Origin of the sequence: Anaerostipes butyraticus, assembly GCF_016586355.1 — a bacterium.
Lineage (GTDB): Bacteria > Bacillota > Clostridia > Lachnospirales > Lachnospiraceae > Anaerostipes > Anaerostipes butyraticus.
This window is the reverse complement of record NZ_BLYI01000073.1, coordinates 1-57,671: the sequence shown is the minus strand read 5'-3', so window position 1 is coordinate 57,671 and position 57,671 is coordinate 1. Positions and strand designations below refer to the sequence as shown.

The 57,671-nt window shown below is 43.4% G+C and carries 45 protein-coding genes and 1 other annotated feature (1 of these 46 running past the window's edge); of the genes, 3 read left to right on the top strand and 42 right to left on the bottom strand.

The genetic code is table 11. From position 1 onward, the window contains the following. Positions 1-503 carry the 3' end of an ArsB/NhaD family transporter gene (locus JMF81_RS15840; RefSeq protein WP_201312395.1) on the top strand. The gene continues 766 nt to the left of window position 1, outside the view, so the window shows 503 of its 1,269 coding nt (coding positions 767-1,269); the start codon falls outside the window, past its left edge; the stop codon is at positions 501-503. 33 nt (positions 504-536) lie between these two features. Then, positions 537-1,013: a hypothetical protein gene (locus JMF81_RS15835; protein ID WP_201312394.1), complete on the top strand. Its 477-nt coding sequence runs from the start codon at positions 537-539 to the stop codon at positions 1,011-1,013. A 49-nt stretch (positions 1,014-1,062) separates the two neighbouring features. On the opposite strand, the gene JMF81_RS15830 is transcribed toward JMF81_RS15835, so the two are convergent. The 4 genes from JMF81_RS15830 to ylxM are packed head-to-tail and all read right to left on the bottom strand — an operon-like array spanning position 1,063 to position 3,301. Next, a complete protein-coding gene (locus JMF81_RS15830; RefSeq protein ID WP_201312393.1) occupies positions 1,063-1,290 on the bottom strand; it encodes a KH domain-containing protein in 228 nt (75 codons plus the stop codon). Positions 1,291-1,303: 13 nt separating this feature from the next. Next, positions 1,304-1,549 (bottom strand): 30S ribosomal protein S16, encoded by a 246-nt coding sequence (gene rpsP, locus JMF81_RS15825; protein WP_201312392.1) that lies wholly within the window; start codon positions 1,547-1,549, stop codon positions 1,304-1,306. Positions 1,550-1,593: 44 nt separating this feature from the next. Continuing rightward, positions 1,594-2,934: a signal recognition particle protein gene (ffh, locus tag JMF81_RS15820; RefSeq protein ID WP_201312391.1), complete on the bottom strand. Its 1,341-nt coding sequence runs from the start codon at positions 2,932-2,934 to the stop codon at positions 1,594-1,596. Between the two features lie 13 nt (positions 2,935-2,947). Further along, the gene (gene ylxM / locus JMF81_RS15815) at positions 2,948-3,301 is read right to left on the bottom strand and encodes a YlxM family DNA-binding protein (protein WP_201312390.1); all 354 of its coding nucleotides are present in this window, start codon (positions 3,299-3,301) and stop codon (positions 2,948-2,950) included. 201 nt (positions 3,302-3,502) lie between these two features. Here ylxM and JMF81_RS15810 point away from each other — a divergent pair, with 201 nt between their 5' ends. Further along, entirely contained in the window at positions 3,503-5,128 is a 1,626-nt protein-coding gene (locus tag JMF81_RS15810) for an ABC-F family ATP-binding cassette domain-containing protein (RefSeq protein ID WP_201312389.1), read from the top strand. 163 nt (positions 5,129-5,291) lie between these two features. On the opposite strand, the gene JMF81_RS15805 is transcribed toward JMF81_RS15810, so the two are convergent. The 38 genes from JMF81_RS15805 to JMF81_RS16835 all read right to left on the bottom strand — a co-directional run bounded on the left by JMF81_RS15805 (position 5,292) and on the right by JMF81_RS16835 (position 57,667). Further along, positions 5,292-5,885 (bottom strand): zinc dependent phospholipase C family protein, encoded by a 594-nt coding sequence (locus JMF81_RS15805; protein ID WP_201312388.1) that lies wholly within the window; start codon positions 5,883-5,885, stop codon positions 5,292-5,294. A gap of 101 nt (positions 5,886-5,986) precedes the next feature. Continuing rightward, positions 5,987-6,586, bottom strand: coding sequence for a regulatory protein RecX (locus tag JMF81_RS15800; RefSeq protein ID WP_201312387.1), 600 nt, complete (start codon positions 6,584-6,586; stop codon positions 5,987-5,989). Then, the gene (recA, locus tag JMF81_RS15795) at positions 6,586-7,644 is read right to left on the bottom strand and encodes a recombinase RecA (protein ID WP_201312386.1); all 1,059 of its coding nucleotides are present in this window, start codon (positions 7,642-7,644) and stop codon (positions 6,586-6,588) included. Before recA ends, JMF81_RS15800 begins: the two co-directional genes overlap by 1 nt. 149 nt (positions 7,645-7,793) lie before the next feature. Next, positions 7,794-9,035, bottom strand: a complete 1,242-nt coding sequence (locus tag JMF81_RS15790; RefSeq protein WP_201312385.1) for a competence/damage-inducible protein A — start codon at positions 9,033-9,035, stop codon at positions 7,794-7,796. A gap of 5 nt (positions 9,036-9,040) precedes the next feature. Then, positions 9,041-9,583 (bottom strand): CDP-diacylglycerol--glycerol-3-phosphate 3-phosphatidyltransferase, encoded by a 543-nt coding sequence (gene pgsA / locus JMF81_RS15785; RefSeq protein ID WP_201312384.1) that lies wholly within the window; start codon positions 9,581-9,583, stop codon positions 9,041-9,043. Then, on the bottom strand, positions 9,567-10,904 hold the full coding sequence (gene rimO, locus JMF81_RS15780) for a 30S ribosomal protein S12 methylthiotransferase RimO (protein WP_201312383.1): 1,338 nt from the start codon (positions 10,902-10,904) through the stop codon (positions 9,567-9,569). The genes pgsA and rimO overlap by 17 nt, the downstream gene beginning before the upstream one ends. Before the next feature lie 3 nt (positions 10,905-10,907). Continuing rightward, complete coding sequence (gene folD / locus JMF81_RS15775) at positions 10,908-11,756, bottom strand: bifunctional methylenetetrahydrofolate dehydrogenase/methenyltetrahydrofolate cyclohydrolase FolD (protein WP_201312382.1); 849 nt, start codon at positions 11,754-11,756, stop codon at positions 10,908-10,910. 25 nt (positions 11,757-11,781) lie between these two features. Then, complete coding sequence (locus JMF81_RS15770) at positions 11,782-13,452, bottom strand: formate--tetrahydrofolate ligase (protein ID WP_201312381.1); 1,671 nt, start codon at positions 13,450-13,452, stop codon at positions 11,782-11,784. Between the two features lie 41 nt (positions 13,453-13,493). After that, positions 13,494-15,878 (bottom strand): FtsK/SpoIIIE family DNA translocase, encoded by a 2,385-nt coding sequence (locus tag JMF81_RS15765; protein WP_201312380.1) that lies wholly within the window; start codon positions 15,876-15,878, stop codon positions 13,494-13,496. 188 nt (positions 15,879-16,066) lie between these two features. After that, positions 16,067-17,554, bottom strand: coding sequence for a 4Fe-4S dicluster domain-containing protein (locus JMF81_RS15760; RefSeq protein ID WP_201312379.1), 1,488 nt, complete (start codon positions 17,552-17,554; stop codon positions 16,067-16,069). A 112-nt stretch (positions 17,555-17,666) separates the two neighbouring features. Then, complete coding sequence (locus tag JMF81_RS15755; RefSeq protein WP_201312378.1) at positions 17,667-18,323, bottom strand: ClpP family protease; 657 nt, start codon at positions 18,321-18,323, stop codon at positions 17,667-17,669. Between the two features lie 93 nt (positions 18,324-18,416). Then, entirely contained in the window at positions 18,417-21,875 is a 3,459-nt protein-coding gene (locus JMF81_RS15750) for a pyruvate carboxylase (protein ID WP_201312377.1), read from the bottom strand. A 164-nt stretch (positions 21,876-22,039) separates the two neighbouring features. Beyond that, positions 22,040-23,938: a bifunctional 4-hydroxy-3-methylbut-2-enyl diphosphate reductase/30S ribosomal protein S1 gene (locus tag JMF81_RS15745; RefSeq protein WP_201312376.1), complete on the bottom strand. Its 1,899-nt coding sequence runs from the start codon at positions 23,936-23,938 to the stop codon at positions 22,040-22,042. Between the two features lie 10 nt (positions 23,939-23,948). Beyond that, the gene (cmk, locus tag JMF81_RS15740; protein ID WP_201312375.1) at positions 23,949-24,611 is read right to left on the bottom strand and encodes a (d)CMP kinase; all 663 of its coding nucleotides are present in this window, start codon (positions 24,609-24,611) and stop codon (positions 23,949-23,951) included. 11 nt (positions 24,612-24,622) lie between these two features. Continuing rightward, positions 24,623-25,843, bottom strand: coding sequence for a BaiN/RdsA family NAD(P)/FAD-dependent oxidoreductase (locus JMF81_RS15735; protein ID WP_201312374.1), 1,221 nt, complete (start codon positions 25,841-25,843; stop codon positions 24,623-24,625). 22 nt (positions 25,844-25,865) lie between these two features. Continuing rightward, positions 25,866-26,894, bottom strand: coding sequence for a Gfo/Idh/MocA family protein (locus JMF81_RS15730; protein WP_201312373.1), 1,029 nt, complete (start codon positions 26,892-26,894; stop codon positions 25,866-25,868). Positions 26,895-27,206: 312 nt separating this feature from the next. Further along, positions 27,207-28,232 carry a tRNA preQ1(34) S-adenosylmethionine ribosyltransferase-isomerase QueA gene (gene queA / locus JMF81_RS15725; protein ID WP_201312372.1) on the bottom strand — a complete coding sequence of 342 codons (1,026 nt, stop codon included), beginning with the start codon at positions 28,230-28,232 and terminating at the stop codon, positions 27,207-27,209. 79 nt (positions 28,233-28,311) lie between these two features. Next, complete coding sequence (gene pheT, locus JMF81_RS15720) at positions 28,312-30,756, bottom strand: phenylalanine--tRNA ligase subunit beta (RefSeq protein ID WP_201312371.1); 2,445 nt, start codon at positions 30,754-30,756, stop codon at positions 28,312-28,314. 18 nt (positions 30,757-30,774) lie between these two features. Next, positions 30,775-31,812 (bottom strand): phenylalanine--tRNA ligase subunit alpha, encoded by a 1,038-nt coding sequence (gene pheS / locus JMF81_RS15715; RefSeq protein ID WP_201312370.1) that lies wholly within the window; start codon positions 31,810-31,812, stop codon positions 30,775-30,777. Positions 31,813-31,910: 98 nt separating this feature from the next. Continuing rightward, positions 31,911-32,148 (bottom strand) — a binding site (T-box leader). An 82-nt stretch (positions 32,149-32,230) separates the two neighbouring features. After that, a complete protein-coding gene (locus JMF81_RS15710) occupies positions 32,231-33,700 on the bottom strand; it encodes a PH domain-containing protein (RefSeq protein ID WP_201312369.1) in 1,470 nt (489 codons plus the stop codon). Next, entirely contained in the window at positions 33,687-34,220 is a 534-nt protein-coding gene (locus JMF81_RS15705; RefSeq protein WP_243282716.1) for a PH domain-containing protein, read from the bottom strand. Before JMF81_RS15705 ends, JMF81_RS15710 begins: the two co-directional genes overlap by 14 nt. An 86-nt stretch (positions 34,221-34,306) precedes the next feature. Beyond that, positions 34,307-35,800 carry a ribosomal protection-like ABC-F family protein gene (abc-f, locus tag JMF81_RS15700; protein WP_201312368.1) on the bottom strand — a complete coding sequence of 498 codons (1,494 nt, stop codon included), beginning with the start codon at positions 35,798-35,800 and terminating at the stop codon, positions 34,307-34,309. Between the two features lie 396 nt (positions 35,801-36,196). Beyond that, positions 36,197-36,814: a hypothetical protein gene (locus tag JMF81_RS15695; protein WP_201312367.1), complete on the bottom strand. Its 618-nt coding sequence runs from the start codon at positions 36,812-36,814 to the stop codon at positions 36,197-36,199. A gap of 191 nt (positions 36,815-37,005) precedes the next feature. After that, positions 37,006-37,500 (bottom strand): hypothetical protein, encoded by a 495-nt coding sequence (locus JMF81_RS15690; RefSeq protein WP_201312366.1) that lies wholly within the window; start codon positions 37,498-37,500, stop codon positions 37,006-37,008. A gap of 42 nt (positions 37,501-37,542) precedes the next feature. Further along, positions 37,543-37,902 (bottom strand): hypothetical protein, encoded by a 360-nt coding sequence (locus JMF81_RS15685; protein WP_201312365.1) that lies wholly within the window; start codon positions 37,900-37,902, stop codon positions 37,543-37,545. Positions 37,903-38,572: 670 nt separating this feature from the next. Further along, positions 38,573-38,770, bottom strand: coding sequence for a hypothetical protein (locus tag JMF81_RS15680; RefSeq protein ID WP_201312364.1), 198 nt, complete (start codon positions 38,768-38,770; stop codon positions 38,573-38,575). A gap of 65 nt (positions 38,771-38,835) precedes the next feature. Then, positions 38,836-39,528, bottom strand: a complete 693-nt coding sequence (locus tag JMF81_RS15675; RefSeq protein WP_201312363.1) for a DUF5412 family protein — start codon at positions 39,526-39,528, stop codon at positions 38,836-38,838. Next, positions 39,525-39,938: a hypothetical protein gene (locus JMF81_RS15670; RefSeq protein WP_201312362.1), complete on the bottom strand. Its 414-nt coding sequence runs from the start codon at positions 39,936-39,938 to the stop codon at positions 39,525-39,527. Before JMF81_RS15670 ends, JMF81_RS15675 begins: the two co-directional genes overlap by 4 nt. 148 nt (positions 39,939-40,086) lie before the next feature. Further along, positions 40,087-40,458, bottom strand: coding sequence for a hypothetical protein (locus JMF81_RS15665; protein ID WP_201312361.1), 372 nt, complete (start codon positions 40,456-40,458; stop codon positions 40,087-40,089). 31 nt (positions 40,459-40,489) lie between these two features. Next, the gene (locus JMF81_RS15660) at positions 40,490-41,320 is read right to left on the bottom strand and encodes a hypothetical protein (protein WP_201312360.1); all 831 of its coding nucleotides are present in this window, start codon (positions 41,318-41,320) and stop codon (positions 40,490-40,492) included. A gap of 124 nt (positions 41,321-41,444) precedes the next feature. After that, the gene (locus JMF81_RS15655) at positions 41,445-48,758 is read right to left on the bottom strand and encodes a DNRLRE domain-containing protein (protein ID WP_201312359.1); all 7,314 of its coding nucleotides are present in this window, start codon (positions 48,756-48,758) and stop codon (positions 41,445-41,447) included. Between the two features lie 306 nt (positions 48,759-49,064). Further along, on the bottom strand, positions 49,065-51,332 hold the full coding sequence (locus tag JMF81_RS15650; protein WP_201312358.1) for a transglutaminase-like domain-containing protein: 2,268 nt from the start codon (positions 51,330-51,332) through the stop codon (positions 49,065-49,067). After that, positions 51,286-52,386: a DUF58 domain-containing protein gene (locus JMF81_RS15645; protein WP_201312357.1), complete on the bottom strand. Its 1,101-nt coding sequence runs from the start codon at positions 52,384-52,386 to the stop codon at positions 51,286-51,288. The genes JMF81_RS15650 and JMF81_RS15645 overlap by 47 nt, the downstream gene beginning before the upstream one ends. After that, a complete protein-coding gene (locus tag JMF81_RS15640; protein WP_201312356.1) occupies positions 52,379-53,335 on the bottom strand; it encodes an AAA family ATPase in 957 nt (318 codons plus the stop codon). The genes JMF81_RS15645 and JMF81_RS15640 overlap by 8 nt, the downstream gene beginning before the upstream one ends. A 567-nt stretch (positions 53,336-53,902) precedes the next feature. Further along, positions 53,903-56,044 (bottom strand): PTS transporter subunit IIABC, encoded by a 2,142-nt coding sequence (locus JMF81_RS15635; protein ID WP_201312355.1) that lies wholly within the window; start codon positions 56,042-56,044, stop codon positions 53,903-53,905. Positions 56,045-56,054: 10 nt separating this feature from the next. Then, on the bottom strand, positions 56,055-56,990 hold the full coding sequence (locus JMF81_RS15630; RefSeq protein ID WP_201312354.1) for a type I phosphomannose isomerase catalytic subunit: 936 nt from the start codon (positions 56,988-56,990) through the stop codon (positions 56,055-56,057). Positions 56,991-57,008: 18 nt separating this feature from the next. Continuing rightward, the gene (locus JMF81_RS15625) at positions 57,009-57,383 is read right to left on the bottom strand and encodes a DUF956 family protein (RefSeq protein WP_201312353.1); all 375 of its coding nucleotides are present in this window, start codon (positions 57,381-57,383) and stop codon (positions 57,009-57,011) included. A gap of 170 nt (positions 57,384-57,553) precedes the next feature. After that, a complete protein-coding gene (locus JMF81_RS16835; RefSeq protein WP_334297476.1) occupies positions 57,554-57,667 on the bottom strand; it encodes a PTS system mannose/fructose/sorbose family transporter subunit IID in 114 nt (37 codons plus the stop codon). Positions 57,668-57,671: the final 4 nt, after the last annotated feature.

Below are 57,671 nucleotides of genomic sequence, written 5' to 3'. Positions count from 1 at the left end.
CATGTGTCATGCTCTTAATCGGAAAACAGGATCCCGAAGAAATCATACTGAGTGTAGAATGGCCGACCATTCTCTTCTTCATCGGACTTTTTATCGTTGTCGGCGGAATAAAAAAAGTCGGCATCATTACAATGCTGGCAAATGGACTGATTGCCGTCACTGGCGGAAACGTAATGCTTACCATGCTTATTATTTTATGGGTATCTGCAATCGTTTCTTCCTTCCTGGACAACATTCCATTTGTAGCAACTTTGATTCCTTTGATTCTGTCTATGCAGTCTCATGGAATGGATGTTACCCCAATCTGGTGGGCCTTATCCCTTGGAGCATGTCTCGGAGGCAACGGTACTTTAATTGGCGCTTCTGCAAATGTCGTTTTATCCGGAATCAGCAAAAATAATGGACATCCGATTACTTTTGGCCAATATTTTAAAATTGGTTTTCCAATGATGATTTTATCCATTGCAGTATGTACTGTATTTTTGTTAATCCGTTTTGCATAACAACCTAAAATAAAAAGAAAGGAGATTGATTATATGAATCAAAACACGGTAACTGGAGACTATATCAATATTAATCTGCGTCAGCTGGGCGCTACTTCCATCAAGGAATTTAACAGTGTCATGCATATTGCCGAATTTGATCTGGGAGACGGACTGATTGTTTCTTATGTGTTCAACATTACCCGGCACAACAAATATTTTCTCCAAAGAGTCCAGCCTTATGCAATGATCCATGGAAAGTTTGCCAGTGATCAGGAAATCATTGATTTTATCACAGAGGATCTGACTCGTTTTAAAAACGCAAAGAACAGTCATAACTTTGATACCTTTCTTTTGATTTCTCATCTGGGACATCATGTAACAGAGAATATTGAAAAGCTGTTCCTTAACTATAATGTAGATTCCAGGCAGCTGGAAACTGTCCAGGATGAGCTGGAAGACTCTCTCCGGCACATTCTTTCTCTCTTTGAGAATTCCCCAAAAATTGAATTGGAAAATACGAAAAAATAAAAAAAATCCCATACGCAACGCAAAACACGTCGTGTATGGGATATTTTTTCTACTGAATGTCTACGACAATCTTCTTGTCACCTTTGTCAACCGAAGCCTTTACGACAGTACGGATCGCTTTCGCGATACGTCCCTGCTTGCCAATGACTTTTCCCATGTCGCCTTCTGCGACATGAAGTTCCAGCACGATTGTATCTGCTGTCTCTTTTTCTGTCACGGTTACTTTATCCGGCTGATCAACGAGGGCTTTTGCAATCACTTCCAATAGATGTTTCATGCGCGCCTCCTAACTATTTTTCGATTCCTGCAGCTTTCAGCAGTTTTGCAACTGTATCTGTTGGCTGAGCGCCTGTAGATAACCATTTTTTTGCTGCTTCTTCATCGAATTTGATTACGCTAGGATCCTGGTTTGGATCATAAGTACCGATTTCTTCGATGAATTTTCCATCTCTAGGAGATCTTGAATCTGCAACAACAACTCTATAAAAAGGAGCTTTCTTCTGTCCCATTCTCTTTAATCTCATCTTTACTGCCATTTGTTTCACCTCCATTAAAAAATATTAGCATTATATATTAAGGCTTAAAAAGGTAATCGGAAACCACCTTTTTTTCCACCTCTGCCACCTAACATGCCAGACATCTGTTTCATCATCTGTTTCTGGTTCTGAACCTGTTTACACAGCCGGTTTACTTCAGCAATCGGAACCCCTGCTCCTGCCGCGATTCTTCGCTTTCTGGAACCGTTGATGATCTTCGGATTTGCTCTCTCTTCCTTTGTCATGGAATAGATGATTGCCGCAGTCTTATCCATCATACTGTCATCGATATCAATTCCCTGAAGCTTGCTGCCCATTCCCGGAATCATGGACAAAAGACTGGATAATCCTCCCATCTTTTTCATCTGATCCATTTGTTCCAGAAAATCATTAAAGTCAAAAGATGCTTTCTTCATCTTTTCCGTCATCTTCAGAGCCTGTTCCTCATCAATGGCTGATTCTGCTTTTTCAATCAGAGACAGCACATCACCCATGCCGAGGATCCTGCTCGTCATTCGGTCAGGATAGAACTGCTGCAGATCTTCCAGCTTTTCTCCCATACCAACATACAGAATCGGTTTTCCTGTTACTGCTCGAATAGAAAGAGCGGCCCCGCCTCTCGTATCACCATCCAGCTTTGTAACGATAATTCCATCAATTGCTACCTTGTCATTAAATTCTTTTGCAACGTTAACTGCATCCTGCCCTGTCATGGCATCCACCACAAGGACGGTCTGGTAAACATCTACATTCTGTTTGATCGCTACCAGTTCTCCCATCATATCCTCATCAATATGAAGACGGCCTGCAGTATCCAGAATTACAATATTATTGCCATTCTTCTGTGCATGTTCCACGCCTGCTTTCGCAATATCCACCGGGTTCTGCTTATCCCCCATGGTAAAAACAGGAACTCCTACTTTCTCTCCGTTCACCTGAAGCTGCTTGATCGCCGCCGGACGATACACGTCACAGGCAACCAGGAGAGGACGTTTTCCTTTTTTCTTATACTGACCGGCAAGCTTTGCACAGGTTGTCGTTTTACCGGCGCCCTGAAGTCCCGCCATCATGATAATGGTAATCTCATTTCCCGGACGCAGAGCAATCTCTGTCATCGTAGATCCCATAAGAGCTTCCATCTCTTCTTTTACGATCTTGATTACCATCTGACCCGGATTCAGGCCGTTTAACACATCCTGTCCGACTGCTCTTTCCTGCACAGTTTTTATAAAGGATTTTACGACTTTAAAGTTAACGTCCGCCTCAAGCAAAGCTCTCTTAACTTCTTTCATCGCCGCTTTTACATCTGCTTCTGTCAGTCTTCCTTTACTTCTTAAATTTTTAAATACATTCTGAAGTTTTTCGGATAAACTCTCAAATGCCATCGTATCACCTCATTTATAAATCTTCCAAAATTCCATTGGAAACACATTCAATCTGTCTGATATCATTCTTCATCTGCTCTTTATCTTCATGAAGAATTCTCTGTGATAAAGTATGAATCTCCTTCACCTTCTCCTTGGTCTTTAAAAACTTATGAACCAGCTGAAGTCGATCCTCATAGCCTTCAAGAATTTTATTGCACCGGCGAATCATGTCATATGCTGCCTGTCTCGTAATCCCATGATCGGCTGCAATCTCACTGGGCGTCATATCATTCAGGATATGTTCACCGTAAATCTCTTTCTGATGTTCCGTCAGCAATTCTCCATAAAAATCATACAATAAATTCTGCTTGACGATTCGCTCCATTGAATCCTCCTGTAAAGCGTTTTTCCTTTACCATGTGTTAGTTTACCTAATCCGATCCCCTTTGTCAAGTATTTTTACTTGCACAATTTCATTTTTCTTTTGCTTCTTAAAGATTTTCTCTTGCAAAAGTCCTATTTTTCTGTAAAATGAAGAGGTATGACACTATAAAATACTCATTGATATAGAAAGGTTTAATCACGTATGATACAAGCAAATAATGTAACTCTGCGCCTGGGTAAACGTGCTCTGTTCGAAGATGTTAATATTAAATTCACAGAGGGAAACTGTTATGGACTGATCGGCGCCAATGGAGCCGGAAAATCTACCTTCCTTAAAATTCTTTCCGGAGAACTTGAGCCTTCCAAAGGAGATGTCTCCATAACTCCCGGACAGCGTCTCTCCGTATTAAAGCAGGATCATTATCAGTATGATGATTTTATCGTACTGGACACTGTTATGATGGGCAATCAGCGTCTCTACGAAATCATGCAGGAAAAAAACGCGATTTATGCCAAAGAAGATTTTACAGATGAAGATGGTATCCGTGCCAGCGAACTGGAAGCTGAATTTGCCGATATGAATGGATGGGAAGCCGAATCTGACGCCGCTACTTTATTAAATGGTCTTGGAATCTCCAATGATTTTCATTATATGATGATGAAAGATCTGAATGGTTCTCAGAAAGTCAAGGTGTTATTAGCTCAGGCTTTATTTGGAAATCCAGACATTCTTCTTCTGGATGAGCCAACCAACCATTTAGATTTGGACGCAATCTACTGGCTGGAAGAATTTCTGATCAATTTTGACAATACGGTCATCGTCGTATCCCATGACCGGTATTTTCTGAATAAAGTCTGTACTCATATTGCTGATATTGATTATGCCAAGATTCAGCTGTTTTCCGGAAACTATGATTTCTGGTATGAGTCCAGCCAGCTCCTGACCCGTCAGATGAAAGAGTCTAATAAGAAAAAAGAAGAAAAGATCAAGGAACTCCAGGACTTTATTGCCAGATTCAGTGCCAATGCTTCAAAATCCAAGCAGGCAACATCAAGGAAAAAGGCTCTGGATAAAATCCAGCTGGATGAATTGAAACCTTCCAGCAGAAAATATCCTTACATTAATTTTAAGCCAAACCGTGAAATCGGAAACGATGCCCTCATGGTAGAGCATCTTTCTAAAACTATTGATGGAGTTAAAGTTTTGGATGATATTTCTTTCCTGATGAAACCTACTGACAAGATCGCTTTTGTTGGTCCTAACACACAGGCAGTTACCACATTATTCAAAATTCTTGCCGGTGAAATGGAGCCGGATGAGGGAACTTATAAATGGGGTGTTACCACAACCCAGTCTTATTTTCCAAAAGACAATACCAAAGACTTCAGCCAGGATGAAACTATTGTGGAATGGCTGACACAATATTCTGATGACAAAGATGCAACTTATGTGCGTGGTTTTCTTGGCCGTATGCTCTTTTCCGGTGATGACGCACTGAAAAAAGTCGGAGTTCTGTCAGGAGGAGAAAAAGTCCGCTGTATGTTATCAAAACTGATGATCAGCGGCGCTAATATCCTGATTCTGGATGAACCGACCAACCATCTGGATATGGAATCCATCACGGCATTGAATGAAGCTTTAAAAGACTTCAGCGGCGCCTTGCTGTTTACCTCTCAGGACCATCAGTTTGTCCAGACGACCGCAAATCGTATTATGGAAATTACAGAAAATGGACTGATTGACAAAGAATGTACTTACGATGAATATCTTGAAAACAATGCAGACGCAAGAAAACGTCAGATTGTAGAAATTTCAGAAGAAGATTAATCTTTGCATTTTATAAAAACCGGAGATCACCGCCCCTCAGCAGAAGGAAGTGATTTCCGGTTTTTTTCACAAGAAAGAATCCTGTTTACACAAAAGCAATTTCCTATAAAACAAAAACCGGAAACAAGAATATCTCCTGTTCCCGGCTTATATCGTTCAGTCTCTATACATACTGAATATTTACCGCAACTGGTCTGAATACCCTGCTTACCATATTCAGCACACTTTTTACAACTGTCGTACATACATGCACGATATAGCGGATGTCTTCCTGGACCGTATGTTTCAGCTTCATATAGCTGTTATGAATGCTTCGGATATAGCTGGAAAGCTCCTCCATGGAATCGTATGCCGCTACCTGTTCCTTGATCTCGAAAGCTTCTTCTGTGGCAAGAAATGCTTTCATCTCATGTTTTAAATCTCTCTCATAATAACAATGATCCTTTACATTGCCATCGTAATGATTATTATGAGGGAATGTAAAATAGTCTGCAATATAATGAATGATGACTCCCAGTCTTGCGCAGTGGCGCATATCCATCCCTCTCTCCGGGTCATAATTGGATACAAACTGTTTCATCTTTTTTTCGATATCCTGATAAGTAACATCAAACTTATGGGGTGTCGTAACAAAAGAAGGTCTGCAGTCCGGCCAAATGCTTCCTACGTAAAATGGAAGTTTATAGTCAAAGACATCTCCTAACTCCAATGAATCCATAATCTGTCCGGCTAATGAAATATGTGATTTTTTTCTCATATCAACAAATACTCCTTCACATGTTATATGCTGATTAACAGTTAGGGAACACCCTTGATTTGCATTATATATCGCTTTCAGATAATAATCAACTAAATTCTTTATTGTTTATATTTTTTTAATAAATATAAAATTGAATTAGAAGAAAAGCCTTTTCTCGCAAAAAATCCGTAATATTTTTGAAAATTTTCTTTTGTCACAGGACCTTTCTGACGAATTCGTTTTTCCATCTGCTGTTCTAGTATGGCCGTCTCATCATATTCGTATTCATCCCATATACGTTCTATAATATGGCTGTCAATTCCTTTCTGCATCAGTTCCTGCCGGATCTGGAGAGCACTTCTGGAAACTGCTCTGTACTCCATATAGCGTCTTACATATTCTTCATCATTAATATATCCATAAGACTCAGCATAAGTGACAGCTTCTTCCGCAATCCGCTCTGGATATTCCAGCCGAAGCAGCCGTTCTTTCAGCTCTTTTCTTGTACGGTCACGGCTTTTCAGCAGAGCGAGCGCTTTGCGCTTTGCTCTGTACAGGAGGAGCCCGCAGAGTTCTGTCCACTCCTGCGAACTCAGTTCCTGATCCTCCTGGAATCCCAGTGCCCTGAATTCATTTAAATAAAGAAGGCAGAACCTTTCTTCATCCAGAAAGATTCTGACCTGCTTTTGACCTTTCGGTTCTATCCTGGTAATCTGCATTATTCCTCTGCCTTTTTCTCTGGTTCCGCAGTTCCTTTATTTTCTTCCGGGCTTTGTTCCTCTTCAATCAGACCATAATGAACCCGGACTGCATGCTCCACTGTCTCAGCGATCTCCGGATGTTCTTCCAGATATTTCTTGCTGTTTTCTCTACCCTGGCCGATCTTCTCGCCATTGTATGCATACCAGGCACCGCTCTTATGGATGATATCTGCCTGGGCCGCCAGATCAAGAAGATCTCCATATTTGGAGATTCCTTTTCCGAACATAATATCAAATTCCGCCTGTTTAAACGGAGGCGCTACCTTATTCTTTACGACCTTGATTCTTGTACGGTTTCCGATCATCTCTCCACCCTGCTTCAAGGTCTCGATTCTGCGGACATCCAGACGAATGGAGGAATAAAACTTCAGCGCTCTTCCTCCTGTCGTTGTCTCAGGATTTCCAAACATAACTCCAACCTTCTCACGAAGCTGGTTGATAAAAATAACTGTGCAGTTGAATTTGCTGACAACACCGGTCAGTTTTCTTAATGCCTGTGACATCAGCCGAGCCTGAAGTCCCACATGGGAATCTCCCATATCACCGTCAATCTCTGCCTTTGGAACCAGTGCCGCTACTGAATCCACGATAATAATATCGATCGCTCCGGAGCGCACCATCGTCTCCGCGATCTCCAGTCCCTGTTCTCCTGTATCCGGCTGAGAGATATAGAGATTATCAATATCAACCCCGATATTCTTGGCGTAAACCGGATCCAGAGCATGTTCTGCATCAATAAAACCGGCGATGCCGCCTCTCTTCTGCACTTCCGCCACCATATGAAGTGCCACGGTCGTCTTACCACTGGATTCCGGCCCGTAAATCTCAATGATCCTTCCTTTTGGTATACCTCCGACTCCCAGCGCGATATCCAGACTGATGGATCCGGTCGGCGTCACCTCAATGGTCCGGTCAGCCTGATAATCTCCCAGTTTCATGACAGAGCCCTTGCCGTAATCTTTTTCAATCTTAACCAGTGCGGCATCCAGGGCTTTTAACTTCTCGTCCTGCTTCATAATATTCTTTCTCCTTCGCTCAAAATTTATACTCTCCGGGCAGCAGTAATCCCCGTCTTCTCTCTATCATCTATCTTTTTGTGAATGGCTTCAGTATATCACAGACCTTAGAGAAAAACAAGTGTTCGCACGAATATTTGTTCGATTTTTTATTCTTCGCATAATGCCAGACGAACCATTGTCATTGCACGGCTGACGGTCACCTGACGTACTTTCTGTCGATCGCCCTTCAGCTGATATTTCTTGACCTTTGTCTTTCCATGCACACAGACTCCAATATAGACCAAGCCAGGTTTTTTATCTTCTGTTGCCCCGCCTGGTCCTGCAAGACCGGTAATCCCCACGCCTACATCCGCATCTGCTGCTTTTGCCGCTCCTTCAGCCATCTGTACCGCTGTTTCTTCAGAGACTGCTCCAACTGTATTCAGGGTCTCTTCTTTTACTCCCAGATATTTCATCTTTGCTTCATTAGAATAGGTAATAAAGCTTTCATTCAGTACATCAGAGGCGCCGGGAACATTTACCAGTCTGCCTGTAAACATTCCTCCTGTACAGGATTCTGCGGCAGCAATCGTGTATTTTTTCTCCGCCAGGCTTTCTACCAGCACTTCTTCCAGTGTGATATCTTCCTCTTCCGTATAGATTTTGTTTCCAAAACGTCTCCGTAATTCCATGACCATTGGTTTTACCAGTTCTTTTGCTTCTTCCATCGTATCCGCATTTGCGGTAACTCTCAGATGCACTTCGCCGAGCTTTGCATACGGAGCTACTGTTGGATTGCTCTGCTTTTCGATCAAATCCAGGATTTCTGTTTCAACAGAACTTTCTCCCATGCAGTCAATTTTAATGACTTTCGAAAAAAGAACTCCCGGTCTCAGTTTCTGAAGAATCGGTTCCACCTGATGATGGAACATCGGAATCAGTTCACTTGGCGGTCCAGGAAGCAGAATGACTTCTTTTCCTCTCTCTTCATGGATTACCATACCGGGAGCCGTCCCATTTTCATTATAAAGCACAGTACAATTTTCCGGCACCATTGCCTGTTTCAGATTATTTTCTGTCATCGGAAGCCTGGTAGAACTGAAATACTCTTTCAGGCGCCTCATGGCCTCCTTATCTTCTTTCAATTTCTGACCACAGGCCCTTGCCGCGATTTCTTTTGTCAGGTCATCTTTTGTTGGTCCCAGTCCTCCCGATAAGATCAGAATATCGGATCGTTCCAGTCCCTGATGAACAACCTGTTCCAGTCTCTCTGGATTGTCGCCTACTGTCGTTTCAAAAAAAACGCTTATGCCTAAAGCGGCTAAGCGTTCTGATAAGTAGGCGGCATTGGTATTCACAATATTTCCTAATAAAATTTCTGTTCCTACACAAATAATTTCTGCCGTCATATAATTTAATTCCCTTCTGATAATACTTGTCTGTTTTTATATAAATAGTCAATCAAAGAGATGATCGTCAGTGCCACTGCGATCACGATCAGGATGTTTTCAATCAGCACCGCTGTTTTATTTCCAAGATCGATGATCAGCATAATGATCATAAACATCTGGAAGTTAGTCTTAAATTTTCCCCAGTAGCTGGCCGCGATCACCACACCGTTATCGGAAGCTACCAGACGGAATCCACTGATGATAAATTCTCTTGCGATAATAATAATCGCTACCAGAGAAGACAGACGATCCATGCCGACCAGTGCGATCATGGCTGAGCAGACAAGAAGTTTGTCCGCCAGAGGATCCATAAACTTTCCAAAGTTTGTTACCAGGTTATATTTCCGGGCAATATGTCCATCCAGAAAATCGGTCAGACTCGCCAGGATAAAAACAGCAGCCGCGATCCATTTGCCTGCCGGTCCTGCCACATCCACTAACAGGAAGAACAAAAAAACCGGAATCATCAACACTCTTAATACCGTTAGTTTATTTGGTAAATTCATACGTTACATCTCCTATGACATCATATTCTTTTCCCTGTGTAATTTTAACATAAACAAAGTCACCTGTCATTAACTCTTCCGGGGAATTTACGAAAACACATCCATCTACTTTTGGGGCATCCATATAAGATCGTCCCACATAGATGTCATCTTCATAGAGATATCCCTCGATCATGACTTTTATGACTTTCCCTACCATTTCCTCTGTATGTTCAAACGAAATCTGCTGCTGCAGCGTCATAATCTCATCTCTGCGCCGTTCTTTCATCTCTTCCGGCACCTGATCTTCAAATTCTGCCGCAACTGTATCTTCTTCCTGAGAATATGTGAATACTCCCAGCCGTTCAAACCGGCATTCTTTTACAAATTCCATCAGTCCCTGGTGATCTTCTTCTGTCTCTCCCGGGAATCCGCTGATCAAAGTTGTACGGATTGCAATATCGGGCATAGCCTGCCGCAGTTTCCCGATAACTTCCAGCAGATCTTCCCTGCTGGTACGGCGCCCCATTCTCTGAAGAATCCGATTTTCACTGTGCTGAATCGGTATGTCAATGTAATGACAGATTTTTTCTTCTGTTTTCATTACATCGATCAGTTCATCCGTAACTTCCTCAGGGTAACAGTACAGAAGCCTGATCCATTCAATTCCTGCAATCCTGCACAATTTCCGAAGCAGTGCAGGCAGTTCTTTTTTCCCTGTCCGGTCTTTTCCGTATAATGTGACTTCCTGAGCAACCAGCACCAGTTCTTTGACGCCATCCGATGCCAGTCTCTGTGCTTCCTGCAGCAGTTCATCCATTGGAACACTGCGAAAACGTCCGCGGATTTTTGGAATGATGCAGTAAGTGCACTTTTTGTCACACCCTTCAGCGATTTTTAAATACGCCATATGGCTTCCTGTTGTTACAACCCTTTTTACTTCCGGATGATCCGGGAGATAATCGATACTCTCATAATGTTCATATGTTTTTCCCGCAAGAGCCGCCTCTACAGCCTCCACAATGGAATCATAGCTTGTCGTTCCAAGGACAGCGTCAATTTCCGGGATTTCTTTCAGAATCTCGTCTTTATAGCGTTCAGACAGACATCCCGCCACGATCAGGGCTTTCAGATTCTGTTCTTTGTACTGTGCCATCTCCAGGATTGTTTCAATACTCTCTTCTTTTGCATCGTGAATAAAACAGCAGGTATTGATTACAATCACATCTGCCTGCGTTTCGTCATCTGTCAAAGTATATCCTTTCTCTGCCAGCATTCCGAGCATTACTTCGCTGTCTACCAGATTTTTATCACATCCAAGAGAAATAAATAATATCTTCATTCTTTATTCTCCAAACAATTTTTTTGATTCTACACAATTTTTCATCAGCATTGCAATCGTCATAGGACCGACTCCTCCCGGAACAGGAGTAATTGCAGAAGCAACCGGCTCAACTTTATCAAAGTCCACATCTCCGCATAATTTATTATTTTCATTTCGATGAATTCCAACATCGATAACAACCGCGCCTTCTTTGACATAGGAGTCATCAATAAACTTCGGTTTTCCAATGGCCGCCACCAGAATATCCGCTCTTTTACAGATTTCCTTTAAGTTTTTTGTATGGGAGTGACAGGTAGTCACTGTTCCATTTTCCCGCAGCAAAAGAATGGACATTGGTTTCCCCACGATATTGCTTCGTCCGATCACGACACATTCTTTTCCATCGATTTCCACGCCGGAACGTTTCAGAAGCTGAATGATCCCTGCCGGTGTGCACGGCAGAAATCCATCTTCACCGATTACCATATTTCCTACGCTGACCGGATGAAATCCATCTACATCCTTTTTCGGATCGATTGCAAGCAGAACTTCATCCTCGTTGATATGCTTTGGAAGAGGAAGCTGCACCAGGATGCCGTTAACCGCGGCATCCTCATTGCATTCCTTTACAATCTTCATTAATTCTTCCTGTGTCGTCTCCTCCGGAAGTTCATAACTTACGGAACGAATTCCTGTATATTCACATGCTCTTTTCTTATTTCGTACGTAAACGCTGGAAGCCGGATCTGCTCCTACCTGAATTACAGCCAGGGCAATTTCTTTTCCTTCTTTTTTAAGCGCTGCGACTTCCTCTTTTACTTCGTCTTTGATTTCCGCTGAAATCTTTTTACCATCAATTATCTTTGCCATTTTTTTATTTCCTTTTCCTGCTGTTTTAGAATAATCCGCTGATCACGCCGTTTTCATCTACATCAATTCCTTCTGCTGCCGGTTTTTTCGGCAGTCCAGGCATTGTCATGATATCTCCGGTCAAAGCTACTAAAAAGCCAGCGCCGGCATTGACGTAAATTTCACGGATCGTAATGTCAAATCCTTCCGGACGTCCGAGTTTCTTTGGATCATCAGATAAAGAGTACTGATTCTTTGCCATACAGATTGGAAGATTGGAAAATCCAAGTTCTTCCAGACGTTTTTTCTGACGGGCAGCTGCCGGAGAATAGCTGACTCCATCCGCACCGTAAATCTTTTTGGCAATGGTCTCAATTTTTTCATCAATAGACGCATCGTAAGAATACAGCTGATGATAGTGGCTTTCTTTCGTTTCCAAAGTGCGGATCACTGCTTCTCCAAGCTCAATTCCTCCGTCTCCTCCTTTTTCCCATACCTGGGAAAGAGCAAATTCACAGTCTCTTTCTTCACAGAATTTCCTGATAAATTCCAGCTCAGCGTCGGTATCTGTCACAAACTGATTCAGTGTTACAACTACCGGAACTCCGAAGAGTTTCAGATTTTCAATGTGTTTTTCCAGGTTTACGATGCCTTTGCTCAGAGCATCCAGATTTTCTTCTGCCAGTTTGTCTTTCGGCACTCCTCCGTTATATTTTAACGCACGTACAGTAGCTACAAGGACAACTGCATCCGGGCTGAGTCCTGCCATCGGACATTTGATATCCATGAATTTCTCTGCTCCAAGGTCTGCTCCAAATCCTGCCTCTGTGATAGTGATATCAGATAATTTCAGCGCCAGTTTCGTTGCCTGCACACTGTTGCATCCATGAGCGATGTTAGCGAACGGTCCTCCATGCACAAATGCAGGAGTATGTTCCAGAGTCTGGATCATGTTTGGTTTCAGGGCATCTTTCAATAAGGCTGCCATGGCTCCTACCGCATTCAGGTCTTTTGCTGTTACCGGCTCGCGGTCCATGTTGTAAGCAACAATGATCTTTCCAAGACGTTCTTTCAGATCTTTCATATCATTGGCAAGGCAGAGGATTGCCATAATTTCAGATGCCACTGTGATAACGAAGTGATCCTCTCTTACAACTCCGTCCACTTTGCGTCCCAGCCCTACTACAATATTTCTGAGGGCACGGTCATTCATATCAAGACATCTCTTCCAGACGATATCTCTTGTATCAATCCTTAACTGATTTCCCTGCTGGATATGATTATCAAGCATTGCTGCCAGAAGATTGTTCGCAGATGTAATCGCATGGAAATCACCTGTAAAATGAAGATTCAGATCTTCCATCGGAACAACCTGTGCGTATCCTCCTCCTGCGGCTCCGCCTTTGATTCCAAAACACGGTCCAAGGGACGGCTCTCTCAGAGCGCAGATCGTCTTCTTTCCAAGTTTGTTCAATGCCTGGGCAAGTCCCACACTGGTCGTTGTTTTTCCTTCTCCTGCCGGTGTCGGGTTGATGGCTGTTACCAGAACTAATTTCCCATCTTTATTGTTCTTTACTTCATCCATAAAGCCGGATTCAAATTTCGCCTTATATTTTCCGTACAGTTCCAGATCATCCTCTTTGATTCCGATGCTGGCTGCCACTTCTTTGATTGGCTTTAATTCTGCTTCCTGTGCGATTTCAATATCTGTTTTCATAATGTCATCCTTTCTTTACAGTATATTCATGGTTCTTTTGTTTACAAATATTCTTCTTTATATTGTTCAAATTCTTCCTGGCTCATGAGGACCCTGCGTGACTTGGTGCCTTCTCCTTCGCTGACAATTCCTGCCTCACAAAGCTGATCCATAAGCCTGGAAGCCCGATTGAACCCTATTTTAAAAGCTCTCTGGAGACTCCCGATCGACGCCTTATCCTTATCAATGATAAACATGGCGGCTTTCTCAAAATATTCATCCCGCTCTTCCGAAGTCGCAGCCTTAACTGCGGCCGTCTGGATCTTTTCCTGAATTTCAGAACCGTAAGCATCCTCCTGCTCTGCATTCTGACTCTTCAGAAATTCAACGACTTTGGCAACCTCTTCATCGCTTATGAACGCCCCCTGCACTCGAATCGGTTTCTGATATCCTGACGGATAAAAAAGCATATCTCCTTTTCCTAACAGTTTCTCGGCTCCATTCATATCAATGATCGTTCTGGAATCGACTCCCGATGAAACAGAAAAAGCAATCCTTGACGGTACATTTGCCTTGATCAGACCGGTAATGACATTCACAGACGGTCTCTGTGTAGCGATGATCAGATGAATTCCCGCTGCTCTGGCAAGCTGAGAAAGTCTCACGATCGCGTCTTCTACTTCTCCCGGCGCAACCATCATAAGATCCGCCAGCTCATCTATGATGATGACAATCTGCGGCAGAGGCTGGAAATCATCTCCCGCCGTTTTGTCTTTTTGAGCTTTTGCTGCTTTTTCATTATATCCTTTCAGGTTTCTTACATTGACTTCCGCAAATTTTTTATAGCGCTCTCCCATCTCCATAACGGCCCAGTTCAAAGCGCTGGACGCCTGTTTCGGATCCGTAACCACCGGAATAAGAAGATGCGGAATTCCCTGATATGCGCTTAATTCCACAACTTTCGGGTCAATCATGATCAGCTTCACCTCATCCGGCCTGGCTTTGTATAAAATACTCATGATCAGCGTATTGATACATACGGATTTTCCGGATCCGGTCGCTCCCGCGATCAGCAGATGCGGCATTTTGGCAATATCCGAGACTACAATGTCTCCAGACAGATCCTTTCCTACCGCAAACGTGATCTTTGAATCAAATTCTTTAAATTTTCTGCTTTCTGCCAGCTCCCGGAACATAACCATCTGATTGGTTTTATTCGGAACCTCAATTCCGATAGCCGCCTTCCCCGGAATCGGCGCCTCAATCCTGATGTCTGCCGCTGCCAGATTCAGCTTAATATCATCCGCCAGTCCTACGATCTTGCTGACTTTCACTCCCTGTTCCGGATGGAGTTCGAATCTTGTGACCGATGGCCCACAGCTGTATTTGTCAATTTTTACATGTACTCCAAAGTTCTCCAGTGTCTGCTGCAGTTTGTTTGCCGTTTTCTGCATCTCAGTCCTGCTGATGGTTTGTCCGGAATTTCCCCGCTGAAGCAGTGTGATCGGAGGAAAGACATAACTTCCATCCTCTCTGGCTGCCGGAAGGATCTCCACTTCTGCAGTCTCTTCAGATTTCTTTGATTTTTTCTCCCTGACTTCTCTGACTGGTTCCGGTTCCAGAATCACTTCCGGTTCGGTTTCTTCCAGAACTGCTGCCGATTCTGTATTTTCCTTTAATTCCTCCTCTGTCAGAGGAAAATCAAATACTGCTGTATTCCCGCTTTTTTCCGTCTGAGGCACTTCTGCGCTGGCTTCTTCCGGCTTTGGACGGCCGATTTTCAGATCAGGTATTTTATGCAGCCATTTTTTTGGCTGTACCTTTCCGAAATCCCTGGCTTTTGTTCTCGTCCCCTGTGCTCTTTTTCTTTTTTTCTTTTTTCCTTTTTTCATAAACGGTGCTGTCACTTTTCTTAAAAATGAAAGAAATGACCGCTCTGTGATCAGAATCACCGAAATCAATGAGAGAAAGAATACAATCACGATCGTTCCCCCAAGTCCGATTTCCTGATATAAAAGAGAACAAATCCAGCCTCCGACTGCGCCGCCGCCCAAATGCTGATTACTGCTGAAATAAAAAGCTTCATTCAGATCCTCTGCCCTGATGTCTATAAACATCTGCAGGATAGCAGAAATCATACATAAAAGCAGCAGCGAGAAAAAAGTCTTTTTTACCGCCAGACTGCTGTAATCATTAGAAATCAGCAGCAGGGACAGCAGGAGTCCCGCAATCGGCATGATATAATAGGTTCCGCCAAAAACACCAAACAAAAAAGAACTGATGCTGTCACCAAGATAACCACACCATCCGAAATTACTGAAAAATAAAAAAAGAAAAAGTGCAAAGACAATCAGAACCGCAATCTCTTTGTAAAAGGGTTCAAAATCTTTCTTTTTCTTCCGTCTTCTCCCGGACGTCTTCCTTCTTCCTGTTTTCTTTGCTGCCATAGAAATTATTACCTTTCTTATTATTTATTCATTGTACAATTAAATACGCAAATACGCAAGTCATAGTTCCATATCCGTTTTCTGTCCTGATTTTATATCTTTCCTCCAAAAATTCCAGACGAAAATAGGAACAGTCCCGCAAGACTGTTCCCTTCTTCTCTTTTGTATATTCTCTGCTCCGTCTGATCCTAATATTTTGCTGTCTCCGGCGGAACAAAGGCCTCTGCTTCTTTTACAAACTTCTTAACCTGAACATTGGCTTTATTTACAGGAATATTCGTTCCGGCACCGGCAACACAGCCTCCCGGACATCCCATGCCTTCGATCAGGTAGCCGTTCTTCTTGCCTGCCTTTGCCTGAAGCAGCATCTTGCGGCATTCAGCCAGACCTTCCACATGATCGATCTTAATATCCGTGCCTGGATAATATTCTTTTACACAGGCCTCGATCGCGCCGGCAACACCGCTTGCGACCGCATATCCTCTTCCTGCTCCAAAGGCATCATTCAATTCCACTTCCTTATCGTAAGTATTGAAATCGATTTCTTTTGCCTCAAACATCGCCGCCAGTTCTTCAAAAGTGATAACAAAATCCACTTCACTTCGAACGGACTTACGAGACGCTTCCAGCTTCTTGGCAACGCATGGACCTACAAAAACAATCTTTGCGTTCTGATTGGTCTGTCTTGCGGCTCTTGCTGTCGCAACCATAGGCGTCAGGGCATTGGAAATCTGATCAATCACTTCAGGGAAATACTTCTTTCCAAGCATTGCCCAGGACGGACAGCAGGAAGTCAGAAGAAACGGTACTTCTCCCGTTGCAACTCCATGAGCATAATGTTCTGCCTCTTCCAGCGCACCAGCATCAGCACCTACCGCAACTTCCCAAACATCAGAAAATCCAATGTCCAGCAGAGCGGCTTTGATCTTATTCGGCGTTGCTTTCGGACCGAACTGTCCCACAAAAGCAGGCGCCAGAATAGCAATTACTTCATTTCCTTCATTCATTGCCTTAATCAGCTGATAAATCTGTGACTTGTCCGCAATTGCTCCAAACGGACAGCTGACCATGCACATACCACAGGAAACACATTTCTCCGGATCGATCTGCGCACGTCCTGCATAGTCCGTTCCGATCGCTCCTACGCCACAGGCGATCTCACATGGTCTTCTTCTCTCATAAATCGCTCCATATGGGCAGACTTTGCTGCATTGACCGCATTTGATACATTTATCCTGATCAATGTGAGAATATCCGTCTACAAAGCTGATGGCATCTTTCGGACAGACTTCCATACAAGGGTGAGCCATACATCCCTGACACTGTTCTCCTACAATATAAGCTTTGTCCTTGCACGCATTGCAGGCAGACGGAATAACCTGAAGAAGCGGCGGCTCATAATATTTTTCCGCAATATTGCTCTCATCGATTCCTTTTGTAATTCTTGCCGGCTTGTCTGCCGGTCTCAGTGACATTCCCATGGCAAGGCGGAGCCTTTCTCCTACAACCGCCCTCTCCCTGTAAATGCTGTCGCGATACCGCGCAATCTCTCCAGGAACAATCTCATATGGCAAATCCTCAATCTTACTAAGATCTTTTTGTTCATATGCGAACTTTGCAATTTCCTTAAATACGCGTCTCCGTATCTCACGGACAGGGGTTTCAATTCCTCTCATCTGCATCCTCCTTACCTGTTTGTTAAATAAAAAACAATCCTTTTTTCTATTTTACACTATGCATTATAAAAATGAAAGGATTTTTTATATTTTCTGCATAATTTATTGTACATTATTTTGTACATTCAGATGCAGTATCACAAAGTTCACCCAGCTTGGCAAAGGCTTCTTTCATGCCTCCCAGATGATCGATCAGTCCTTTCTCAACGGCTTCCTCTCCCGACAAAACCGTCCCCACATCTTTTACCTGTTCGCCCACCGCGAGCATCAGCCGCTCAATCTCCTTCTGTTTCATATGGGAATGATCGCTGATAAATCTGGTAATCCGGTCCTGTATTTTTTCAATGTTCCGATAGCTTTGTATGACTCCGATAAAAGTACCTCCGGTCCTGACCGGATGAATCATCATAGTCGCGCTTTTTACAATAAAGGAATAGTCCGCAGACACAGCAAGCGGCACTCCAATGGAATGACTGCCTCCCAGAACAAGAGAAACTGTCGGCTTGCTTAAAGAAGCAATCAGCTCCGCCAGAGCCAGGCCGCATTCCACATCTCCTCCGATCGTATTAATTAGAATCAGCACCCCTCTGATCCGGTCATCTTGTTCCACTCTGGCAAGATCCGGTATCATATGCTCATACTTCGTTGTCTTTGTCCCCTGAGCCGCATTTTGATGACCCTCAATTTCTCCAATGATCGTCATTATATGGATTCCATCCAGATCCAGACCACCGGTTTCTTTCATTTCATCTCTTTGCTCTTCTCTCATATCTATCCTGCCTTTCCGTCAACTGTATTTGTCCACATATAAAAAGAAGGAAGCATGCACTTCCTTCTTTTAGAATTCCATATTTTTCTGTTTTTATTCTGCAATCTCAAAGGAAATCAAAAGATCTTCCTGGTTAACCTGTTCGCCTTCTTTTACATAGATCTTATCGACTTTTCCTTCTACCTTGGAAACCACAGTCGTCTCCATCTTCATTGCCTCTACTGTCATCAGCGGCATGTTGACAGTTACTTCATCGCCCTCTTTTACAAGGACTTTTCCTACAGTTCCAGGAATCGTAGAACCAAGATGCGCAGGGTTTGACTTGTCTGCCTTAACCCTTCCATCTGCTTTTACCTCCAGATTCTTATCCAGAACCCGAACCTCACGAATGGATCCATTTACTTCAAAGTCAAGCAGGCGGTATCCGTCTTCGTCCGGCTCTGACATATCCATGAATTTGATGATCAGATATTTTCCTTCATCCAGGCGAAGCACTGTCTCCTCACCTTTTCTTAAACCATAGAAATATACATGACTTTCCAGTCCGGTTACATCATTATACGCCTCAAAATGTCTGCAGTAATCTTCGTATACTTTTGGATACAGAGCATAGCTCAATGCTTTCTGCTGAAGAACTTCCGGGTCTTCCATATTTTCAGTATAGAAGTTTTCCTTTAATCCATTTTTGATATAATCAAAGTCCTCATCCGGAAGCAGACTTCCAGGACGCACTGTGATCGGCTTCTTGCCCTTAAGAACGATTTTCTGCAGCTCTTCCGGGAATCCTCCCTCTGGCTGCCCGATCATTCCCTGGAAATATTCTACAACAGAATCCGGATAGGATAAATCTTTTCCTGCTGTCAGAATATTGTCTTTTGTCAGACCATTCTTGAACATGAAAATCGCAAAGTCTCCGACTACCTTGGAGGACGGCGTTACTTTTACAATATTTCCAAGCAGCTGGTTTGCATCTTTATAGAGACCTTTGATTTCTTCGAAATCCTCTGCCGCTCCCATCTCTTTCACCTGGGCCAGAAGGTTGGAATACTGACCGCCTGGAATCTCGTATTTATAAATTTCTGTATTCGGAGCATCCATTCCACTCTCAAACTGTTTATAAACCGGACGGATTCTTTCGTAATAATGACTTAATTCTGTCAGTTCATCCGGATTTAATTTTGTATCTCTTTCTGTTCCACGCAGGGCTTCTACAAGAGAATTCATACACGGATTACTTGTCATGGAACTCATAGATCCAATGGCACAGTCTACGATATCGACTCCGGCTTCTGCTGCCATCAGCAGCGTGCTGACTCCGTTACCCGTAGAATCATGGGTATGTAAATTTACCGGAATCTTCAATTCTTCTTTCAGCGCGGAAATCAGTTTCTTGGCGGCATACGGTTTTACAAGACCTGCCATATCTTTGATCGTAAAAATATGAACGCCAAGGCTTTCCAGTTCTTTTGCCTTCTTTACATAATAATCCAATGTATATTTTGTCTCATTTGGATCCGTAATGTCCCCGGTATAACAGATGGTTCCTTCAACAATCTTTCCGGTCTTCAATGCAGTTTCGATCGGCATCTTCATATTTTCCACCCAGTTCAGACTGTCAAAAATACGGAAAACATCCACACCTCTCTTGGCTGCCTCTTCAATGAACGTACGGACTACATTATCCGGATAGTTGCTGTAGCCAACTGCATTAGACGCGCGCAGCAGCATCTGGATCAAAGTATTTGGCATATGCTTTCTTAACAATTCCAGTCTCTTCCACGGAGATTCTTTCAGAAAACGGTAAGCCGTATCATAGGTGGCTCCGCCCCATGCTTCCACAGAAAATGCTTCCTGCATAAATGCGTTGGTCGCATCGGATGCTCCAACCAGATCTTTTGTACGCATACGGGTTGCCATCAGAGACTGCTGAGCATCTCTCATCGTTGTATCTGTGATATATAATTTCTTTTCACCTAAAATCTTTTGAGTGAATCCCTCCGCTCCAAGTTTCCGGAATTCATCTCTCGCTCCATATACCGGACGTTCCCGGTCAAACTTTGGAGGAACCATATTTTCAAAATATGGCTTTTCTTCTGCGTGCTGTTCGTTTACCATCTTCTGTCCCAGGAATTCCAGAATCTTTGTAGCACGATCCTGGCTTTCCGGGAGAAGGAACAGTTCCGGAGTATCCTCAATAAATGTTGTATAACAGTTTCCGGAACGGAATGTCTCATGATTCAGCACATTGATCAGGAACGGGATATTAGTCTTTACTCCTCGGATTCTTGTTTCCTTTAACACACGGATGGATTTATCCACGGCTCTCTTGAATGTCCTGTCATGGGATATTGCCTTTACAAGCAGACTGTCATAATATGGTGTGATCTCTGCTCCTGCGTAAGCATTTCCTCCGTCCAGACGAATTCCATTTCCCGCTCCGGAACGATATACCGTAATTTTTCCGGTATCCGGAAGGAAATTATTTAAAGGATCTTCTGTTGTAATACGTGTCTGGATAGAATATCCGTTGCACTCAACAGATTCCTGAGACGGAATTCCGATTTCCTCAGAATCCAGCGGATATCCTTCGGCAATCAGGATCTGAGCCTGTACAATGTCAATTCCTGTTACCATCTCAGTAATCGTATGCTCTACCTGAATTCTTGGATTCATCTCAATAAAGTAAGCATTATTATCTGCATCTACCAGAAATTCCAGAGTTCCGGCATTCTTATATCCAACATGCTTTGCCAGACGAATGGAACAGTCAAAAATCTGCTGACGCACTTCATCCGGCACACTGAATGCAGGTGCATACTCTACTACTTTCTGATGCCGTCTCTGTACAGAACAGTCACGGTCAAAAAGATGGACCACATGTCCATATTCGTCTCCGAGGATCTGTACTTCAATGTGTTTCGGGCTCTTTAAATATTTTTCAACGAAAATCTGGTCATCTCCAAAAGCTTTCTTGGACTCATCTCTTGCCTCTGCGTATTCTTTCGGCATCTCCTCAGCAGAATTTACAATACGCATTCCGCGTCCGCCGCCTCCATTGGAAGCTTTCAGCATAACCGGATATCCTACATGATCTGCAATTTTAAGTACTTCATCCAGTTCATGCACCGCATGATCGACGCCTGGGATAATTGGCACATCTGCCTCGATTGCCATCTGCTTAGAAGAAATCTTATCTCCCATCTTTCTCATCAGATCAGAAGAAGGACCGATAAAAGTAATTCCATTCTTTTCACAGGCATCTACAAACTCTGGATTCTCTGAAAGGAATCCGTAGCCAGGATGAATCGCGTCTACGTTTTTCTCTTTTGCAATTCGGATAATGGTATTGATATCTAAATACGCGTCAATCGGTCCTTTATCCGGATTCAGCTGATAGGATTCGTCTGCTTTGGAACGAAACAGAGCATAACGATCCTCTTTTGAGAAAACGCCTACCGTAGTAATCCCAAGCTCACTTAATGCACGGAAAACTCTGATCGCAATCTCGCCTCGATTGGCAACCAAAACTTTTTTAAATTTCTTTATTTCCATGGTTTTCTCCTTTTCATAATTTCATACAAAATTGTATTTTTAAAGAACATTATATCGCAAAACGCTGTTTTTTACAATAGATCAGGCAAGGAAAAATCTTTCCCGGCTAATCGTGCAAAAAAAGAAAGGGTCTCCTCTCGGAAATCCCCTTTCTGATTTTTTTCTTATTCTTCTGATTTTTCTTCTTCATTCAGAAGCGCTTTCATGCTCAGGCTGATCTTCTTTTCATCTTTCTTGAAGTCAACTACCTTTGCTGTGATCTCCTGTCCGATATTCAGTACATCTGACGGCTTCTCGATGTGCTCTCTGGCAATCTGAGAAACATGTAAAAGGGCATCAATTCCGGATTCCAGTTCAATAAACGCACCGAAATCTGTCATACGTGCAACACGGCCTGTTACATTATTACCAACTTTGTACTTCTCTTCTGCTGTCAGCCATGGATTCTCTTCTGGGAATTTCAGGCTCAGAGCAATCTTCTCACCCTGGATATCCTTGATCAGTACAGTTACTTTATCTCCAATATTGAATACTTTCTTAGGATTCTCAACACGTCCCCAGGACATCTCGGAAATATGAAGCAGTCCGTCTGCTCCTCCTAAATCAATAAATGCACCGAAATCTGTCACATTCTTAACGACTCCGTCAATCTTCATGCCGACTTCGATTCTTTCGAATAATTCTTTCTGTTTTTCTTTCTTAGCGGCTACCAGAAGCTGTTTGCGGTCACCGATCACTCTTCTCTTGCGAGGATTAAACTCACTGATCACAAACTCAATCTCCTGTCCCTCATATTTCTTAAGATCTCTTTCATAAGAATCAGAAACCAGGCTTGCAGGAATGAATACACGCGCCTCATCGATCAGAACGCTCAGTCCGCCGTCTAATACCTGTGCTACCGGCGCTTTCAGTACTTCTTTATTCTCATAAGCTTCCTCAAGACGCTTATTGCCTTTTTCAGCTGCTAGTCTCTTATAAGTGAGGAGTACCTGTCCTTCTCCATCATTTACTTTCAGGACTTTTGTCTCCATTGTATCACCAACTTTTGCAACTGTTGTCAAATCCAAGTTGGCGGAATCATTAGAGTATTCATTTCTTGTTAGGATACCGTCTGCTTTGTATCCGATATTCAGGATGATCTCATCCGGTTTTACATCGATAACAGTCCCTTCAACTACTTCTCCATTATGAATCGTGACTAAACTTTCCTCTAATAATTGTTCAAAACTCTTTTCTGTCATGCTAGCATGAACCTCCTTGATAATTTTCTGTGGGGTTGAGGCCCCCGCTGTAATACCTACCTTACCAGTCGATTCAAAAAGCCTCAAATCCAGCTCCTCCAGTGTCTGTATGAAAAAAGTGCTCGGGCACTCTTTGCTGCTGATTTCAAATAACTTCTGGCTGTTCGAGCTATGTCTGTCTCCAATGACAATCATAGCGTCCACATTCTTCGCTATAGATCTTGCTTCCAGCTGACGCTCTTCTGTGGCATTACATATTGTATTACATACTTCTATATCATAACCCTTTTTCTCGATAATTTCAACTATATCTTGAAATTTCTTGTAATTAAATGTCGTCTGGGAGACCAGACAGGCCGGCTGTTTCCAGTCAATTTCATCCATCTGAGACGCCTCTGAAATGATCGTAACTTTTCCGCTGCACCATCCTCTGATTCCCTCAACTTCCGGATGTTCCGCACTGCCGGTTATAATGATCTGTTTTCCTTCTTTTCCTGCTTTCTGCACGATCCGGTGAATCTTTCGCACAAACGGGCAGGTCGCATCTACAAGTTCCAGACCTTTTGATGTGATGATATCATAAATTTCTTTTGGAACGCCATGGGAACGTATGATTACCGTCCCTTCTTTCAGCTCTTCCAGTTCTCCTTTCGAATGAAGAACCCGGACTCCCCTCTTTTTTAAGTCTGACACCACCTGTTCATTGTGTATGATCGGCCCATACGTGTACACATGCTGTTTCCCTGCCTGTTCATAGACAGTGTCTACCGCGCGTTTCACCCCGAAACAAAACCCGGCAGTTTTTGCTAATATAACTTCCATTCTTCCTCCGTTATTTCACTTTTTCAAACTCTTCCAGAATACATTCCACAACTTCCTCGATCGTCATATCAGAAGAATCTACCAGCACCGCGTCCTCTGCTTTCTTGAGCGGGGCAATCTTTCTTTCCATATCCTGTTTGTCCCGGATAATAATATCCTTCTCAATCTGAGCCAGATCTGCCTTTTCTCCTTTTTCGATCAATTCATTATAGCGGCGTCTGGCGCGGATTTCAGAAGATGCTGTCAGGTAAATTTTAAGATCTGCGTCTGGAAGCACATTGGTTCCGATATCTCTTCCATCCATCAGGATATCCGCTTTTTTCGCAAGATCTCTCTGAAGATCCAGAAGAGTAGCCCTGACCGTAGGATAAGCTGACGTCTTTGAAGCCATATTCCCTACTTCTTCCGTGCGGATCAGCCCGGTCACATTCTCTCCGTTTAACAGAACCTGCTGAGCACCGTTCTCGTAAGCAATCCCCACATGAACATCTGCACATGCCGCGTTTATGGCATTTTCGTCCAATGGATCAATACCGTTGCGGATAAAATAGAGGGCCATTGCCCGATACATGGCTCCGGTATCCACATAAATAAATTCCAGTTTCTTCGCAATCGTTTTGGCAATCGTACTCTTTCCCGCTCCTGCAGGCCCGTCAATTGCAATACTGTACATAATTCTTCCTCCTAGTAATTGGATCCTGCAAGATATCCTGTAGACCAGGCAATCTGAAGATTAAATCCTCCTGTGACTGCATCCAGATCCAGGACTTCTCCTGCAAAATATAATCCTTTTATTTTTTTAGACTCCATGGTTCCGGGATCAATTTCCTTGACGTCAATCCCGCCCTGAGTAATAATCGCTTCCTTAAATCCTCTTGCTCCTGTGACCGTCAATGTAAAATCCTTCATGAGACTGAGGAGTCTTCTCCTTTCCTCCTTTGTGATCTCATTGACCTTTTTATGACCGGGTATCCCGGACAGTTCAATCATAACAGGAATCGCCTTTTTTGGCAAAAGATGATCCAGAGAATTTTTAAATTCTTTATTCATGACTTTCTGAAAATCCCTTAAAATTCTATGATCCAGCTGCTCATCAGAAAGCGCCGGTTTCCAGTCAATGTGAAGCTCCAGTTTTTTTCCCCTGTACTGTTTTAAATGACTGCTGGCGCTTAATATAACCGGGCCGCTGACTCCAAAATGAGTAAACAGCATTTCTCCAAATTCATCATAGACTTTCTTTCCGTCTGCTGTAAGCACTGCTTTTATATTTCGAAGGGAAAGCCCCTGCAGTCTGGAGCAGATATCTCCGGCTGTCTGAAGGGGAACCAGGGCCGGCACAAGCTCCGTTATATGATGTCCGTTTTCTCTGGCAAACCGGTATCCGTCTCCCGTAGATCCGGTGGATGGATAGGACATGCCTCCTGTAGCTACGATCACTTTATCTGCTTTTACAGTATCCCCGCCTGCCAGTCTGACTCCTGCCGCGCAGCCGTTGTCCTTTAATATATTTTTTACTTTCGTATTCAGGCGGATTTCCACTCCGTTCTGCCTTAATCCCTGTTCCAGGGCACGGATCACATCAGAAGAACGGTCGGATAACGGAAATACCCGGTTTCCTCTTTCTATTTTCATCGGACATCCCAGCTTCTCCAGCAGTTCGATGACCATTTCGTTGGAAAAACTGTAAAACCCGCTGTACAAAAATTCCTTATTTGTAACTACATGGTCCAGCAGCTCCTCAATCCCGCAGGCATTGGTTACATTGCATCTTCCTTTTCCTGTGATAAAAAGCTTCTTCCCAAGTTTTTCATTCTGCTCCAGAAGGATAACATCATCTCCTTCTTTCGCCGCCCAAAAGGCTGCCATCATTCCAGCGGCGCCGCCGCCTACAACAATTACTTTCATATGTTATGTTCCTCGTGCTCCATTAAAATTTGATCCCTGCTTTTGTACGCGCTTTCTCCAGTACGCCGACCACTGTCACCGTCTCCGTCAGGAATTCATGAGCCGTCTCATAATCTTTCTCATCAATCACTCTGGCAAAATCAATGAATTCCTGGGTCATCCGATGATGTTTTTCAGGAGCCTTATAATTTTCCGTGATCGTCGCCCGGACCATGGCGCCTGCCGCGTCTCTTACTTTCTCTTTTACATTTTCATCGGCATATGTGGTCGTCAGTGCATCCGCAATATTTGGCTTGCTGTCGATCTTCATCCAGCCTTTCTCCCCCTGAACGGAAATAAAGCCCGGGCTGTCAGAGTCTTTGGTCCCCGTACAGACAGCGCTGAACCCATCATAACGCATCACCAGAGTTCCGGACACATCTACTCCATTTGGCCCTATATTCGGATAATATTCCACATCCAGCGGCTTTCCAAACAGGCCCACACAGTAATGGATGTTATAAACATTAATATCATACAGCGCTCCGCCATAATATTCCGGGTCAAAAGAATGAGCGATATCTCCCTCCAGGTAAGCGTCATACCGGCTGGAATACTGAGAATAATTGCACAAAGCCATCCGGAGTGTTCCCAGTTTCCTCAGATTTTTCTTCATTTCATCAAACACTTCATTGTGAAGAATCGTGATCGCTTCAAAAATAAATAATTTCTTTTCTTCCGCAATCTGCTGCAGCTCTTTTGCTTCCTCATAAAATCCGGTAAACGGTTTCTCCAGGATTACATTTTTCCCGTGGAGAAGTGCTTCCTTCGCATATGGATAGTGGGCGCTGTTAATCAGCCCGATATATACGGTGTCCGCCGCCGTCTCTTCCAGCAGCTGTCCATAATCCGTATAAATCTCCGGAATCTGATACTGAGCCGCCAGGTCTTCTGCTTTCTTTCTGCTGTGAGGTCTGGCAAAGATTGCAGTCCTTTCAATGGTTTCCACAGGTTCCACGGCAAACAGCGCATCCCCGATAATTTTCCCTGTGCCAATAAACGCAAGTTTCATAGGTTCCTCCTCTTTGTACTATTCGTTTAAAATTTCAATATCTTTCTTAATCTTTTCTTATCATATCACATTTTGATTTTTTATTGCATAAAAAATCAGGCTTTCCGGACAGGAACGCTGTTTCCTGTGAAATTAAGAAAAAATCCTGCTTTGCAGGATTCTTCGCCTGCGGCGGGCGCATGAGCGGCAGTTTCCGTTCCGCCGCAGTGCGATCCTCGCGGAGCGTTTTTTATTGCATAGGAACGCAGTTCCCTATGCAATAAAGAAAGAACGGGTGTTTCCACACCCGTTCCAGGATTTCCATAAACGATTTTAATGAATGAACATCGCATCTCCAAAAGAGAAGAAACGATATCTCTCTTTGACTGCCACCTCATAGGCGTGCAGAATATTTTCTCTTCCTGCCAGAGCGGAAACCAGCATCAGCAGAGTAGATTCCGGCAGATGGAAGTTTGTGATCAGCCCGTCGATGACTTTAAACTGATAACCCGGATAGATGAAAATATCGGTCCATCCGCTTTTTGCCCGGACGGTTCCATCCTCGTCCGCTACGGATTCCAGGGTTCTTGTACTGGTTGTTCCAACGGAAATGATTCTTCCGCCGGCTGCTCTCGTCTCATTGATCAGGCGGGCGTCCTCTTCTTCGATCCGGTAAAATTCAGAATGCATATGGTGTTCCTGAACGTCCTCTACTTTCACCGGACGGAAAGTTCCCAGTCCTACATGAAGGGTCACCCAGGCAATCTTAACTCCCATTTCACGAATCTGCTGCAGCAGTTCTTCTGTAAAATGGAGCCCCGCTGTAGGAGCGGCTGCGGACCCGTCGTATTTCGCGTAAACCGTCTGATAACGGTTCTTATCTTTCAGCTGATGGGTAATGTAAGGCGGCAGAGGCATCTGTCCCAGCTGATCCAGCACCTCCTCGAAAATTCCTTCATATTCAAAGCGGATCAGGCGGTTCCCCTCATCGACCACTTCCAGGACTTCTCCTGTCAGCATTCCGTCTCCGAAGGAAATTCTTGCTCCCGGTCTCGCCTTTTTGCCCGGTTTTACCAGGGTTTCCCACACATTATCCTGCTTTCTCTTAAGCAGCAGGACCTCGACTTTGCCTCCGGTCTCTTCCTTCGCTCCGATCAGCCTTGCCGGTATGACCTTCGTATTATTTAACACCAGACAGTCTCCCGGCTTTAAATAATTTTTAATGTTTCTAAAAACATCATGGCAGATCTCGCCGGTTTCTTTATCCAGCGTTAAAAGCCTTGAACTTGAACGATCTTCCAGCGGATCCTGCGCGATCAGTTCTTCCGGAAGATCATAATAAAAATCACTTGTTTTCATTTCACTTGCTACCTTTACTAAATTCCAAAAAGCAGCCCCTGCATGTCTTTTTTCATACAAGGGCTGTCCTCATTATAATTTATTGTGTTCTGAGTTCTGCTCCCATCTGTTTTGTCAGTTTCTTCATGACTTTATTTGCTGCGTTTTCAATTTCCTGAGATGTGAGAGTCTTCTCATCAGATCCAATGGTCAGACGAATCGTTACAGACTTCTTGCCTTTCGGAATCTGTTTTCCTCTGTATTCATCCACAAATGCAGCGTCTTTGAGCATTGCGCTCGCTTTCTTTTTGCCCATGATCACATCATACATGTCTTTCCACATGGCATCCACATCAAACAGCATGGAAATATCATAATCTGTTTCCGGATACTCTGCAAGATGTTCGAAATGATTTGTTCTGGATTTTAATGGTTTCAGCTTCGTTCCATCCAGTTCAAATAACATAACGGAAAGATTTTTGATTCCGCATTCCATGGAAGCTTTCTTGGCCAGCAGTCCCATATCTCCGATTTTTTCATCGTTCAGATAAATATTCAGCCATACCACGTTATCGGCCCATACCGGTTTCTCTTCTTTTCTGAACTCATAAGCTTCCATATGAGTATAGCGCGGCATATTTTCCAGAACGCCTTTTGCTTCTCTGAACAGTGCAGTGATATCCTTCTCGCTGCTTGCAAAAGCGCCTCCGATATGTCTGCGCTGTTCCGGAAGGGATTCGGACTCATCATAAACAGAAGTATAATTTCTGTCGAAGAATACCTGTGCCTCCTCAAAAATGGAGAACGTATGGAAGTAACGCTCATTTTTCATAACTGCTTCACAGAGATTCGGAAGCAGGGATGAGCGGATATAGCTCAGATCCGGCGCCGGAGGCGTGGAAAGCTTCAGAATTCCGTCCGTATTCGGAAGAACCGCATGAACAAATGTATCGTTCATCCAAGGATAGGTATAAATTTCCTGCATACCGCAGCGAAATGCCATATATTCTTTGATATTTCGAATCAGACTCTTATCCTTCTGATTAATAGCTCCTGTAAATGTTGTTGTAAATTCTGTCGCCTCGAAATTGTCATATCCGTACATTCTGGCTACTTCTTCCATCACATCATCTTTGATGGAAATATCGCCGGTAGAACGCCAGGTCGGAGCTGTCACATGCATATTGCTGCCCTGAATCTCCACATCGAATCCGAGCTGATTCAGTTTTCCCTGGATTTCATCGTTGGTCAGATGTTTTCCGAGTCTCTTCTCCAGCCATACCAGATCCACATCAATTTCTGCAGGTTCAAGCTTCTTTACGTAATTATCGCAGTATCCTGTTACTTTTAACTCCGGATACAGTTCCTTGAAGTATTTCATGGAAAGCGCCAGAGCCTGGTCGCATCGTTCCGGATCAATTGCTTTTTCATAGCGGGAAGATGCTTCGGTACGGTTATCATAACGAAGAGCAGTACGGCGGATTCCTGTCGCTTCAAAGTTGGCAACTTCCAGGATGACACGCTCTGTTTTCGGAAGAATGGAATCCTTGGCTCCTCCCATAACGCCTGCCAGGGCTACCGGACCTTCAGAATCTGTGATGACCAGATCGTCTTCGCAAAGATCGATTTCGTGATCATTCAGCAAAAGAAGTTTCTCTCCTTCTTCCGCATGCCTTACGACAATGTGATCTGTAATATTGTCCGCGTCAAATGCATGGGTCGGATTTCCGGTGGCAAGCATGACATAGTTGGTAATATCTACCAGCGCATTGATCGGACGCATGCCGACTTTCCAGATTCTGTTCTGCATCTGATATGGAGACGGTTTCACTCCCACGCCGGACATTTCGACTCCGATATATCTCGGACAGCGGTCCGGAGACATGATCTCTACCTTGAAATCAGATGTGACATCCGTTTCAAACGGTTCGATCTCCGTCAGCGGCAGATCATAAAGAGCCGCGATTTCCCGGGCGATTCCGTAATGTCCCCAGAGATCCGGACGGTTGGTCATTGATTTATTGTCGATTTCCAGAAGGATATCGTTCATATCCAGGGCATCTGCCAGAGAGGTACCTGCAGGAACGTCAAAAGCAGACAGATCAAGAATTTCCGCTTCCTGCTCTGCCGGGAACAATTCTCCCAGTCCAATTTCATCGGAAGCACAGATCATTCCAAAGGACGCTACGCCGCGAAGTTTGGAATTCTTGATCACAACAGGTTCTCCTTCTCCATGCCAGCGTACGACCGCTCCCGGACAGGATACTGCAACCCTCATTCCTTCTCTTAAATTAATGCCGCCGCAGACGATATCCTTGATCTCGCCGTCACCGATATCTACTTTACATACTTTCAGACGGTCAGCGTTTGGATGAGCTTCAATCCGGTCGATCACTCCGACTACCATATGATCAAAACGGCGGGCAAGTTCTTCCACGTCCTCTACTTCCACTGTGGACATTGTCAGATCATACGCCAGTTTTTTCAAATCCATATTTTCCGGAATTTTTACATAATCTTTTATCCATGATAATGATAATTTCATTTTCTTCTCTCCTACTATCTATTTAAACTGTTTCAGGAATCTTAAGTCGCCACTGTGGAACAGTCTTACGTCGTCCACGCCGTAGCGCATCATAACAAGACGGTCCAGTCCGATGTTTACATAAAATCCTGTATATTCATCCGGATCCAGTCCTGCTGCACGCAGTACATTCGGATGCGGAGAACCTCCCGGCATAACTTCGATCCATCCTACATGTTTACATACGCTGCATCCCTTTCCTCCGCAGACCTGGCACTGCATATCGATCTCGAATCCAGGCTCTACAAATGGGAAGAAACCGGAACGCATCCGCACCGGCACATGCGTACCGAATACTTTGCTTAAAATGCTCTGGATCATGACTTTTCCTGATGTAAATGTGATATCTTTATCCACGATCAGCGCCTCATACTGGAAGAACGCTCTCTCATGATGAGCGTCTGTTGTCTCATTTCTGTAAACGCGTCCCGGGTATACGAAACGGTACGGCGGTTTATGAGTCTGCATATAACGAACGCTTCCGCCTGTCAGATGAGGACGCAGGCACAGTTTTTCGTTGGTGCTGCCGCTGTCATGTCCTTCGATCCAGTAAGTATCCATGCTCTCACGGGCCGGATGATTCGGAGGGAAATTCAGTTTATCAAAGGCGTACATCTCACTTGTGATCTCATCTTCTTCAAACACCTCAAATCCCATGGAACGGAATGCATCATTGAGGTCATAACACATCTGTGTGATCGGATGCAGTCCTCCTCCAGATGGAAGAATTCCCGGAACAGAGCAGTCAAAGTCGGAAGACACTTCGGAAGCTTTCAGCTTTAATTCCACTCTCTTCTCATCGATCAATTTTGTTACCTGTTTTTTTGCCTGATTTAAAAGTTTTCCCATCTCAGGACGCAGAGATACATCCAGCTTCGGCATCTCTTTCATCAAAAGACTTAAAGAGCCCTGTTTTCCGATATAGGAGCTCTTTACGCTCTGCAGCTCACCTTCGTTTGCCGCTTCCGCAATCTTGTTTTTCGCTTCTGATAAAATGCTGTTGATTTTATCTTTCATTTATATTTCTCCTTTCTTACTTCAGCGCGGTCTCCATGAAATTTCCGGTAAATCAGGAATTTCCTATGATATAAAAAAACACCGCCACTTGTCATAAAACAAGGGACGATGTATATCTATCGCGGTACCACCCTATTTCAGAGTATTCTTTCTTACTCTGCACTCGTTTTGTGTAATGTTCTGCTACACAGGCATCCGGCTTAACGCACGCTGCTTTTCGCCGGAAAGCTCCCATACTGAAATTTCAAGAAGGTTCACGCGGAATGCTTGCAGCCGGTGACACTCCGTCTCTGTATCGCTACATCTCCTTTACTCACGTATGTTCACAGCTCAAAATTCCAGAATATTATGACACAGATTCTGCCGTTTGTCAACAAATTCAGATTTTTATCTTCCGGGGCACCGGCATCTGTTTTTCTTACCGCAGCATTCCATTTCTTACTTTGTCTTCCGCTTCCCGGTTAAAGTACGGAACATCCTGAACGTCATTGCTTCCCGAAGCCAGCAGATGAATCTTCCCTTTCTGGATTCCCAGGCCCCGGGCGATGAAATTCTGTTTCCATCCCACATACTGGATCTTTTCATAAGGCACTGCCACATACTCCCGGCCGAAGAATCCATTGGAGACTTTCAGGAAATCTTCTCCAATGCCGGTGCCGTCGGACAGATAGCTCAGAACCATTCCCGCCAGAACCAGAACAATAAGCCCTGCCGCGCATCCCCAGATCAGAAGCGTGTATTTTCCCAGGAATCCTGATACAACTGCTCCTGCCGCGCACACCATCAGAAGGTAGATAAGAAACGGGACCATCCACGCCGCCCAGGCACTCTTTGGCATTCTGTCCACTTTCTGCTCCACCGTATCCAGAAATTCCGGCAGCAGCAGGCCGATCTGCTCTTTCAGCTGTGTTTCAGTTCCGTAGAGAACAAGGAATGAATTTTTCTCCTCTTCCTCGTCTCCCATGCCGATATTGATAATTTCCGCTTTGTAGCGGTGAAAGATTCTGGCAACCAGAGACTGACGGATCACAAGAGCCTGTATCTTATCCACCGGGATGGTATATTCCACTGTTTTCAAAAGGCCGTAGCATATGTAGATTCTGTCGCCCTTTCTTCCGGCCCGGAAATCATAATAGCGGATAAAATCCTTTAAGGTATCCCACAGAGAGGAAACTATAATAGACACCGCGACCACAGCCGCTCCTGCCATGCCCAGCAGGGATCCGATCACATCCGGCCTGGTCAGCAGACGCACCGCAGCCACGCCGGAACCGATGATTCCCAGCACCAGCAAAATAACCGATAAAATATTGATGGAATAAATGCCATGACGGATGATATCTCCCAGTTGTGCATGGATATCAAATGTCACTTCTTCCTGAGCTTCCGGTTTCGTTTCTTCCGCGCCCTGCATTTTCTCCATGATTTCCTTTTTAAACGCCTGGGCGTCTGCCTTTTTCAGGACAATCTTTACATCCGTATCATCCGCTGTGGAACGGCTGTTGATATCAATCTTAATCTTGCAGGTTCCCATGATCATTTCGAAAAGATTCTGCTCCATATTGACATTGGAAATGCTGGCAATCCCTATGGTATTTTTCTTCCGGTTCACCGTATTTCTCTCGATCACAATGGCATTTTCTTCGATGGAAATATAAGTTCTTGCCCAGACCAGAAGCCGGTTGATCGCCACAATGATAAAAACAGCAGCGACACCAAGAAAGATAAAAATTCCATAGTCCGATACAACCATCAGGTCATCCCGGGTAAGGTCATCGGCGTCCTGAAAAAAATTTACCGCAAAAAGTACGATCACAGCAAACAGGCCGCCGAAAATCTGCTCTGCTACAATGGAAATGTGATTCCTGAATTTTTTATTCTTTTCCATAGGCATCCCTCTGTTCTATTACGATTTCATTGATCCTGCGTCTCAAAGCATCCGCAATCTGCTCTGCCTTTTCCTCTTCCAGGAACGAGATGGTCACATCTCCGCCTCCTGTGGTCACGATCACCTTTGCCACTCCAAACAGCTGGTCCAGAGGTCCTCTGGCTGTCTGCAGCTTATGCAGGCGCTCAATGGGCACGATATTCCTTTCTACAAATAAATATCCTTCCATAATGTCGATACACTCTTTATTGATGCTGTAACGGTATCTGTGAAATCTGAAATACGGGCTGACCGCCATATTGGCAAGGATCAGCAGGGCAAGAATCAGGGAAACCCATTTCCCCGCCGCAATATCTTTCGGAAATATCCAGAAATAATTGACCGCGCCCAGAATGATCAGGCCGATGATTCCGGCCACGGCTGCCGAAGCATACATGCAGGAAAGAGCACGCTTCGGCAGTTTCTCATAGGTTATGCCCGATGTTTTCCCTTGTATTTCGTTAACACTTTCTATCTTCATGACTCCCTCCTCTGTATTCAATGATCAGACATTGATTGTTTCTTACAAGACCATACTACAGAAGGCTCCTTTTCCTGTCAATCATATCAGCGCGTAATCTCCACCGTCCTGGTTGCGATTCGGTCCGCAAACACCCGGTCATGCTCCACAAATATCATCGTCGGCTGAAATTCCTTTAACAGTTCCTCCAGCTGCATCCGGGAAAATATATCAATATAATTGAGGGGTTCATCCCACAGATACAGATGCGCCCGGTCGCACAGACTGGCTGCGATCAGCACTTTTTTCTTCTGCCCCTGACTGAAACATTCCATGGCCTGATCCAGCGTCTCCCTGGAAAAGTCCAGTTTCCGGAGGATGGTTTTCAGGAGAGTTTCATCCACTCCTCTTTCCCGGGCAAAATTTCTCAGAGTTCCGCGAAGCATGGAAGTATCCTGAGATACATAGGAAATGTCCATGTGTCCCGCAGTCTCAATTGTGCCCTGATGCTCTATTTCTTCTCCCCGGATCAGTTTGATCAGACTGGATTTGCCGCATCCGTTGCTTCCTCTTAAATTCACCCGCTCTCCCTGGGATACTTCAAGGGTCAGAGGGCGGAAAATCTTCCGGCCGTCGTACAGAATCTGCAGGTTTTCACACCGGACAAGCCGCTTTTTCTCATGTCCTTTCGGGCGCAGCTTCAGGGACTGTATTTCCTCCAGATCTTTCAAAAGCCCGGATTTTTCTTTTACCGCCCGGTTCTGTTTCTGCTGGATATCTTTCTTCCTGGCCTGCATCTTCCTCGTCTTCTCCCCGATATACGGTCGTCTTCCTTTCCAGTCGGTCTGTTTGACCGGGTCATGGCCGATCTTGGATCTTTCGGATTTATCCGCCCACTGTCCCGCTCTTCTGGAAGCTTCCTGCAAATGACGGATTTCTTTTTTCAGTCTGGCATTCTGAGCCGCTTCAAACTGATCCTGTCTCTGTTTATTCTCATACCAGGAGGAAAAATTTCCTTTCTGCAGCTGAATACTGTTCCGGTTGATGGCCAGTATATGATCCACGCACTGATCCAGAAAAGCCCGGTCATGGGATACCAGAATAAATCCCTGTTTTCCGGACAGATACCTGGCCACTGATTCCCTTCCTTCCACATCCAGATGGTTGGTCGGCTCATCCAGCAGAAGAAAAGAATTTTCTCCGGCGAACAAAACAGCCAGCTGGATTTTCGTCCGTTCTCCGCAGGACAATGTCTCATAAGGCCGGAACAGCACATCCTCCGGAATCCCCAGCAGATTCATCTCCCGGAGGATTTTCCAGAATTCATACTGCGGGTCCATATCCTCCAGTACATCAATGGTGTTCCGCTCCTGATTCCCGGCATGAAAGGGAAAATACTGAAACGGCATACTGGTCTGAATCTCACCTTTATACGGATATTTTCCTTCCAGCAGATGGAGCAGAGTCGTCTTGCCCTTTCCGTTCCTTCCGATCAGCCCGAGTTTCCAGCTGGTGTCTGCCTGAAATGATATATTCTCAAATACATTTTCCGAACTGGTATCATATCCAAAGGTTACATTTGCAACACGAATCATTGACATTTTCATACCTCCTTCTGCCCGATATTTTCCGGGCTTACCGCAAAAAAATACTGCAGGGGAATTCCTGCAGCATCAAAATGCAAAACTTATGAGACCTGGCGGCGAATATACGCCGGATGCACACTCGTGCAAGCACGGCGAGCCGCCCTTTGGCGTATCGCACAAAACACCGTCTCTTCCAACGGCTGTCTCTGTCTGACTCATATCTATGATTCTTGCTGATCATGAAAATCTGCGGAATATCCCTGCTAATGACTGTCACCGTGTATCAAAACGGTGCCCTTTTCTCTTCTTAGCAAGCTTATCTCCGCATGTTTTCACCTCAATCCTTTGTTTTCTTCTTTTTCTTTGTATCATACTCCTTCCCGAATGTCAACTGTGAATAACAAACCACACTCAGCCTCTTGATAAATCAGCTAGTTTTCGAAAGTAATGATCAACTTCTGTATCTAGTGGAAATACGTCATTTATTCTGCTCCCTACATCGAATTTCTTGTAAAATTTTTTATATTCCCCTGGACCTGCGAATATAAGACTGTAAAACCACTCCACAATAAAATCACCAGGATTTTCCTTTCGTATTCTTTTCAATAATCTTTTCCCTTTTTCTTCTGATGCTTCAATTTTCAGTTCCGGATTCCCCCAGAAGAAATATTCTGTTGTCGCTTGAATATAACCATCTAATAAAACGAATTTTTTGTTTTGAATCAATGTCTCTTCTCCATACTCTAAGAGATAAAAAAATAACTTTTTCTCAAAAAAATTTGTATTATAATATTTATCCACGTCTTCTATGTATATATCTTCCAACGCTATCCACGTCTGTGCTAATAATACAAGAAATTCGTTAAAATCTCTGCTGATTTTCCATTGATCAAAAACCTCTGACAGAAACTTTCTTTGATCTTTTATATTTCTCAGCATCCAGCCCTTTCTGAAAAAAGGCTGAATGCTGCTCTTACTTTCTTCTATATTCTCTTCCTCATATCCATGAGATAAACGATAAATATACATAATATGTCTCTCCTTTTTATCGAATTGACTAATTCTGTTTTATTTCCGTCCATGTATAGGAATCAATGTCATAATTCTGTTTTAAATAAGCCGAAAATTCCTCCTTATCCTTTGTCTCAAACCTTATTTTTTTGTCTTATGATCCGGATCAACACAGTAAAAATTTTCCGTTTTTTCACTTTTCAGCAGGATCATCCTGCCTGCTGCTGCATAGAATTCTGCTTCTCCTTCGAAAATGTAATACTTGCGTTAACATCCATTTTTACTTTCGTTTCTTTTCTTTCTCCTTGTTCATAGTAATATATTTTTAGCATAATATCCGGGGTATCTGATCCCCATATCACAACACTATAGTAACTTGTTTTCCCTCTTGTTTTTGACACTATTTTTTTATAGTCATTTATGTACTCTTCCGCATTTATCTTTTCTTCTCTTTTCTCTTCCCCGATTGTTCCGGAAATCTTTATTTCTCCAATATTACCACTCGTATTTCCGAAATAAATCAAGAATCCTTCCCAAAATCCTTTCTCATCTTCCACAGCATATAATCCCCATTTTCCATCTTTGCTTTCTGCCGACCAATATTTTCTTTGATTCTTTTCTTTCACTCCTGCTGCTATCAGGAAACATCCAATTAAAACAATAAATACAATTATAAATTTCTTAGTTCTCAAATTATTTTTCATAACTATCCCTCACTTTCCTGGTTTTCAGTTAAAGGAACATCATCATCGCAATTCCTGAAACAATTCTTCTGATCCAGAACACATTTCTTCATGTGAGATTGTTTCCAGTACGATTTCGTCCTTCTTTATAAAACAAATATCAAACCAATAATCAGCGAAATTATACAAGTCAGGGTACTTTCTTAAAATTTTTATACTTTCTTTATTGCATTGATAATAATACCAATTATCTGTCATTACATACCCTTTTTTACTCTTCTTCCTCTTTATGATGGATCCATTCTTTCTGCATAATCTGCTCTCCAGAAAAAAAGGTTCTAAATCCTTAAAAACATAACAATTTTTCAGGTCCTGTTCTTCCTCATATCGTTCTTCTTCATTTTTAACTTTTTCTATTGGCACGATTCATACCATTTGATCACAATTTTTTTCTACTATATCTAATATTTTCTGATGCTGATTTAACGCTGCTTTATCTAACGCCTTATCAGTTTTTTTTCATCTAACTGTCCCATTTCGATTCTCCTTTCATATTATGCGATATGCTTAGTTTATCGTTTTAACTCAAAAGGAACCTCTTTGAAAAATAGCAATTTTACATTATGTACATAATCATAATCCAAGCTCCGAATATAACTATCATTAAATTGATTCCATCTATTTTATCTTCTGCTGATCCTTTATAAAAATATGATAATAATAATATTATTAAATACCCAATTAAAACAAAAATGCCCAATATAAACTTTCCAAATAATTCATAAATTAAAATACAAAAAAATAATCCTACTCCTTCTTTTAAAATAGTCTTAACTTCTCTTTTTAGAAATGACAGAATTGTAATTTTTTTCATTACAACACTAATAATAAAATCTTTAAATAACAGTACTATTAATAATGGTATAAGGAGAATCTTTATTTCTTGCAATATTGTTCCAAAAAAATCTATTTTGTATATATAGCTCCTTCCAACCTTTCATAAAATATGTTCTACCATCTAATACAAATATGAACGCAATCTCTTCCTTCGCATATGCGTTTTTTTGATCTTTAAAGCATAAAACTTCCTTTGTTAATCATAAAAATAATAGTTATCCCGGTTCAATTCCATTTTCTTAATCTTGAATCCATGAGAATGGTCTTTGTATCCCGGAAGTTCTGAACTATATTTTTTCATGATTTGTCTGGCTTTTTTATAACTGCTGAAATATCCTATCAGGCTTGCAAAGCCTTTTTTCTCTTTCTTATACATTAATTGATAAACGTACATATCTTCTCCCTTTCCCTCCTCCAAAACCAGCTTAGATTAAAATTCAATGATCTAAATATATCCTGCTATTCTCTTTTATCTAATACGTCTTTTGTAACATTTAATTTATCTCCATTTATTGTCATCTTTTCTTCTGATATCCATTTCATTCTCACATCCAAATTGTCCTGCGCTGCCAAATATACGTTTTTCTCTTTTTCTGATTTCTTTTCTTTGATTTTAACAAATACAATGTATTCCTCTTTTTCATTCATGTCATACATATACGAAATTGCTGTATATGTTCCTTTTGGAGAATCCATGGAATCCATCTCATACATACTGCTGTAATCCTGTATGCTTTTTTCAAACAAATAATACGAGCTGCCGCTGTACATAAGGCAGAAAATACCAAAACATAAAAACATTTTTGTAAATGCTCTGGCTCTTTCTTTTCTTAACTCCCACCCTTTTTTCATAAGAAAAACAATAAATGCTGAGCATAGATAATCTGCGATATATATCACTGCCATTTTTGAATCAAATTGGTAACCAATAGCGACACCTAAAAAAATTACTGCGAATGTGCCTTTCATCAGCATATCCTTTTTCCTTTTCTCTTTAAGGAACAGGCAGCCATTGATCAAAAGAAACATAATTCCAATAAATATTGAAATTTGTTTTGCAGTATAATGTTCATAACTGTTTTTCATCCAAATACAAACAATGGGTATTAGACAAACAGCTGTTATATCTATCATTCTTTTCTGTTCTTTCATCCCAATTCCTCCCATTCGATATTTCTTTTTCCCAATACTTTTTGGGAGAAATTTTTTACTTTATCCTCATCCTGACTTTTAAATATGATTTCTTCATTTTCTCTGTTCACACAATAATATGTTTTATTCTTCATTTCAAAAATCATAATATAATCATCATCTGCATAAAATTTTTTAAAAGTTCCGTCTAAAATGAGTGCTGCGGAATTCAGAGAATCTTTCTCTTCTCGCTCTTTCGTCCACCGGATCAGTGACTGTTCCTCTGCATTCAATGATTGTATGATATAACCTTCATGAAGATTGATCTCCCAATCTCTTCCTGTTGGATCTATTAACAATAAAAGCAACAGTGAAATCAATATAAAAATAACCGCCAGCAGCACTTCTAATACACTTACTAATTTTTTCATTTTCTCTTTTCCTTCCTTATATCTTCACTTATATATCCGGAAAAAGAAGGCCAAAGTAACGATAGACCTCAAATTTTTTAACTTTATGGAAAATGCACAAAAATAAGTGGTCGGCTTTGGTTGTTCTTTACATAGCAGGACTCATTTTTTACCATTGTTCCAGCAGTACACATAGCAACTGCCCACCTGCAATTATAATGACAAATGACACCACTAAAAGTATCATCGTATCTCTTTTTTCTTCTGCATCTTCGCATTGTTTATAGCAATAAACCGCAAAAAGAAGAAAGAACAAAAGCGCAAAAACTTTTCGCAGCGGTACTCTCCATCCCAGCACAATTTCCAGATAATCTACAATTCCGAAAACAACTGCATCTACAATAATCCAAAACACTAATTTTTTCTTGCCAAACATTTTTCTAAACTCACCGAAATCCGAACCAATAGTCATTAATGTCTCAATTAAGCTCAAAATAACAGACACTAAAAGTATCAGAAAAACTGAACCAATGTATTCCAAATCAAATTCACCCACCCTTTTTATTTTTCAGTTAAAGAAAAATCATCATCGTTACGAGAACTGTAATATATAAAGCACACAATACGATCTTTTCTCGTTCCAGCCGTGTCTCCGCTTTTTTCAGCTTCCATGCAGTAATTCCTATAATCTGCAAATAGGCAAACACCTGGGTCAGAGGAAAATGAAAATGAAAATAATCTTTTATGGAGTAGAGTGCCCAAAGAGCCATAAATTCCCCAAATACAAAGGCCAATATTTTTCTTCTTCTATCTCTCTCCTGTATTTCTTCATAGTCCTCTTCCTCTTTAATGTACATATCACTCGTTTCCGCATTTTTATAAAAAAAGAGCATCATTCCAAACATAAAAATTGAAAAAAAAGCAAACATAGCAACTGCGAGTACATTAATCCCATTATTTATCTTATCAGCTTTTCTGACCTCTCCTAGAGGCATATATTGCTTCCCTTTTATCTCTATATCATACACAAGATTATGTCCTTTTATTGCATTTTCTTCATCTCGTGTATATACAAGATTTTCTCCTTTCTGCAAATTCATCAGATTCTTTTCCTTAATAACTGGATACTCTTTCCATTCCCCTTCTTTTCTAAAGATGCAAATCTTACTGCCGTCTTCTAGAGTAATGTACTTTAATACTTCTCCATTTTCTTGTTTTGAACCATTCCTTATTTCTCTTATTCGCCCTTTTCCCGCCTCGCAATTATCTATATTTACTGTATATTTCCACTCTTCTTTTACCAATATAAAAATATATCCAACTTCAATCGTAGCAATCAACCAAAGAACCACCGCTATCCAAAAAGCTCGCTTAAAAGTTTTTTCCATATTAAATAGTTTCATTTATTCACCTTCTACATATCTAAAACCAAAAACATAATTTGATTTTCAGAAAAATAATTTTTTCTTTTATACTTTCGTAGTCCAGATATTAAAAATATCCGGACTACAAATTCATCTAAAGTTATTACCTCATCCATTTCTTACACTTCTTTATTAAAGAAATAGTGCCTGTGGCAAGAACATTTAATCCTGTCCCCTTCGCAAAAGCTTTTGCACTCTCCTTTGCAACCGTCTTTGTCATCTTAAAGTTTCTAGAAGTTATTTTTATTTTAGTTCCGTATTTAATCGTAACCTTTTTATATGTGTAACTTCCTTTCCTAAACAATCCTCTATTCCAATATTTTCTTGCAATTCCATTTCCTCCTAAAAGCCCACATACACCACCAACAGCAGCATCAATGAACATATTTTTCATTATTGTTTTTAAATTACGTTTTCTATTTTTTATATATGATGCTAATGCCCCTTTTACTGCTCCAGCTACAACCTGTGCGTTTCTCTTTAACTTTGATGACATTAAAATACCATCCATTAATCCAGAGAAAGCTGATGACACAAACTCATTGACACTTATCTTAAATCCTCTAAGTGAGCCCTTCTTTGCCACATAATGTAAAAAACACTTCAATGCACTATCTACTCCTACTCCCAGTATAGCCCCTACAATGCCATTAACTACTTTTACTGCGACATGTCCACTCGGATCTGTATAATTTACCGGATTGTTTTTACAATATGCATACAAATGCCATGTATCTGGTTCTTTTGTCTCTCCCCGGTAGGTGTCTTCTGTCAGGAATCTTCCATCTTCCGGATTGTAGTATCTGGCATTCAGGTAATAGAGCCCTGTGGTGCTGTCATAGATACCACCTGTATAACATACCTCATTCCTGGCCTTGTTATCTCCTTCGATCGTTGTTTCCCCGAAGTCCGTATACCGATAAACTGCATCCGCTGTCCCGTCTTCTTTAATCAGGCTGGTGGTGCTTCCCTGGATGTCCTTATTATAGAGATAGTAAGAGGTCTTCTCACCATCGTAACGCTGCGTTCCAATGATGTTTCCTTCCAGGCCGATCAGGTTCTGGGATGTCTGTTCTCCTTCTCCATCGGTCGTATAAGATACCATACCGTCCTGATAGTAATAGTTTGTCGTCGCGTCTCCTTCGGTCTTCCGGATCCTCTGATCTTCTCCATTATACTTGTTCTGCTGGACCACTCCAGTTTTTCCGTCCTTTGTCATAACAGCGACTTCACTCAGACGGTTCCTTGCATCGTAAGCTTTCAGCGTCCTCTCGCCCGTTTTCGTATCCTTTACTTCCGTCTCGTTTCCGCTGCCATCATAAGAATACTGACGGACAGAATCGACTGCCTGTCCTTTTTCCACGGTTGCTGTCTTGATCTGATCCAGTCCATTATAAGCATATGTCGTCTTTTCATTTCCATCATCTTCTGACAGACGGTTGCCTGCATTATCATAGGTATAGGTGACGGTCTTTTTCTGATCCCCGTCCGCATGATCGGTCGTGACCGTTTTGATCAATCGTCCGAAAGCATCATAAGTATAATCTTTTGTCTCATTGACTGCTTTCTTAGCAGAATAACGGTTGATCTCCGTTTTCTTAACGATATTGGAGTTCTTATCATAAGCATAAGTATAGGACTCCATCTCTTTTCCGGTTTCGAGATCTTTTCCGGTCATCTTCGTAACGCGGTCAAACTGATCATAGGTATAGTCCTTCTGTACCGCTTTGCTGCCGCCTGATGCGATATCACGGATGTCTTTGATCTGTGTCACCTTTCCATAAGCGTCATACACATAAGTACGGATCGTCTCCTGAGCAGATCCTGTCTGTGCTTTAATCTCGCTGAGCCATCCATTGGCGTCATAGATATAAGAAAGCCCTGTCATTCCGTTTTTCTTCGCCGGATAAGACACCTTTTCCAGATTTCCATCTGCATTATATGTGTACGTAATCTGATTTGCCTTGATCTCATCCGCAGATGGCTGGCTGCTCTGGTCGAGCTGGGCATATCCTGTCATCCGTCCCCTGCTGTCATAAGTATATTCTGTGTAGCGATATGCTGTCTCTGTATTCCCGGATACTTCGTAGTCCGCCATCTCGATGACCTGATCATGGATATCATAACTGTATTTTGTCATCAAAGTCCGGCTTCCCGCACTCTCTGCCGGTCCCGGCGCTTCGTAAGATTCGGCTTTGATCAGACGATTTTTCTTATCATAACGGAACGTCTGATATGCTCCGTTCCCATAAGTCTCCTTCGTCTTATTTCCTTTCTCGTCATACTCATAGGACACAGCAATCTTCTCGTCTCCATCACCCAGATCCACTGTGCGTTCCGTGAGTCCGGCCGCATTGGTAACCTCCTGATTCACATGACCATTGGCATCGGTAAGGCTGGTCGTTGTCTTTCCGTCCTCTCCTATTTCATAAGAGATCTTATGTTTCAGGCTTCCCTGTTCAACCTCTGTCAGACGGTTCTGATCGTCATAGCCATAGGCTGTCTTGTTTCCGTTTCCATCTGTAACAGATGCTTCGTTTCCGTTGGCATCGTATTCCGTTTCTGTCACGATCGATGCTTCACTGGTACCGACTTCATTTCCATCCACCTTTGGATCCTGGATCGTATGGGTCTGCTGCCCCTGTTTGTCATAGAGGTTTAATGTGATCCTGCCGCTTCCTGACACAGAAGTTCCAAGAACAATGGCTGCGATCTCTTTCCCATCGTCCGTAAACACATGGTCGGTATACACCCCGCCGCTTAACGTACGGACCGCATTTCCTGATGCATCTTTCCATGTCTTTGACGTCGTCTTTCCATTGGTCTTTACCGTCTCAACCGAAAGATTTCCATAAGATTTCGTTCCGCTTAAGGTACGGATCTGTGCATCCTCATATCCATAAGCTGTCTCTGTTACTGTCTGGAGTCCATCTGCAGATTCTGCTGATCTTACGACACGGTTCAGAGAATCATATGTATAGGTCGTTGTCACACCGGCACTGCTGGTCTCTGACGTCACAGTTCCATTTGCATCATATGCCTTCGTCTCGGTCTGCGTTTTTCCTTCCAGTTCTTTTTCTGTCTTTACTGCACGTCCCATGAAATCATAGGTCGTCTTTGTAACTTCGCCGGTATTCTCATCGGTGCTCTCGATTTCACGTCCCATGGCATCGTATTTCGTGGTGGAAGCTTCTGTTACATCTCCCTGACTGGTCGTAGAAGATTCTTCTACTTCGTGATCTGCTTCCTCTGAGGAAATCTCTTCATGAGAGATCTCTTCTCCTTCCTCATACGTCCACTCATCGGTCATCTCCCAGTTGTCATCCTCGTCATAAGCGTAACGGCTCTCTGTCTCCGCCACGGAATCTTTTTCCGTCAGGGTATTCCCATTTTCATCATAGGTATACGCGATATCAGAAACAGCCTCTCCATCACTGTTCTTTGTCACTTCCTTTTGCGGAAGGTTTGCCTGATCTCCGCTGCCATAGGTCGTTGTTGTCGTCTGTCCGGTCTCATCCACTTCTTTTGTCACATTTTCATTGGCATCATAGGTTGTCGATGTGGTCACTTTGACATCTGTTTTGAAGTTTACACTCCGTGATGCTCCGCTTCCTGTCAGCGTCTGGTAAGAAACCGTTGTTTCTGTTCCTGTCTGCAGAAGAGGATTGGCTGTATTTTCATATTGATAGGTTGTCCGGATCCCCGCAGGATTTACCGCAGACAAGATCTTTCCTGTGGCCTTTTCATAGGTCATGGAATCTTTGGCGATCTGTGTACCGTCTCCCTTATGGGATGTGGCAGTGGTCGTTCCATCCCCATAGACAAGCTTCTGGTATTCTCCATTTGGCTTCGTAAATTTTACAGCCTTCTTGTCTTCATAAGCGATGGCATAACTGTTTCCTTTCGCATCTTTGATCTGAACAAGCCAGCCTTCCTGATCATAACTGTATGGATATGACACGGTCTGCCCCTGATCCGCGGACTGACGTCTGGCTTCTTTTAAGTTTCCATCTCCATCATAAGTATACGCCATTTTGGTGCCATCCGGCAGACTGATCTTCTGGAGCAGATCAGAAGCATCATATTCCATGGTCAGCGTCTGGTTCTTGTTGGTCGTAACCGCAGCAAGTCTTCCCTGATCATCATACTCATATAAGATATAATTGCCGTTGGCGTCTTCCTGCGCTGTCAGGGATCCATTGGCATCAAAGCGATAAACGTTCTGATCCTTATCCGTCAGCGTACAGGAGGAAAGGATGGTCTTCTGTACGGTTTCTTTCTCAATCTGTGTCTCCCCGCCGGATGAGACTGTAACATTATGGCTTGGCCGATAGTCCTCACTGGATTCTCCGGATCTTGCCAAAATACTCTCACTGCCTTCGTTCGGAGACTGTTCTTCAAATCCTCCATTCTTTACATTTTCAAGTTTTAATGTATAATCTTTGCTCTCTTTGGAGATATAACCGTCTCCATCTTTCTGGAAGGTAAGATACGTTCCGTCACTATCCTGGAACACAATATCATTTCCCACCTGATACAGGTTTTTATGGAATGTATCATACCATCCGTTCCCCAGCATACCTGTCTTATCTGTCTGGCTGTTATAAGTTCTCGTAAGAGACAATCCCATGGCTCCTACAGAAATATCAAAGTCATCTGCCGCATACGTCAGATTTCCGCTGGCTTTATCAATCGTTCCCGTGCCGTTCGGGGTGGAAACCTCCGCAGTATCGCGATAATCTTTGCTTCCCAGAGACTGCTGATATTCGCTCTTTCCATCCTGCCGGATCTTTCCTGCATCCGCCGTCTGACTGGCTCCCAGTACTTTACCGCTTTTTGCCAGCTTTACCGCACGGACTTTATAATAATATTCTTTTCCGCTTCCTGTCAGAGTGTCTGCACACCATGCGTTCTTGACCGCGCTCTGTACCAGTGTCGCGTCAGACGGCTGGAAATCCTCACTGGTTCCCCGATGCACCTCATAGTAGATGCTTCCCGGAAGGGCTTCTTCTTTCTTCCAGGAAATGACCGCTTTCCCATAGGATTTCCGAACGGAAGCATCCTGCGGCTGATACTCATCTGCCTGCGCCTGGTCTGTAAAATGATAAGTAAGAGTCTTTTCTGTCTGATTTCCCGCCCGGTCTGTTACAATCAGCTTAATTTCATAGGCCCCGCTGTCTGTAAAATAGGATGCCGGAAGTTCGACGGAACCACTGGCCTTATCTCCTGCCTTGACTTTCTCTCCGTTTCCAACCTGATACTCAATCTTTGACAGATAGGAATCCGATACATTCCATTTCAGCGTCGGCGTCATATTGGAAGACGGATCGTCTTCTGTCGTTCCTTTGCCATCCCCGGCATCAATGGAAGCACTTGTGATCTTCGGTGCTGCGCTGTCTACATACAGATAGACACTTTTCCTTGTTCCGTAAATCCCGCCATTGTCCAGTCCACGGATGCTGACTCGATAAATGCCATCCGTCAGTCTCAGACTCTTCGCATCCAGCGTATAATTTCCACCTGCCGTATTCTTTCCTGTGGACGTGTAGTCTTTCACGACTTTCGTCTCTTCTGTTTTATCACTGTTCAGGGCCGCTACACGGTACTGAACCTGTTTCAGTGACTTCGATGTAATTCCGCTCCATGCGATGGTGCTTTTTCCATCTTTTTTGATATACTGCGGCGAAGCTGTCACACTGCCCGGCGCTGTCGGTCCGTCATAGTAAGTTACGACCATCTTTGGCCGGTAAGACGCATTGGAATATCTGGAAGAATAAAACTTTCCAAAACTTTTGGTCTCATCCGCATTCTTTAACATGATCCCACAAGATGCGATCGCACCAGACGCAACCTCTCTGGCATGACTGGTCAGATTGATCGATCTTGCTTTGCGTGCGGTTCCTGTTGTCGTCGTTGTGCCATAATTGGTTGAATAACCCGGGCGATTGCTCCAGGTAAGACCCGGTCTGGTCCATCCTGCCGTCACCCTTCGTGCTTCGATCACCTGACCGCTCTGGCTGTTTTCCGTCTCATAAATGGTCAGCGACGCAGAATCTACATATTTCCCTTTGATCTTTTCCGTAAAATCTTTAAATCTCAGATAAGTACGGCACACTCCCTGCTTCGCTTTTCCAGCCATCATAACTGTGACACCGGAATCATAAAAGTTCATGTCTTTGTAGGTGCCGTTTATGACATATACATCCCAAAAGTCTGTGGATCCCTTCCATGTGACCGTCGGATCGATCGTTACCGGATATTTCCGCCCGGAGTCTTTAAAATAATCCCCGTCTAATACCAGAGTCAAAAGATAGGTGTCTTCTTCTCCCTCGATTGCTTCGATCTCATAGGAAATTTGTTCACTGTAAGCATTTCCAGAAGCATCATTCATGTTTGGAGCTTCCAGAGACGCCACAATATCTCCGGTCTCTTTGTCCAAGAATGTGATGCCGCCGTCTAAGACATTTTTCTTGGCTGTCATGCCTTTGGCATAAAATCGGAACTGAAGCTTATGATCATCCGGCGCTTCATGCAGTGTAATGCTCTCCTTGATCCCGGTATCCAGTGATTGATAGGAAAAGATGTAGTCTTTATCATCAGACTCATAGGAAACTTTAACTGGAAGTTCTTCCTTCTCATCTTCCGCATTCAGTACCTCTTCTTTTTCTATCTCTCCCCGGGTCAGTTCCTGGATATCAGCAAATGCATTCTCTCCTGCCACCGCTTTTTCCATTGCGGCAGCAGTCTTGTCTGAAGCCGTTTTTTCTGTCTTTTGTGCATCCTGACTTTTCACAGCAGCTTTTTTTACTGCGGATCTTGCCTGCGGTTTTGTTTCCTCTGTCGTCTTTTCCTGCTCCGAGTCTGCATCCTCTTCTGTCCCGCGCTGTTCGTCCTCTCCTGCGTTCTCGTCCGTCTGTCCTTCCTGCTGGCTCTTTCCGGAACTCTGATCACCGGATGTCTGATCTTTCTTCTTTTCTCCATAAATTGGAGCAAAAGAAATGACATAATTGCCATTTTCCATCAAAATCGGAGTGTCCTGTGTCAGGTCTTTCGGCAGATAATGCTTCTTATCTCCTTCTTTGTTGGTATATTGATATTCCTTTAAATCCTTCCCGCTCTCGCTTTTTCCTCCATCTACTTTGACAAGGGTTGGATCATAATCTTTGAGATTTCCATCCTCATCTTCGAACCGGACATCCTGTCCATAAAAAACGGTCTGCTTCTTTCCTCCGGCCAGCTGAAACGTCGTCGAACTTTTCGTACTCTCCGCATCTATGACCTCTTTTTGGTTTCCCTGCGTTTCCTGCGCTCCATAAATCTTTCGGACCGCCGTTCCGATCTCCGCCCACTGCACTGACGTGAACATCAGAACAAACGCCAGAAAACTGCATAATCCTCTCTTGATATGTTTTTTCATACATTCTCCTTTTTGTATTTTGCTAAAACTTTCAGTTACACACCCAGCTACTCTTCGTTCTTTGTTTCATATCCTCCTTTCTCTTACATGCCTTCACTTATATATCCGGAAAAAGAGGGTCAAAGTAACGGTGGACCTCAAAATTTTTTAACTTTGTTGAAAATACATAAAAAGTTTTTCATAATCTAGTTATTTTGTACAAAAATAACAGGAAGATAAAATGTTTCCATCTTATCTTCCTGTTAAGGCACCGAATCCCGGTGCTGATTCTTTCAATTTTTCAGGACATCATCAAACTGCCTGATATTATAAATAACACTTCCAATATCTCACATACCATTTTCTCCATCGTTTCAGATTCGGATATACAAAGTTTCCTGCTTTTTCATAAATATGATAAGCTTCTTCCTGTTCCTTCTCTGAAATATGTCCTTTTCCAAAGGATTCCCGGTATACCAGGTTCATGAGCCTTCTGGCTTCTTCCGGAGTGATACGTTCAATTTCTTTTGACAGACACTGGGCAAAGTCTTCTTCCATTCCGTTTTTGCCCCGCAGGTATCCGCCCATTCCAATGAGTTCCATCATACGGACAAACAGTTCATCTGCCGGAAGTTTCCGGATTTCTTCCAGTTTCCGTTTTCTCCGGAAATGTATCAGGAAGACTGCGGCTCCCACAGCCAGCAGGATCATCAGAACCCAGAGGACTCTCCGGATGATTCCAAGCCAGTCAATTCCTGCATGTTCACTTTCCTGTGCCGTATCGGTCTCTTCCTGCACATCTTCCTGCGCCGTATTTTCGGCCTGGGTGCTGCTTTCTTCTGTGGATGCCTGTGACGTCTGAGATTCATCTCCCGCAGACGGTGTCGCGTCCACTACCTTCCATCCCTGGCCGTCCACATAGACTTCCGTCCACGCATGGGCGTCCCCATCTTCCAGGACGGCTCTCCAGGTGCCGTCAGCCTGCTGCTCAAAATCGTCCGGCTGTGCCATATATCCCGTGACATATCTGGACGGAACCCCATAGAGACGAAACATCAGCGCCGCGGTTGTGGCAAAGTGCTGACAGTATCCTCTGTGGCTTTCGAATAAAAAGTATTCCGGTATTTCTTCTCCCAGCGGGATCACGCCGGGATTCAGCGTGTAAGACGCCATGCTGTGCAGGGTGTTTACAATGTATGATGTGATATGATCGATTCCCTGCTGCGGGTTTTCAACACACAGACTGGTAAGTCTCGGCAGGCTTTCCCGGTCCACATCCAGATACTGCTCTCTTACAAACTGACCGTAAAGGCTTTCCCGGTTCTCATACCACTGAAGTTCTTCCTGAGGCGTATTTTCAAAAATACTCTCAAACTGTTCCTGGGTATAAGCCGAGAATACATATCCTTCTTCTGTCATATTCAGATAGCGGGAAAGATACGGAGTATAATATCCCGACAATCCGTTCGAAAGACGGCGTATTTCAATCCGAAACGGCATCAGATCTCCGTCACCCATATACTGCAGAAGAGAAAACTGGCGGTTTTCGAAGGCATACCGGCCGATGTACTCCCAGCGGTCCCTGCTGCCTCCCCGTATGGATCTGTCATAAAATTCGGAATCATCCGCCTCCTCCCATCGGCTGTTTTCATAGGTTCCACCAATATAATTTCTCAGATAAATGGGATCCTGCGGCTTCTCATCCACAATGATTTCCAGCAGCTGCTGTCCCGAAGGATAATTGTTCCCACGACTGACCCTTCCCTTATCCGGCTCTGTGTGAAAGATTTCCATGGTTGTCTGACGGATTCTCTGTTCAATGGCCACAGGGATTTCAAACAGCTGTTCCATATGCCGGCTGGTCAGGAGCACTGAGATTCCCAGGAATACGAAAAATACCGCCGCCAGGAAATACATGCCTCTTCCAGCCACATTCATATGGCTTTTCTTATAAAACGCCGGATAGGTCTGTTTTCGTCCGGACATCATGTTTCCGGAAAGACTGGTTCCGATATGATACAGGGCAAACAGGCAGATTCCGATAAAATCCGGATTTCTGCCGATCAGCGGCCCCAGAAGGATAACCGGAATGCTGTAGAAATACAGCACCCATCCTGCCCCGACCTTAAAAATCAGCACCTGAAGAAGGATGGCGCAGCCGACTGCAAAAAGCATCATGCCGGCGGTCAGATCTCCCCCGGATCCGGACCCGGACAGAGAAAGACTGTCCGACAGAACTGCCCATTGATCCGGCAGTTCTCTCCAATACAGCAGAAGAATCAGAACCGGAATCCCTGCCAGCAGAATTGTATTTACCGTATGTTTCTTTTTCAGACGCAGAAATAAAAGCGCCGCATAAAGTACCGCCGTCAGGTAAACCGGCCATTTTTCATAGCTTATATATAAATTCAGCGGAAATGTATACAGAATCCCGAAAAGACTGCTCACATAACATATAAAAATGGCAGCACTCCAGATTCCTTCTCTGGACGGTTTCCGAGTCTGAAAATTTCCGATATAAAGCTGCATTCCACTGTTTTTTTGTTTTTTATGAAAGTGAATCAGAACTCCACCGCCTTTCCAAATCTTTTGCAAAATCTGCCAGAACTTCTCCACGGCCTGTCAGCTGAAACTTCGTATTCAGACAAAGGCTCATCGTCTCCTGTATCTGGCTTTCGTACAACTGTATGGCATCGTCTCCGCCTGTCTCTGCATAGAAACGGGCGTTTCGGATCAGTTCCTCCACCGCCCTGCGGATGTCGGCTTCTTCACTTACCTGCATCACTACCATGGCTTTTCCGGCAGCATCATACCACCAAACCCGCAGGTGTATCTTATCTCTGACAAAAATGCGGATAATAGAATCCGCTAGTTCAAAAAATGCGTCCATCTCTCTGAGCCGGGCGTTTCCTTCATACCGCAGATCCAGAAACAGAGACGCCTGACGTATGACATCCTCCCGGTATGTCTTAATGAACAATTCATCGTTCCGGGCGCTCAGCTTCCAGTGAATATCTCTCATGGCATCTCCCTTTTGATATTCTCTGACATCGTCCACATCCGGCGGGCGTTTCTCCCAGAGATCACTTGGCCTGTCGCCGGCATCTTCTATATTCCGAAATTCTTCCAGTCCCTGCAGCTCGATTTCTTTTCCCTCCGGCAGAAGCACCTGTGTGTCCTGAAGATTTACCGCCTTCTTTTTGCGAAACAGGCGGAAATAATCATAGACACGCAGTTCCCGGATGCTGCACTGGAGGATTCCACAGTATTGGGATACGATCTGAAACTGCATTTCGGTTACATCCCGGGCAGAAACATATCCTTTCAGATTCAGTTTTGTCTCCTGATTCTTCTCCGGATTTTTCAGATTTCTATAGGTCAGAGAAAGGATAAATAAGGTCACTGGCAGCCGTCCCTTGTTTCTTACGATGATTTTTCCGCTGACCGGCTCATTTTTCTTCGAACCGTTCTCTCCCTCTTCCAGCCTGATCTGCAGATCCAGATTTTTCAGAAAATACCCCGGAAGGAAACAGCTTCCTGCGAATAAAAGGATTTCTGTGAAAAAAAGAAACATCAGTACATCCAGCCGGTATACTCCGGCCAGATAAAAGGTAAGCAGAGAAAACGCCAGATAAACTATTTTACGCATGTTTTTTCTTCCTTCCAAAATCAGGCGTCCGGATTGTGGACAAAATTCCTCTTAAGACATCTTCTTTTGCTACGCCGTCCGCTCTGGCCTTTCCATTCAGGATAATGCGGTGCTTCGCCACATAAGAGAATTGTTCTTTTACATCCTGAGGTATGACAAAATCACTGCCCCGGAGCCACGCGGAAGCCTTTGCCATGCGCACCAGCGCCAGGGTTCCCCTTGGGCTGGCTCCCATTTCCAGGTACAGACTTTCCCTTGTGGCAGTCATCAGCTTGACGATATATTCATACAAGTCGTCATCCATATATACTTCTTTCACCTGCCGGCGCATTTCTTCGAATGTCTCAATGTCTGCCTGCGGCTCTAATTTCTTTGCTCTGGTTCCCGCGTCTTCTCCTTTCGCCATGGCGATTTCGTTTTCAAAATCCGGATATCCCAGAGAAAGCGATATCATGAAGCGGTCCACCTGGGCCGCCGGAAGCATCTGGGTTCCTGCCGTACCGAAAGGATTCTGGGTCGCAATGACAAAAAACGGCGATGGCACTTCCCTTGTTTCCCCGTCCACCGTCACCTGCCGTTCTTCCATGACTTCCAGAAGAGCAGACTGTGTTTTCGGTGACGTTCTGTTTATCTCATCTGCCAGAAGCAGGTTGCAGAATACCGCTCCAGGCTGATATTCAAATGTTTGTGTGTCTCTTCGATACATGGAAAATCCGGTCAGATCTGACGGCAGAACATCCGGTGTAAACTGGACTCTGTTCCATTGGAACCCCAGAAGTCTTGAAAATGCCACTGCAAGGCTTGTCTTTCCCACTCCGGGAATATCTTCCAGGAGGACGTGGCCTCCCGCCAGCATTGCCGCCAGCACTTCTCTTGTCTCTCCGGACTTGCCGAGAATCACCTGATCGACCGTTTTCAGCAGATTCCATGCGGTTTCTCTTAGTTCCATAAAGGCCTCCTTCCTTCTCTCTTTCTATTTCCATCATAAACTTTAAAGTTAACTTCAAGTCAACATAAGAAAGTTTAGGATTTCCTTAAAAATTTGTGAACGCCGTATATCCGCCCTTCTATTTCTCTACTTTTGCAGATTTTATGATTTCTCAGTTTTTCTCCTTAGACGTCTCCTGTCGTCCCTCTGCTGGTTTCCTCCTCTTTTGATTTTTTAAACCTCCGGAGGTTTCTTCTTCATGGCAGTATCCTCCTGTATGTGTTTTGGACTCCACAGGAGGCTTCTTCTTCCTACTTGCCTCCTCTTATACAGGCTTTTTGACCCGCAGGAGGTTCTTTTTCCCTGCTTGCCTCCTCCTATGCAGGCTTTTTGACCCGCAGGAGGTTCTTTCTCCCTGCTTACCTCCTCCCATGCAGGCTTTTTGACCCACCGGAGGTTCTTTCTCCCAAATCACCACCTCCTGCGCAGACTTTCCAATTTTCCGGAGGCTTCTTCCTGAAAAAAACAGTTCTATTTTTGACAAAAATTAAAAAAGGAAGCCTGACACTCCAGACTTCCTTGTCTTTTTTATTCTTCTTTTTCTTTATCGGACTGCGCTGTGATTCTGCTTAATATCAGCACCGGAGCTCCAATTTCCATATTTCCTGTATTCTCCATGGTAATGCTGTCGTATTCCTCGCTGTTTCCTACAACCACAGGCGTCGTCAGAAGGCAGCCGGCATCGGCAACCATATCCATATCAAATTCCAGCAGAAGATCCCCCTGTTTTACCTTCATTCCAGGCTCCACTTCCACATAGAATGGCTCTCCCTTGAGCTTTACCGTTCCAAGTCCCACATGGATCAGCAGTTCCGCTCCTTTTTCCGATGTCATGCCCACTGCATGCTTCGTGCCGAATACAGCAGTGATTCTTCCATTGACCGGTGCATAGATTTTTCCTTCCGAAGGCCTTAAAGCAAAGCCTTCTCCCAGCATTCCCTCAGAAAAGACTTCATCTTCCGTGTCTCCCAGAGCGATGACTTCTCCTCTGGCCGGCATACAGATGATTTCTTCTTCTATCTGCTCCTCTCTGCTGTCATCCGACACAATCCTGAATTTTCGTTCTGATACATGACTGGATAAAAACTCTTCCAGATTGGTCTTGATCACTGTTACATTCGGACCGTAAATAATCTGTACCACATTTCCATTCTTTACGATTCCCCTGGATCCAGTCTGCCTTAAAATCCTGTCATTGACCTTGCGGATATCTGCCAGAGAGCAGCGCAGTCTGGTAGCACAGCAGTCAAGATAATATATATTATCTTTTCCGCCCAGACCCATGGCAATCAGCGCAGTATGTTCCATGCCTTTGATATCGGCATCCTCCATCTCGAAGGATCCGCTGTCTTCATAAAAAATAATTTCTTCTTCATCTTCCCGCCCTGGTGTTTTTAAATCAAATTTCAGTATCAGTATCTTAAAAATAAAATAATACAAAGCAAAATAAATAATCCCCACCGGTATCACCCGAATCCAGTCAGTCTTCGCATTCCCCTGAAGGACGCCAAAAAGGATAAAGTCCAGCAGTCCTCCTGAAAACGTAAGCCCCACTGCAATATTTAATATATGGACGATCATATAAGCCGCGCCTGCCAGCACAACCTGCACCACAAACAGCATAGGAGCCACGAAAAGGAAAGAAAATTCGATCGGTTCTGTAATTCCTGTCATCATAGAAGCCAGCGCTGCGGAAAGCATCAGGCCGCCTACCACCTTCTTTCTCTCGGGTCTGGCACACTGATACATGGCAAGTGCCGCTCCCGGAAGTCCGAAAATCATGAAAATAAATTCACCGGAAAAATATCTGCACGCATCCGCACTGAAATGAACCGTATTTGGATCTGCCAGCTGGGCGAAAAAGATATTCTGTCCTCCTTCTATGACTCTGCCTGCCACTTCCATGGAACCGCCTACGCCTGTCTGCCAGAACGGCAGATAAAAAACATGATGAAGACCAAAAGGAATCAGCGCCCGCTTGACGATCCCAAAAATAAAGGTCCCGAAATATCCGGTTTCTGTCACGAGATGCCCAAGAGCATAGATTCCCTGCTGAGCAAACGGCCAGACATAAAACAATAAAATACCTGCAAATACATAAACCGCAGTACTAATGATCGGAATAAAACGACTTCCGCTGAAAAAGGAGAAAGCCGCCGGAAATTCTATCATACAAAACCGATTATGAAGCGCCGCTACTCCAAGTCCGACAATAATGCCACCAAATACTCCGGTCTGCAGAGTCTCAATTCCAACAACTGTTGTAATCGTCCCATTCAGCACTCCCGGCGCAATCGTTCCATCTTCCAGAATCTGTCCGCTCATGCCAAGCATTGCATTAATGGAAGCATTCATTACAAAATAGGCAATTGCGGCCGATAAGGCCGCAACCTCCTTTTCCTTTTTTGCCATGCCGATGGCAACCCCAATGGCAAAGATCAAGGGAAGATTATTGAATACTGCATTCCCTGCCTTCATTAAAACAGTTAGAAACTCATTCAGCACTGTGCCGGAACCGAGAACCTTCTCTAATCCATACGTTTTGATCATTGCAGAATTCGTAAAAGAACTTCCCAGTCCCAAAAGCAGTCCTGCAGCCGGCAGAATTGCAATCGGAAGCATAAAAGACCGTCCGATCCTCTGCAATACTCCAAAAATCTTCTCTCTCATCTTTTTTCCTTTACAGTGTTGTGATCATAAGTTCCAGGCTGCCGCAGAATTTTGTCTCTTTCTGATCGGAACAAATAATAAAATGGTCTCCTTTTTTGATGGCATCCCCATCCATTGTTCCTTCTCCGTTTAAAACACTGACCATCTGGAACGGTGCATCATTTTTAATAACATTTTCATCTTCCAGCTGATATTTGTCTACTTTAAAAAACTCACTTTCTACATATCTGGTTTTCTCACCGTTTTCCAGTTTCGTTTTAACAAATTCCTGCTTTCTGTCATTGTCAGACGGCACCTTTGTAACTTCAATCGACTGTTTTACATGAAGCTGTCTTTCCTTGCCGTCAGCACCTTTTCTGTGATAGTCATAAACTCTGTATGTAATATCAGATGACTGTTGTGCTTCATAAATCAAAGACCCGCTGCAGATCGCGTGCAGGGTTCCGGATGGAATATAGAAAAAATCTCCTTCTTTGATCTGAAAAGAGTTCAGCAGATTATCATAGTCATCTTCTTCAATTGCTTTTACGAATTCTTCTTTGGTTCTGGCATGATGTCCCATAACCATCTTTGTCCCTTCTTCTGCCTGAAGGACATACCAGCACTCTGTTTTCCCCAGAGAATTTTCATTTGCTCTTGCATACGCATCATCCGGATGAACCTGTACAGACAGATCATTCTTGGCATCGATGATCTTAACCAGCAAAGGGAACTGGTCTCCCTCAATATTTCCAAATAACTCTCTGTGGTTTTCAAACACCCAGGATAACGTTTTGCCCGCAAATTCTCCATCAGCCACTTCGCAGTCGCCGTTCTTATGAGCAGAAAGTGCCCAGCACTCTCCCGTATGATCACTTGGAATGTCGTATCCATAAACGTCTTTTAGTTTATGACCTCCCCAAATCATTTCTTTGAAAACCGGTTTCATTTTTAAAACATGACCCATCCTTTTCTCCTCCTATAATTATTTCTTTTTGAATTTTGACCGGAATGCTCTCTTTAAAACATCAAAAAAAGTAAGAGAACGCACCATATGATCTGACGGCACATATTTGTTGATTGCACGCAGAACTTTCTTCGGTTCTTTTGAGGCAAAAGAATATGTACCATTTTTCTTTGTCTGAATTGCATATCTTGGAATTTTTTTCCCTTTGAACATAACAGAGGCGACCACATAATCGACCTCCTCCCATGGAATCTGTATAAAGTCATTGACGTTACGGTCATTGTAATATTCAAAAGCCTTGTCTCCGACCATGATCTTTCCATAGCTGTTGAGACCCTGATAAGAAGTCGCTTTGATTACAAGATCGACTTTTGTGTTCATTGATTGAGCCATTTTACTTCTCCATTTCTTTCTGTAAAATTTTATCTTTTTTATTATACCTTATTAGGGAAAGACCGTCCAGCCCGCGGTACTATGAATGAAAAAGATTTTTCTTTATTTCTCCGGCAAAAAAGACCCGGAAAATCCGGGCCTTTTCTGAAAATCATATGTAGATTTTTTTCTTATAATAATCCCACTACATGTCCTGCGATACCTACGATGAACAGGGCGATGATGATAACGATCGGGGATACGTTCTTCTTTAACAGCCACATGCACAGCAGCGTCAGCAGCAATGGC

Coding starts and splice junctions, on each gene's coding strand:
- JMF81_RS15730 (WP_201312373.1), bottom strand. CDS start 26,894: ATGAAACTTGCGTTTATTGGCACAGGGAAAATTATCGGGGATGCGCTG.
- JMF81_RS15645 (WP_201312357.1), bottom strand. CDS start 52,386: ATGCGTAAAATAGTTTATCTGGCGTTTTCTCTGCTTACCTTTTATCTG.
- JMF81_RS15710 (WP_201312369.1), bottom strand. CDS start 33,700: ATGGAAAAGAATAAAAAATTCAGGAATCACATTTCCATTGTAGCAGAG.
- JMF81_RS15790 (WP_201312385.1), bottom strand. CDS start 9,035: ATGACGGCAGAAATTATTTGTGTAGGAACAGAAATTTTATTAGGAAAT.
- pheT (WP_201312371.1), bottom strand. CDS start 30,756: ATGAAATTATCATTATCATGGATAAAAGATTATGTAAAAATTCCGGAA.
- JMF81_RS15735 (WP_201312374.1), bottom strand. CDS start 25,843: ATGAAAGTAATTGTTGTAGGCGGCGGCGCCGCTGGAATGATGGCAGCC.
- JMF81_RS15680 (WP_201312364.1), bottom strand. CDS start 38,770: ATGTACGTTTATCAATTAATGTATAAGAAAGAGAAAAAAGGCTTTGCA.
- JMF81_RS15690 (WP_201312366.1), bottom strand. CDS start 37,500: ATGAAAAATAATTTGAGAACTAAGAAATTTATAATTGTATTTATTGTT.
- rpsP (WP_201312392.1), bottom strand. CDS start 1,549: ATGGCAGTAAAGATGAGATTAAAGAGAATGGGACAGAAGAAAGCTCCT.
- JMF81_RS15770 (WP_201312381.1), bottom strand. CDS start 13,452: ATGAAAACAGATATTGAAATCGCACAGGAAGCAGAATTAAAGCCAATC.
- JMF81_RS15705 (WP_243282716.1), bottom strand. CDS start 34,220: ATGAAGATAGAAAGTGTTAACGAAATACAAGGGAAAACATCGGGCATA.
- JMF81_RS15800 (WP_201312387.1), bottom strand. CDS start 6,586: ATGCAGATTACCAGGATAGAACCGAAAGGTCAAAAGCAGGTCAGAATC.
- queA (WP_201312372.1), bottom strand. CDS start 28,232: ATGAAAACAAGTGATTTTTATTATGATCTTCCGGAAGAACTGATCGCG.
- folD (WP_201312382.1), bottom strand. CDS start 11,756: ATGGCAAAGATAATTGATGGTAAAAAGATTTCAGCGGAAATCAAAGAC.
- recA (WP_201312386.1), bottom strand. CDS start 7,644: ATGAAGCAGGACGAGAAGTTAAAAGCCCTGGATGCCGCACTGGTTAAG.
- rimO (WP_201312383.1), bottom strand. CDS start 10,904: ATGAAGATATTATTTATTTCTCTTGGATGTGATAAAAATCTGGTAGAC.
- JMF81_RS15640 (WP_201312356.1), bottom strand. CDS start 53,335: ATGGAACTAAGAGAAACCGCATGGAATCTGCTGAAAACGGTCGATCAG.
- abc-f (WP_201312368.1), bottom strand. CDS start 35,800: ATGTCAATGATTCGTGTTGCAAATGTAACCTTTGGATATGATACCAGT.
- JMF81_RS15670 (WP_201312362.1), bottom strand. CDS start 39,938: ATGAAAAAATTAGTAAGTGTATTAGAAGTGCTGCTGGCGGTTATTTTT.
- JMF81_RS15760 (WP_201312379.1), bottom strand. CDS start 17,554: ATGAGAGGAATTGAAACCCCTGTCCGTGAGATACGGAGACGCGTATTT.
- JMF81_RS15660 (WP_201312360.1), bottom strand. CDS start 41,320: ATGAAACTATTTAATATGGAAAAAACTTTTAAGCGAGCTTTTTGGATA.
- JMF81_RS15695 (WP_201312367.1), bottom strand. CDS start 36,814: ATGTATATTTATCGTTTATCTCATGGATATGAGGAAGAGAATATAGAA.
- JMF81_RS15750 (WP_201312377.1), bottom strand. CDS start 21,875: ATGGAAATAAAGAAATTTAAAAAAGTTTTGGTTGCCAATCGAGGCGAG.
- pheS (WP_201312370.1), bottom strand. CDS start 31,812: ATGAAAGATAAAATCAACAGCATTTTATCAGAAGCGAAAAACAAGATT.
- JMF81_RS15745 (WP_201312376.1), bottom strand. CDS start 23,938: ATGGAAGTTATATTAGCAAAAACTGCCGGGTTTTGTTTCGGGGTGAAA.
- JMF81_RS15630 (WP_201312354.1), bottom strand. CDS start 56,990: ATGGGTCATGTTTTAAAAATGAAACCGGTTTTCAAAGAAATGATTTGG.
- JMF81_RS15625 (WP_201312353.1), bottom strand. CDS start 57,383: ATGGCTCAATCAATGAACACAAAAGTCGATCTTGTAATCAAAGCGACT.
- JMF81_RS15635 (WP_201312355.1), bottom strand. CDS start 56,044: ATGAGAGAGAAGATTTTTGGAGTATTGCAGAGGATCGGACGGTCTTTT.
- cmk (WP_201312375.1), bottom strand. CDS start 24,611: ATGTACAGTATTGCAATTGACGGGCCTGCAGGAGCGGGAAAGAGTACG.
- JMF81_RS15835 (WP_201312394.1), top strand. CDS start 537: ATGAATCAAAACACGGTAACTGGAGACTATATCAATATTAATCTGCGT.
- JMF81_RS15810 (WP_201312389.1), top strand. CDS start 3,503: ATGATACAAGCAAATAATGTAACTCTGCGCCTGGGTAAACGTGCTCTG.
- ffh (WP_201312391.1), bottom strand. CDS start 2,934: ATGGCATTTGAGAGTTTATCCGAAAAACTTCAGAATGTATTTAAAAAT.
- JMF81_RS15805 (WP_201312388.1), bottom strand. CDS start 5,885: ATGAGAAAAAAATCACATATTTCATTAGCCGGACAGATTATGGATTCA.
- JMF81_RS15830 (WP_201312393.1), bottom strand. CDS start 1,290: ATGAAACATCTATTGGAAGTGATTGCAAAAGCCCTCGTTGATCAGCCG.
- ylxM (WP_201312390.1), bottom strand. CDS start 3,301: ATGGAGCGAATCGTCAAGCAGAATTTATTGTATGATTTTTATGGAGAA.
- JMF81_RS15655 (WP_201312359.1), bottom strand. CDS start 48,758: ATGAAAAAACATATCAAGAGAGGATTATGCAGTTTTCTGGCGTTTGTT.
- JMF81_RS15675 (WP_201312363.1), bottom strand. CDS start 39,528: ATGAAAGAACAGAAAAGAATGATAGATATAACAGCTGTTTGTCTAATA.
- JMF81_RS15765 (WP_201312380.1), bottom strand. CDS start 15,878: ATGGCAGCAAAGAAAACAGGAAGAAGGAAGACGTCCGGGAGAAGACGG.
- pgsA (WP_201312384.1), bottom strand. CDS start 9,583: ATGAATTTACCAAATAAACTAACGGTATTAAGAGTGTTGATGATTCCG.
- JMF81_RS15755 (WP_201312378.1), bottom strand. CDS start 18,323: ATGAGAGAAGAGCAAAGAGATGAAATGAAAGAAACCGGTGGTCTGGAT.